At 49.4% G+C, this 57,671-nt stretch carries 52 protein-coding genes and 2 riboswitches (1 of these 54 running past the window's edge); of the genes, 26 read left to right on the top strand and 26 right to left on the bottom strand.

The genetic code is table 11. The annotated features are described in order from the left end of the window. The 3 genes from OMP95_RS07900 to OMP95_RS07890 form a co-directional block, all read right to left on the bottom strand. The coding region annotated (locus OMP95_RS07900; RefSeq protein WP_266327641.1) for a hypothetical protein crosses the window boundary (this coding region is incomplete at its 3' end): on the bottom strand, positions 1–381 show 381 of its 1,771 nt. 1,390 nt of the annotated region lie to the left of the window's left edge. Further along, positions 382–2,199, bottom strand: a complete 1,818-nt coding sequence (locus OMP95_RS07895) for a VWA domain-containing protein (protein WP_266327594.1) — start codon at positions 2,197–2,199, stop codon at positions 382–384. 115 nt (positions 2,200–2,314) lie between these two features. Then, positions 2,315–3,505 carry an O-succinylhomoserine sulfhydrylase gene (locus OMP95_RS07890; RefSeq protein ID WP_266327596.1) on the bottom strand — a complete coding sequence of 397 codons (1,191 nt, stop codon included), beginning with the start codon at positions 3,503–3,505 and terminating at the stop codon, positions 2,315–2,317. 145 nt (positions 3,506–3,650) lie between these two features. Beyond that, a riboswitch (cobalamin riboswitch) is annotated at positions 3,651–3,852 on the top strand. A gap of 134 nt (positions 3,853–3,986) precedes the next feature. Here OMP95_RS07890 and OMP95_RS07885 point away from each other — a divergent pair. After that, positions 3,987–5,945 carry a TonB-dependent receptor plug domain-containing protein gene (locus OMP95_RS07885; protein WP_266327598.1) on the top strand — a complete coding sequence of 653 codons (1,959 nt, stop codon included), beginning with the start codon at positions 3,987–3,989 and terminating at the stop codon, positions 5,943–5,945. A 52-nt stretch (positions 5,946–5,997) separates the two neighbouring features. Continuing rightward, complete coding sequence (cobO, locus tag OMP95_RS07880) at positions 5,998–6,600, top strand: cob(I)yrinic acid a,c-diamide adenosyltransferase (RefSeq protein WP_266327600.1); 603 nt, start codon at positions 5,998–6,000, stop codon at positions 6,598–6,600. A gap of 352 nt (positions 6,601–6,952) precedes the next feature. Here the strand turns inward: cobO (OMP95_RS07880) and clpA (OMP95_RS07875) are convergent, their stop codons facing one another. The 8 genes from clpA (OMP95_RS07875) to OMP95_RS07840 form a co-directional block, all read right to left on the bottom strand. After that, positions 6,953–9,214 (bottom strand): ATP-dependent Clp protease ATP-binding subunit ClpA, encoded by a 2,262-nt coding sequence (clpA, locus tag OMP95_RS07875; protein ID WP_266327602.1) that lies wholly within the window; start codon positions 9,212–9,214, stop codon positions 6,953–6,955. Between the two features lie 36 nt (positions 9,215–9,250). After that, positions 9,251–9,577, bottom strand: coding sequence for an ATP-dependent Clp protease adapter ClpS (gene clpS, locus OMP95_RS07870; RefSeq protein ID WP_266327604.1), 327 nt, complete (start codon positions 9,575–9,577; stop codon positions 9,251–9,253). A gap of 8 nt (positions 9,578–9,585) precedes the next feature. Beyond that, positions 9,586–9,900 (bottom strand): Grx4 family monothiol glutaredoxin, encoded by a 315-nt coding sequence (gene grxD, locus OMP95_RS07865; protein WP_266327606.1) that lies wholly within the window; start codon positions 9,898–9,900, stop codon positions 9,586–9,588. A gap of 71 nt (positions 9,901–9,971) precedes the next feature. Then, positions 9,972–10,814 (bottom strand): phosphoserine phosphatase SerB, encoded by an 843-nt coding sequence (gene serB / locus OMP95_RS07860; RefSeq protein WP_266327608.1) that lies wholly within the window; start codon positions 10,812–10,814, stop codon positions 9,972–9,974. Positions 10,815–11,131: 317 nt separating this feature from the next. After that, positions 11,132–11,671 (bottom strand): inorganic diphosphatase, encoded by a 540-nt coding sequence (gene ppa / locus OMP95_RS07855; protein ID WP_266327610.1) that lies wholly within the window; start codon positions 11,669–11,671, stop codon positions 11,132–11,134. 93 nt (positions 11,672–11,764) lie between these two features. After that, a complete protein-coding gene (gene rd / locus OMP95_RS07850; protein WP_266327611.1) occupies positions 11,765–11,935 on the bottom strand; it encodes a rubredoxin in 171 nt (56 codons plus the stop codon). A 21-nt stretch (positions 11,936–11,956) separates the two neighbouring features. Then, complete coding sequence (locus OMP95_RS07845; RefSeq protein ID WP_266327612.1) at positions 11,957–12,748, bottom strand: sulfite exporter TauE/SafE family protein; 792 nt, start codon at positions 12,746–12,748, stop codon at positions 11,957–11,959. Between the two features lie 551 nt (positions 12,749–13,299). Beyond that, complete coding sequence (locus OMP95_RS07840; RefSeq protein ID WP_266327613.1) at positions 13,300–13,911, bottom strand: trimeric intracellular cation channel family protein; 612 nt, start codon at positions 13,909–13,911, stop codon at positions 13,300–13,302. 844 nt (positions 13,912–14,755) lie between these two features. Between OMP95_RS07840 and OMP95_RS07835 the strand changes: the two genes are divergently transcribed. Together OMP95_RS07835 and OMP95_RS07830 are read left to right on the top strand one after the other, a co-directional pair. Beyond that, positions 14,756–16,129: a coiled-coil domain-containing protein gene (locus tag OMP95_RS07835; protein ID WP_266327615.1), complete on the top strand. Its 1,374-nt coding sequence runs from the start codon at positions 14,756–14,758 to the stop codon at positions 16,127–16,129. A gap of 389 nt (positions 16,130–16,518) precedes the next feature. Next, a complete protein-coding gene (locus OMP95_RS07830) occupies positions 16,519–18,105 on the top strand; it encodes a BCCT family transporter (protein WP_266327617.1) in 1,587 nt (528 codons plus the stop codon). A 516-nt stretch (positions 18,106–18,621) separates the two neighbouring features. Here OMP95_RS07830 and OMP95_RS07825 read toward each other — a convergent pair. The 5 genes from OMP95_RS07825 to OMP95_RS07805 all read right to left on the bottom strand — a co-directional run bounded on the left by OMP95_RS07825 (position 18,622) and on the right by OMP95_RS07805 (position 22,050). Further along, positions 18,622–19,422, bottom strand: a complete 801-nt coding sequence (locus tag OMP95_RS07825; RefSeq protein ID WP_266327619.1) for a quinoprotein dehydrogenase-associated SoxYZ-like carrier — start codon at positions 19,420–19,422, stop codon at positions 18,622–18,624. An 11-nt stretch (positions 19,423–19,433) separates the two neighbouring features. Next, entirely contained in the window at positions 19,434–20,387 is a 954-nt protein-coding gene (locus tag OMP95_RS07820; RefSeq protein ID WP_266327621.1) for a quinoprotein relay system zinc metallohydrolase 2, read from the bottom strand. Between the two features lie 45 nt (positions 20,388–20,432). After that, entirely contained in the window at positions 20,433–20,699 is a 267-nt protein-coding gene (locus OMP95_RS07815; protein ID WP_266327623.1) for a DUF4242 domain-containing protein, read from the bottom strand. A gap of 74 nt (positions 20,700–20,773) precedes the next feature. Continuing rightward, on the bottom strand, positions 20,774–21,364 hold the full coding sequence (locus OMP95_RS07810; protein ID WP_266327625.1) for a TetR/AcrR family transcriptional regulator: 591 nt from the start codon (positions 21,362–21,364) through the stop codon (positions 20,774–20,776). Positions 21,365–21,708: 344 nt separating this feature from the next. Then, positions 21,709–22,050 (bottom strand): winged helix-turn-helix transcriptional regulator, encoded by a 342-nt coding sequence (locus tag OMP95_RS07805; RefSeq protein ID WP_266327627.1) that lies wholly within the window; start codon positions 22,048–22,050, stop codon positions 21,709–21,711. A 110-nt stretch (positions 22,051–22,160) separates the two neighbouring features. On the opposite strand from OMP95_RS07805, the gene OMP95_RS07800 reads away from it, so the two are divergent. Together OMP95_RS07800 and OMP95_RS07795 are read left to right on the top strand one after the other, a co-directional pair. After that, positions 22,161–22,928 (top strand): SDR family NAD(P)-dependent oxidoreductase, encoded by a 768-nt coding sequence (locus tag OMP95_RS07800; RefSeq protein ID WP_266327629.1) that lies wholly within the window; start codon positions 22,161–22,163, stop codon positions 22,926–22,928. A gap of 229 nt (positions 22,929–23,157) precedes the next feature. After that, positions 23,158–23,478 (top strand): YdhR family protein, encoded by a 321-nt coding sequence (locus OMP95_RS07795; RefSeq protein WP_266327631.1) that lies wholly within the window; start codon positions 23,158–23,160, stop codon positions 23,476–23,478. A gap of 271 nt (positions 23,479–23,749) precedes the next feature. Here the strand turns inward: OMP95_RS07795 and OMP95_RS07790 are convergent, their stop codons facing one another. From OMP95_RS07790 to OMP95_RS07775, 4 genes are read right to left on the bottom strand one after another with little or no spacing between them, the layout of a single operon-like run. Next, positions 23,750–24,868 carry a hybrid-cluster NAD(P)-dependent oxidoreductase gene (locus OMP95_RS07790; RefSeq protein ID WP_266327633.1) on the bottom strand — a complete coding sequence of 373 codons (1,119 nt, stop codon included), beginning with the start codon at positions 24,866–24,868 and terminating at the stop codon, positions 23,750–23,752. Beyond that, entirely contained in the window at positions 24,868–26,151 is a 1,284-nt protein-coding gene (locus OMP95_RS07785) for an aromatic ring-hydroxylating oxygenase subunit alpha (protein ID WP_266327635.1), read from the bottom strand. The genes OMP95_RS07790 and OMP95_RS07785 overlap by 1 nt, the downstream gene beginning before the upstream one ends. Before the next feature lie 19 nt (positions 26,152–26,170). Further along, positions 26,171–26,932 (bottom strand): hypothetical protein, encoded by a 762-nt coding sequence (locus tag OMP95_RS07780; protein WP_266327637.1) that lies wholly within the window; start codon positions 26,930–26,932, stop codon positions 26,171–26,173. Further along, entirely contained in the window at positions 26,929–28,023 is a 1,095-nt protein-coding gene (locus OMP95_RS07775; protein WP_266327639.1) for an electron transfer flavoprotein subunit alpha/FixB family protein, read from the bottom strand. The genes OMP95_RS07780 and OMP95_RS07775 overlap by 4 nt, the downstream gene beginning before the upstream one ends. Positions 28,024–28,258: 235 nt before the next feature. On the opposite strand from OMP95_RS07775, the gene OMP95_RS07770 reads away from it, so the two are divergent. Genes OMP95_RS07770 through OMP95_RS07755 form a run of 4 tightly spaced genes read left to right on the top strand, consistent with a single transcriptional unit; the run spans position 28,259 to position 32,532 of the window. Further along, positions 28,259–29,353, top strand: coding sequence for an electron transfer flavoprotein subunit alpha/FixB family protein (locus tag OMP95_RS07770; RefSeq protein WP_266327639.1), 1,095 nt, complete (start codon positions 28,259–28,261; stop codon positions 29,351–29,353). After that, entirely contained in the window at positions 29,350–30,111 is a 762-nt protein-coding gene (locus OMP95_RS07765; protein ID WP_266327637.1) for a hypothetical protein, read from the top strand. The genes OMP95_RS07770 and OMP95_RS07765 overlap by 4 nt, the downstream gene beginning before the upstream one ends. A 19-nt stretch (positions 30,112–30,130) precedes the next feature. Further along, positions 30,131–31,414, top strand: a complete 1,284-nt coding sequence (locus tag OMP95_RS07760) for an aromatic ring-hydroxylating oxygenase subunit alpha (RefSeq protein WP_266327635.1) — start codon at positions 30,131–30,133, stop codon at positions 31,412–31,414. After that, positions 31,414–32,532, top strand: a complete 1,119-nt coding sequence (locus OMP95_RS07755; RefSeq protein WP_266327633.1) for a hybrid-cluster NAD(P)-dependent oxidoreductase — start codon at positions 31,414–31,416, stop codon at positions 32,530–32,532. Before OMP95_RS07760 ends, OMP95_RS07755 begins: the two co-directional genes overlap by 1 nt. A gap of 271 nt (positions 32,533–32,803) precedes the next feature. Here OMP95_RS07755 and OMP95_RS07750 read toward each other — a convergent pair whose 3' ends face one another. Further along, the gene (locus tag OMP95_RS07750) at positions 32,804–33,124 is read right to left on the bottom strand and encodes a YdhR family protein (RefSeq protein WP_266327631.1); all 321 of its coding nucleotides are present in this window, start codon (positions 33,122–33,124) and stop codon (positions 32,804–32,806) included. 229 nt (positions 33,125–33,353) lie between these two features. After that, a complete protein-coding gene (locus OMP95_RS07745) occupies positions 33,354–34,121 on the bottom strand; it encodes an SDR family NAD(P)-dependent oxidoreductase (protein ID WP_266327629.1) in 768 nt (255 codons plus the stop codon). A 110-nt stretch (positions 34,122–34,231) separates the two neighbouring features. Here OMP95_RS07745 and OMP95_RS07740 point away from each other — a divergent pair, with 110 nt between their 5' ends. From OMP95_RS07740 to OMP95_RS07720, 5 genes are all read left to right on the top strand, one after another. Next, positions 34,232–34,573 (top strand): winged helix-turn-helix transcriptional regulator, encoded by a 342-nt coding sequence (locus OMP95_RS07740; protein WP_266327627.1) that lies wholly within the window; start codon positions 34,232–34,234, stop codon positions 34,571–34,573. A gap of 344 nt (positions 34,574–34,917) precedes the next feature. Next, on the top strand, positions 34,918–35,508 hold the full coding sequence (locus OMP95_RS07735) for a TetR/AcrR family transcriptional regulator (RefSeq protein ID WP_266327625.1): 591 nt from the start codon (positions 34,918–34,920) through the stop codon (positions 35,506–35,508). Positions 35,509–35,582: 74 nt separating this feature from the next. Beyond that, positions 35,583–35,849: a DUF4242 domain-containing protein gene (locus OMP95_RS07730; protein ID WP_266327623.1), complete on the top strand. Its 267-nt coding sequence runs from the start codon at positions 35,583–35,585 to the stop codon at positions 35,847–35,849. A 45-nt stretch (positions 35,850–35,894) separates the two neighbouring features. Continuing rightward, positions 35,895–36,848 (top strand): quinoprotein relay system zinc metallohydrolase 2, encoded by a 954-nt coding sequence (locus tag OMP95_RS07725; protein ID WP_266327621.1) that lies wholly within the window; start codon positions 35,895–35,897, stop codon positions 36,846–36,848. An 11-nt stretch (positions 36,849–36,859) separates the two neighbouring features. After that, positions 36,860–37,660 carry a quinoprotein dehydrogenase-associated SoxYZ-like carrier gene (locus OMP95_RS07720; RefSeq protein WP_266327619.1) on the top strand — a complete coding sequence of 267 codons (801 nt, stop codon included), beginning with the start codon at positions 36,860–36,862 and terminating at the stop codon, positions 37,658–37,660. A 516-nt stretch (positions 37,661–38,176) separates the two neighbouring features. Here the strand turns inward: OMP95_RS07720 and OMP95_RS07715 are convergent. Both OMP95_RS07715 and OMP95_RS07710 read right to left on the bottom strand, forming a co-directional pair. Continuing rightward, positions 38,177–39,763: a BCCT family transporter gene (locus OMP95_RS07715; RefSeq protein ID WP_266327617.1), complete on the bottom strand. Its 1,587-nt coding sequence runs from the start codon at positions 39,761–39,763 to the stop codon at positions 38,177–38,179. Between the two features lie 389 nt (positions 39,764–40,152). Further along, a complete protein-coding gene (locus OMP95_RS07710) occupies positions 40,153–41,526 on the bottom strand; it encodes a coiled-coil domain-containing protein (protein WP_266327615.1) in 1,374 nt (457 codons plus the stop codon). A gap of 844 nt (positions 41,527–42,370) precedes the next feature. Between OMP95_RS07710 and OMP95_RS07705 the strand changes: the two genes are divergently transcribed. From OMP95_RS07705 to clpA (OMP95_RS07670), 8 genes are all read left to right on the top strand, one after another. Further along, complete coding sequence (locus OMP95_RS07705; RefSeq protein WP_266327613.1) at positions 42,371–42,982, top strand: trimeric intracellular cation channel family protein; 612 nt, start codon at positions 42,371–42,373, stop codon at positions 42,980–42,982. Between the two features lie 551 nt (positions 42,983–43,533). After that, positions 43,534–44,325: a sulfite exporter TauE/SafE family protein gene (locus OMP95_RS07700; RefSeq protein WP_266327612.1), complete on the top strand. Its 792-nt coding sequence runs from the start codon at positions 43,534–43,536 to the stop codon at positions 44,323–44,325. A gap of 21 nt (positions 44,326–44,346) precedes the next feature. After that, positions 44,347–44,517 carry a rubredoxin gene (rd, locus tag OMP95_RS07695; protein WP_266327611.1) on the top strand — a complete coding sequence of 57 codons (171 nt, stop codon included), beginning with the start codon at positions 44,347–44,349 and terminating at the stop codon, positions 44,515–44,517. A gap of 93 nt (positions 44,518–44,610) precedes the next feature. Beyond that, the gene (gene ppa / locus OMP95_RS07690; RefSeq protein WP_266327610.1) at positions 44,611–45,150 is read left to right on the top strand and encodes an inorganic diphosphatase; all 540 of its coding nucleotides are present in this window, start codon (positions 44,611–44,613) and stop codon (positions 45,148–45,150) included. 317 nt (positions 45,151–45,467) lie between these two features. After that, a complete protein-coding gene (serB, locus tag OMP95_RS07685) occupies positions 45,468–46,310 on the top strand; it encodes a phosphoserine phosphatase SerB (RefSeq protein ID WP_266327608.1) in 843 nt (280 codons plus the stop codon). A gap of 71 nt (positions 46,311–46,381) precedes the next feature. Continuing rightward, on the top strand, positions 46,382–46,696 hold the full coding sequence (gene grxD / locus OMP95_RS07680; protein ID WP_266327606.1) for a Grx4 family monothiol glutaredoxin: 315 nt from the start codon (positions 46,382–46,384) through the stop codon (positions 46,694–46,696). Between the two features lie 8 nt (positions 46,697–46,704). Further along, complete coding sequence (gene clpS, locus OMP95_RS07675) at positions 46,705–47,031, top strand: ATP-dependent Clp protease adapter ClpS (protein ID WP_266327604.1); 327 nt, start codon at positions 46,705–46,707, stop codon at positions 47,029–47,031. A gap of 36 nt (positions 47,032–47,067) precedes the next feature. After that, on the top strand, positions 47,068–49,329 hold the full coding sequence (clpA, locus tag OMP95_RS07670; RefSeq protein ID WP_266327602.1) for an ATP-dependent Clp protease ATP-binding subunit ClpA: 2,262 nt from the start codon (positions 47,068–47,070) through the stop codon (positions 49,327–49,329). A 352-nt stretch (positions 49,330–49,681) separates the two neighbouring features. Here the strand turns inward: clpA (OMP95_RS07670) and cobO (OMP95_RS07665) are convergent, their stop codons facing one another. Further along, positions 49,682–50,284, bottom strand: a complete 603-nt coding sequence (cobO, locus tag OMP95_RS07665) for a cob(I)yrinic acid a,c-diamide adenosyltransferase (protein ID WP_266327600.1) — start codon at positions 50,282–50,284, stop codon at positions 49,682–49,684. A gap of 52 nt (positions 50,285–50,336) precedes the next feature. Further along, positions 50,337–52,295 (bottom strand): TonB-dependent receptor plug domain-containing protein, encoded by a 1,959-nt coding sequence (locus OMP95_RS07660; protein WP_266327598.1) that lies wholly within the window; start codon positions 52,293–52,295, stop codon positions 50,337–50,339. A gap of 134 nt (positions 52,296–52,429) precedes the next feature. After that, a riboswitch (cobalamin riboswitch) is annotated at positions 52,430–52,631 on the bottom strand. A 145-nt stretch (positions 52,632–52,776) separates the two neighbouring features. Between OMP95_RS07660 and OMP95_RS07655 the strand changes: the two genes are divergently transcribed. From OMP95_RS07655 to OMP95_RS07645, 3 genes are all read left to right on the top strand, one after another. Further along, positions 52,777–53,967 (top strand): O-succinylhomoserine sulfhydrylase, encoded by a 1,191-nt coding sequence (locus OMP95_RS07655; RefSeq protein WP_266327596.1) that lies wholly within the window; start codon positions 52,777–52,779, stop codon positions 53,965–53,967. A gap of 115 nt (positions 53,968–54,082) precedes the next feature. Further along, on the top strand, positions 54,083–55,900 hold the full coding sequence (locus tag OMP95_RS07650; protein ID WP_266327594.1) for a VWA domain-containing protein: 1,818 nt from the start codon (positions 54,083–54,085) through the stop codon (positions 55,898–55,900). Then, positions 55,901–57,671, top strand: a 1,771-nt coding sequence (locus OMP95_RS07645; RefSeq protein WP_266327592.1) for a hypothetical protein, incomplete at its 3' end; no start/stop codon positions are given.

Genomic DNA, 57,671 nt, shown 5'->3' with positions numbered 1-57,671 from the left:
CGGGGTGCCGACAGGTAACAGCCCCAGACTGGCATCTATCGAGGCTTCTATTTTTTGCGGCAGTTCTGCCAGCGTTTTGCCATCCTGCTCTACGAAAAGCTTAAGCAACCCTTTATAAAGCAGGCGTTCACGCTCGATAAAATCATTGACCTCAGCATCCAGTGCTTCACCATTGAGGTTATATTTTTCGTTGAGGATCGCTTTAATCTGGTCGGCGCGATGGTCTTTGTTTTGTTTGATTCTTTTTACTGCGGCAGTTGTATCATTTCCAAGCTGACGACTTTTTTTACGGCTATGAAATAACAGGCTGGCCGCGATGACGGCAAAAATAAACGCGACTTCATAGGCCAGCAGTTCAAGGATAGGATCAGCTAAATTCATCTAGATAAGATCTCCTGCTGCTACCAGCGTCGTTGATTGGCGGCGCCACCAGAATACGCCTGCTGCCAGCAGTATAAGAATGATGCCGTTACCTATCAGCAGTTTGACTGTTGAGGACATACCGTTATCAGTTTTTTCGTCGCTTACTTCATCCATGCTGATCAGCTCATCAGCCGTTTCAACCATCGTTTCAGTGGTTTGTGTTTGTTCCGTTTCCACCGCTTCAATGGGAGACTCGGTTATGGCCTGGTCAGGCTCGTCCACTGGCGGCATCGGTGGCTTGTTATCCTGCAATACGATTGGCTCGGGTTGGAGAAAGATCTGGCGGCCTTTTTGCGTTTCGCCGCGGATCTGCAATGACAGTTCATATTCCTGTTGTGGTTGCAGATCAGTCAAGGTCAAACGCCAGTTGTTTGCATCTGTTTTTAACATATCGTAAGGCCACTCGCTGCCGGTTTCTTCCTTCAATAAAGCTGTTATCGTCAGCGATTCAGGTTTTATGAGTTTGGTGTCTGCCTGCACTTGAATCCGATGGCCGCGTGTTTGCTGATCAAGTTGCTCGGTGGCTACCGAAATCGGCATCGCCACCACGTTAATACTCTGCCGCCGCTGGCGTTCAAAGGTGGCGCTTTTCATGGTCACAATCACATCATTACGGCCCGGCATAAAAGCGGAGCCTAACGTGGCGCGATAAAGACCTTTTTTATCATCACGTTGCAGTTCTTCCCGATAGGTTTTTTGATCTTCGACATCCTGCTGCAAAGAGGCATCGACCAGATCGAGGAAAGCCGGACGGGTAATCGTTTGGCCTTTATCGGTCAGACTGGCTTCGAAATCGAATTTCTCTCCTATCAGAACATTATTAGGCAAATCGCTGGTTTGCAGTTTCATATCCGTCACCACCATGACCCGGTTATCGGGATCCAGTGCCGCATCAATTTTCCAGCCACCGTCCACGGGTTGCTCAATGGTAATCAAATCGTAGCTGTTTTCATGCAACCAGCGAATGTTGTTTGCCTGATCCTTTTGCGTCAGGACTTTGCCGTCTGGCAGATGTAATGTGGCCGCGGCTGAGCCGGGTTCTCTGAATACCAGCACCGTCATTTCACTGACACTGCCGTCAATACTGAACTGGTTGTCTTGCAGCGGTACCGTGTCACGCTGCGCTGCTTTCTCGAACAAATGCAGGAAAATACGTTGCAAATCATCAGCCGTCTCGGCTTGCTGATACCAGCCATCGGTGGCCAGTGACAAAGCACGCAGTAATTCATGATCGGCATGTTCCGACAAAGCAATAGTGTGCACGGCAATATTGGCCTGTTTAAGCCGGGGCACCAGTTTATCGAGGATACGTTGCCGTGACGCCTGACTGCTCGCTTTATCAGGTTCGATATCAACAAAGCCATCTGATAACAGAATCAGGCTGCGACGATAAGCAGGATCCGGCTGTTTCTGATTTGCGGTCGCTTTTTGCAAGGCCTGCTCAATATTGGTGAACAAGCCATAAGAATGGATTTTTTCTGAGTTTTTTTCCGCACTTTTTCGCCAGGCATCATTCACATCTTGCCAGGACACCAACATGTTGACGTACCTGGCAAAAGTCCAGACACCGGATTTGGCATCTTCGGGCATCAATCCCACCAGCATGCGTAACGCTGGGGCCCGTAGATTTTCAGGATCATTCTTTTTCATGCTGCCGGAAACATCGATCAGCACCCGAATATCACTGATTGGTTCTTCCGGCACGGCCAAAGCTTGCCGCTGCGGCAATAATGCCAGACAAAGCATGAGCAAAAAGTATTTAAGAAAAACTGGCATAACTTCTTAACCTATTGTTTTATATTGAAATCAGGGGCGTCACCGCTTGAAACGGGACAAAATCCTGACAGCAAATCGCAAGTTAAGTGTGTTATGCAGGTTTTATGCCGCTGAGCTAGGAGAGGATGTTGAAGGCTTGCGCCAGATCAGCCTGAATATCTTCGATACTTTCCAGGCCGACAGAAATCCTGAGCATGCCGTCAGTAATACCTGTCGCCTCTCTGGCTTCCGGGGTCAAGCGGCCATGCGTTGTGGTGGCCGGGTGGGTTATCGTGGTTTTGCTATCCCCCAGATTGGCGGTAATCGAAATCCATTCCAATGCATTAATCAACTTCCAGGCCTCTTTTTGGCCGCCTTTGATTTCAAAAGCGATAATGCCACCAAAAGCTGATTGCTGCTTTTTAGCCAGTTCATGCTGTGGATGGCTGGGCAGGCCGGCGTAAAAAACCTTGTTTACCACTGGTTGTTGTTGCAGCCACTGCGCCAATGCCAATGCAGAAGCAGAATGGGCTTTCATGCGTAAGTCCAGCGTTTCCAAACCTTTCAGGAAAGTCCAGGCATTGAACGGGCTCATGGTCGGTCCCGCAGTGCGCAAAAAGCCATAAATTTCTTCACCGACACGCTGTTTATCACCCACGACCGCGCCACCGATACAGCGGCCCTGTCCATCAATATATTTTGTCGCTGAATGCACAACAATATCGGCGCCCAAAGCCAAAGGCTGTTGCAAAGCCGGTGTGCAGAAACAATTATCCACCACCAGCAAGCAATCATTCGCCTGCGCCAGGGCTGATAAAGCTTCAAGATCAGCAATTTCATTAAGTGGATTGGAGGGTGTTTCCAGAAACAGTATTTTGGTTTCGGGTTTGATCGCTGTCTGCCAGGCATCCATATCAGTCAGCACCACATAATCCGTAGCAATGCCGAATTTACTCAGGTATTTATCAAACAACACACGAGTGGTGCCGAAAATACTCATGGATGAAACAATATGATCGCCGCTGGACAATAAAGCCATCATGGTGGACAAAATGGCAGACATGCCGGAAGAAGTCGCCACCGCCGACTCGCCACCTTCAAGCGCAGCCAGACGTTGTTCAAACGTGCGCACGGTTGGATTGGTGAAGCGTGAATAGATATTGCCGGCCTCATCACCTGAAAAGCGCGCAGCCGCCTGTTCCGCGCTGTCAAAGACAAAGCTGGAAGTCGGGAAAATAGGTTCTGACTGCTCGCCTTCCGCCGTTCTGCGGTGACCGACTCTTACCGCACGGGTGGCAAATCCTTTGTCTTTAAACTTCTCTGTCATTTGTATTCTACGAAACCGTGAAAATCGTCTAATTCTAATGGCTGGGGCCTGTGCTGACCAGTTTTTTCCTGTCCGTCTTCCGCTCAAGAGCAAGTCAGGCATGCTGGCAGGCAGGTTTGACAAGCTTTATCCAGATGATTACAGTTTGCCACACTCTGATACGGGTGCCTGCATCATGGTATGCAGGATAATCGGGAAATTGGTACGTAATCACAATTCCAATACTGCCCCCGCAACGGTATTCAAGTCATAGACAATCACAAGGCCACTGTGTTCGCACGGGAAGGCGATTGTCTGGTCAAACCAGCTTGTAAGTCCGGAGACCGGCCTGTGTCAGCGGGATAGCAATCCCAATTCTTCATGTCGCGGTGGGCGGCTAAGGCGAATCCTTATCAGCAAATGCCGAGATTTCGTCACGTCCCCGAACATGTGTTTTCCGTCTCGATATCGGGTTGGATATCGTTAAAAACAGGCTTACATCATGTTTCCAAATAAAAAAATTCTTTCCACAGCTATCAGCACCTGTTTACTAGCTTCAATTGCCTTCTCAGTTCAGGCAGAACAAACCGAACTTGAGCAACTGGTTGTCACGGCAACGCGAACCCCCACGCCCATTCACAATATCGGCAGTAGCGTGACCGTGATTAGCGAGGCAGAGATAGAAAAAAAACAGTTCCAGACCCTGTCGGATGCTTTAAAGCATGTGCCCGGCCTTAGGGTCGTTGAACTCGGCGGCCGCGGCAGTCAGACATCCGTTTTTGCCAGAGGCACAAACTCCAATCATACCCTCGTGCTGGTGGATGGGATTGAAATCAACGATCCCAGCTCGCCGACCGGTGCTTTCGACTTTGCCCACTTCCTGCTTGACGATGTCGAATCAATCGAAGTAGTTCGCGGTTCCCAAAGCGTACTGTATGGTGCTGATGCGATTGGCAGTGTGATCCAGATTCGTACCCGTCAGGGGCAAGGCAGACTGAAAACACGCGCCAAAGTGGAAGCCGGGACTAAATCCACGCATCACGAAACGCTGGCCTTATCAGGTTCCAATGGCGACTTTAATTATTCAATTACCGGCGGCCTGTTTGAATCAGACGGCGACAGTATTGCCACCGAAAAAAGACTGGCGCCCGGCAGCATCAAAGATGATGATGGTTATAACAGCAAAGTCGTCTCAGCACGGATGGGCTGGGATATCAGTTCACAACTGTCCAGCAGAGTCACTGCCAGATATATTGACTCGGACACCGATATCGACGGAGGTTTCGACTTTTCCGGCAATACCGCTGAGGACCTCGACGCTGAAAATAAGACCCGTCAGTTATATCTGGGTGCAGAATTGGCAGGCAACTTCTTTTCCGGCATGTGGCAACCGACACTGTTATTCACCCACACCGATGTCGAACGTAAGAACAGGAATGATCGACAGGATCCATTCGGCACCCTCGATCGCAGCAATTACGACGGTGAGAAAAACAAGATCAGCCTGCAAAATGATCTGTACTTCATCCACAACAACCTGATTACCGTCGGTTATGAATTTGAAGAAGAAAAAATGCAGGCCGACGGCTTTACAGATTTCGGTGGATTTATACAGACACAGCTGACCGATGAAACGCGTCAGAATCGTGCTGTCTATATACAGGATCAAATCACATTGACCGACCGTTTAAATACGACTTTGGGCGTTCGCCACGACAATACAGATGATTTTGATTCAGAAACTACTTACCGCATCACGGCAAATTATCAGCTTACGGATAGCTCGCGCGTTAGAGCCGCACACGGAACAGGTTTCAGAGCACCCTCTCTTTATGAACTTTTCGGCTTTACCCCGACGAATTTTGGCAGTGCCTATATGGGTAACCCGGATCTGGATGCGGAAACCAGTGAAAACTGGGAAGTGGGGATTGATCAAAGTTGGTTTAATCATCGTTTGGACAGCAGTGTGACTATTTTCAAAAACGATATTGATGATCTGATCACAACAGTCTTTTTACCCAGCTTTGACAGTACCAGTGTGAATCAGAATAAAGCGGATATTCATGGTGCAGAAGCGGTATTCTCACTGGCCGCCACATCACAGCTCGATTTCAACCTGAACTATACTTTCACTCGCACTGAAGACGACAATGATCAGGCGTTACTCCGTCGTCCCAAACATCTGGCAAACTTTGATGTCGAATACAGACCGACGAATAAGCTGACATTGACAGGCACACTGAATTATATCGGCAGCCGTAAGGACGTGGACGGTGTCGGTCAGCGAGTCAGAATGGGCAGTTACACGGTCGTCAACCTGGCAGCGAATTACCAACTGAATACCAACACCCGTCTGTTTGGGCGCGTTGAAAACCTGGCTGATAAGGAGTATGAGGCTGCATACGGCTTCCAGGGAACCGGCATCACGGGTATTGTCGGTGTTGAGATTGCAAATTATTGATACAAACTCGTGGGCAGCTTATGCTGCCCACCCTATATCCAATGGTTCTCATATGACAGATAAATCCACACGTCACACCAAACGAATGCAGCGGCAAAAAGCCATTGTTGACCAACAAATCCAGAAAGCGAACAAGGACAAGGGCCTGCTACTGGTTATTACCGGCAACGGCAAGGGCAAGAGTTCGTCTGGTTTTGGCATGGTAGCTCGCGCCCTCGGCCACGATATGAAAGTTGGTGTGGTGCAGTTTATCAAAGGGCCCTTCAGTACCGGCGAGGAAAAATTCTTCCGCCGTTTCCCGGAAGAGGTTGACTACCATGTGGTCGGTGACGGTTTTACCTGGGAAACCCAGAACCTGGAACAGGATATCGCTTCGGCTGAGAAAGGCTGGGAGGTCTGCAAAGCCATGCTGCAAAACCCCGATATCGATATCGTCTTGCTGGACGAGCTTAATATCGTATTGAAGATGAAATATCTGGATACCGAAAAAATACTGGCCGATATTGCTGCCAGACCGCCAATGCAGCATGTGATTATCACCGGACGTGGCGCACCCGAAGCGGTAATCGAGGCCGCCGATACGGTGAGCCGGATTGAGGATGTCAAACATGCTTTTCGTGCAGGCATCAAAGCACAAAAAGGGATCGAATTATAATCGAATCTGGCCTGCTTCTTGCTCTGTCATATTACTGTAAAGTTACCCACATTTTCTGTGGATAACTCTGTGATTAAGTTTGGAGTTATTCGCTAAGCGCCTCATAAACAAGGGCTCTCCTCAAAATGGTCAAAATTTAACCATAAATTTTTATCTATATATTTCAATAGCTTATAAAGCAATTATTAAAAATCAGTTAGTTACGGGAACTTTTTTAAACACTACTTCAGCGCAAACAGACAAGTGAATAACTTGGGGGAGTTGTTAGTAGTAACTGGTGAGGCGGCCAGCAGATGTAATGAGCCCGATAGTGAGTACTATCGGGCTCGTTTCTTGCTAATAAATACAGCGATCAGGAATCAACTGATTCGGCGGCATTTTCCATTTGCAGATGGAGTTCGTCATCCTGCAATGTGACCCGGACATGCCCCCCGCCCTTACTGAGCTTGCCAAACAGCAATTCATCGGCCAAAGGACGTTTTATTTTTTCCTGTACCAGCCGCGCCATAGGCCGTGCGCCCATTTGCACGTCATAACCGTGTTCAGCCAACCAACGGCGGGCCGCATCATCAATCTCGATGGTAACGTTTTTATCCTGCAACAACATTTCCAGTTCCAGCACTGCTTTATCAGCAACCCGCAGAATCGCTTCCTTGCTTAACGGTTTAAACTGAATAATGCCATCCAGACGGTTACGGAATTCAGGAGTAAACGTCCGTTTCACCGCTTCCATGCCATCGGTCTGATTATCTTGTGGTGTGAAACCGATGGACGCACGTGCCATATCCTGTGCACCAGCATTACTGGTCATGACCAAAACCACATGACGGAAATCAGCTTTACGACCGTTGTTGTCGGTGAGCGTACCGTGGTCCATCACCTGCAACAACAGGTTGAACACGTCAGGATGGGCTTTCTCGATTTCATCCAGTAGCAATACAGCATGCGGTTGCTTGATAATTGCATCGGTCAGCAACCCACCCTGATCAAATCCGACATATCCCGGTGGTGCGCCAATCAGACGGGAAACGGTATGACTTTCCATATACTCGGACATATCAAAGCGAATCAGATCAACGCCTAGGTTATGCGCTAGCTGCCTGGTCACTTCAGTTTTACCCACCCCGGTGGGGCCGGCGAACAAAAAAGCACCCGTCGGTTTTTCCGGATGGCCGAGACCTGAGCGGCCCATTTTAATAGCAGAGCTCAGGGCCGATATGGCTTCATCCTGACCGAAAATAACGCGTTTAAGATTATTTTCCAGCTTGCGTAGATTATCTTTGTCGGCGTTGCTGACTGTTTTGGCAGGAATACGGGCAATCTTGGCGACAATAGCTTGTACATCGTTAACACCGATGAGTTTTTTGCGTCTGGATTTGGGCGCAATACGTTGAGCGGCCCCGACCTCATCCAGCACATCAATCGCTTTATCCGGCAGGAAACGGTCATTAATATGACGATGTGACAGTTCTGCGGCCTGGGCAATTGCGGCATTGGAATAACGCACATTATGATGTTCTTCCAGCCCCGGTTTCAGGCCTTTCAGAATTTCAATTGTTTCAGCCACTGTCGGTTCAGGCACATCAATTTTCTGGAACCGGCGGGCCAGAGCACGATCATGCTCAAAAATTCCGCGGTATTCCTGATAGGTTGTCGAACCAATACACTTCAATTCGCCACTGGCCAGCAACGGTTTCAGCAGGTTGGCCGCATCCATAGTACTGTTACCGGCACTGCCGGCACCGATCATGGTGTGAATCTCATCGATAAACAAGATGGCATGTGGCTGTTTTTTCAGCTCGCGTAATAATGATTTCAGCCGTTTCTCGAAATCACCCCGGTATTTGGTACCGGCAACCAAAGCGCCCATATCCAACGAGAAAATAACGGTTTTAGACAAGACTTCAGGTACATCGCCCTGCACAATACGCAAGGCAAGCCCTTCAGCCAGTGCGGTTTTACCTACACCCGCTTCTCCGACAAACAAAGGGTTATTTTTACGGCGACGACACAAAACCTGCAAAGTCCGTTCAATTTCATCAGCCCGGCCGATTAAAGGATCGATCTTGCCTTTCTTGGCCGCGGCATTCAGATTAGCGGCATACAAAGTGAGCGGATTTTTACCGTCGTCGACAGCTTCTTCCGCTTCCAACTTGGCTTCATCGTCTGATTCCTCTATCACCTCATCAATACCGCCGTGACTGATGGCATTCACCACATCCAGACGGGTAACATCCTGTTTTTGCAACAGATAAACTGCTTGAGACTGTTGTTCGGAAAAGATGGAGACCAGAACATTAGCACCAGTCACCTCAGTTCCGCCGGAAGACTGCACATGCATGACAGCACGCTGCAGAATGCGCTGAAATGCAAGCGTAGGCTGGGTTTCACGCTCACTGTCTTCCGACAGAGTCGGTAGATTATCAGCCAGAAAATCACTCAGCTCCTGTCGCAAGAGTGGAATATCCACATCACAAGCCTTCAACACTGCCAAAGCCTGGCCGTTTTCCAGCAATGCCAGCAGCAAATGCTCAACCGTCAGAAATTCATGCGAGCGTTGACGTGCGTAGTTAAATGCCTGACTAAGGGTTTGTTCGAGTTCTTTACTTAACATCTCTCGTTCCGCCTGTTGATTGGATATCGAACCGGGTCATTCCTCTTCCATAGTACATTGCAGCGGATGGCCGTGGCGCTGAGAATAGCTATTGACCTGTTCAACTTTGGCTTCTGCTATCTCATAAGTAAAAATACCACACAAGGCACTGCCTTCGGTGTGAACTTGCAACATGGTGCGTGTTGCACGCTCACGCCCCATACCAAACAAGGTTTCCAGGACCTCAACCACAAAATCCATAGGCGTATAGTTGTCGTTAAGCATAATCACCCGGTACTTGGGTGGTCGCTTCAATTCCGGCTTTGCCGGTGCAACAGCATATTCATTATCGCCGTGCCAATCGTGATCGTTATCCTGACTCATGCGCTTTGTTAACTCGCTTGATCAACCATTTTCTGCAGTTCGCCGTTTTCATACAGCTCCATGATGATGTCACAACCACCTACCAACTCACCGTCGATGTAAAGCTGAGGGAAGGTCGGCCAATCTGCATAACGATGCAGATTTTCACGCACTTCAGGCTCTGCCAGTACATTAATGTATGCAAACTCTGAACCACATGCCGCAAGCGCCTGCGATGCTCTGCTGGAAAAACCGCACTGCGGGAATTCCGGTGTGCCTTTCATAAACAGGATAACTGGGTTGGATTCAATCGCCTGTTTAATTCGCTCCATAATAATATCCATTATAAAATCCTCTAATTGGAAAAAAAGTCAGTTATTCAAGTGGGGACAATGCTGATAATTTCAAGGTTAGGCTAGTTGAAGTCGAGCTGCAATAGCCCCAAAACCCCATCCAGACCATTGTGATTAATCGCTGTGTCCGCCTGCTGCTGGACTTTGGGTTTGGCATGGTAAGCCACACTCAAACCGGCGGGTTCCATCATCAGCAGATCATTCGCGCCATCCCCCACTGCCAGCGCCTGAGTCGGTAAAATATTCAGCTGGTCGCAGCAGGAAAGCAGAAAATCCGCCTTGGCTTTTGCACCACAGATGTCACCTTCCACTTCACCGGTCAATTTACCCTTATGCTCAGCGAGCCGGTTGGCCTGGCTAAAATCCAGATCCAGGCGCTGCTGCAACCGCTCAGTAAAAAAGGTAAACCCGCCTGAAACCAACGCCAATTTAATGCCTTGCCGTTTCAGTGTTGCAACCATGATCTCCGCTCCCGGGTTCAGTTGTAAACGCTCCTGATAAACCCGGTCCAATACCGACACATCCAGCCCTTGTAACAAAGACACCCGGCTTCTAAGTGAAGTTTCAAAATCAATTTCGCCACGCATGGCCGCTTCCGTAATCTCTGCCACTTGCGGTTTCAGATTCATGAAATCAGCAATCTCATCAATACATTCGATGCTGATCAAGGTCGAGTCCATATCGGTGACGACTAACCTGGCGCTATCAATATCAAAACTATCAGGCAGCTGATTGATATCGAAATCATGCTGTTGCCGCAATGTTGTAAGCGTCTCTGACGGAAGCACATCAGATTCAATACTGGCAAATTGCTGTGCCCACTCCAGCTTGCCCCCCACCTGCCTGGCAATCTGTCTGGCAGTTTCTGCCGTTAACGCACAGCCCTGCAAAACCAATTTTGTCATAATTTACCTGTTTCAGAATATACCCGTGATACTCGGAAATTCGCTTAAAAATGGGCTCGTCATCGCGAGGCCGCAGGCCGGAGTGATCCAGTCAGGCACAGCGGTATAGAAGTGGAAATATTTCGCCACTACTGGTTATCACTGTAGGACTGGATTGATTCACTGCCACTCGCAATAACAAATCGTCTGGCAACCTGAGCGTAGCCGGCAAGAATCTCTATATCTCGCTGATATCGTGCATTTCCAGGTTGTTTCGGTATAACATCGGCGATGTCTGAAATCATCAGACCACCGAGCCATGGTAACAATCTGTGAGATTAAAACTGCGGTTTGACCGGGGCCGCCTTGAAACGCTCCACACTAGCCACGATTTCGGCTTTGGCTTCTTCTTTACCTACCCAGCCTTCAAGTTTGACCCACTTATTTTTTTCCAGATCTTTGTAATGTTCAAAGAAGTGTGACAGCTGATCCAGTAACCGTGATGGCAAATCATTCACGTCTTCCACATCGTCATACATTTTGTCGTGAGGTACGGCAATCACTTTGGCATCTTCACCAGACTCATCAGTCATTTTCAGCATGCCAACTGGACGACACTGAACCACAGAACCGCTAATCAGGGCATAAGGGCTGACCACCAGCACGTCAACCGGATCACCGTCATCAGACAAAGTATGCGGCACATAACCGTAGTTGCATGGGTAGAACATGGCCGTGTTCATAAAACGGTCGACAAACAAAGCGCCTGTTTCTTTATCGACTTCATACTTCACTGGATCAGAGTGTGAAGGGATTTCGATGATGACATTAATGTCTTCAGGCAAATTTTTGCCTGAACCAACACGGTCAAGGTTCATAAAGTCTAAGCTCCAGTTAGCAAGTGGATAAATTTTTTGATTATAAAAGAAAACCCGTCAGGATTAAACTGATGAACATCTTACTCATGGTATTCACTGTTCCAGCGGAATCATTTCAAAATCTTCCTTGGCCGCACCACAATCCGGACAGACCCAGTCATCCGGGATGTCTTCCCACGCGGTGCCCGGTGCAATCCCTTCTTCCGGTAGACCTTCTGCCTCATCGTAAACAAATCCGCAAACGGTACAAATCCACTTTCTCATACTAGTGCTCCTTCAGCATGGTCATCGGGTCAGCAACAAAAGCCCGACCACAAGCAAAAGCATTGAAAAAAGCTGACTAAGATGTCTTGCTGGTAAGTGTTTGGCCAGACGTGCACCTAAAGGTGCGCAGAATATGCTGGTAGCAATAATACCGGCAAAAGCCTGCCAGTGCACAAAACCGGTCTGCCAGTCAGCCTCTATCTGATGTACATATGCACCCATCAATATAAAGCCTATCACGCCACTGATTGCAATAGGAAAACCACAAGCTGCGGCAGTGCCGATTGCTCGTTGTACAGCCTGTCCTGCCATCAGCAGATAGGGTACCACCAGCGTCCCTCCCCCAATACCTACCATGGCTGAAACAACCCCACTAACAAGCCCGTAGCTGCTGATAATGGGGATTCTGAGCAGTTTTCCAGATACAGAGTGCGGTTGCGGTAACCACATTCTGGCGGCCATCACCAAGGCAAACAGAGCAAATACTTTCTGCAACCATTGGCTTGGCAGATTGGCGGCAATCACTGCCCCGCTGAGGCTGCCTATCATCAGACCGGGTGCCAGCCGTTTGACCAGAAACCAATCGATCATCCGGTATCGATGATGGGCATACATGGATGATAGCGAGGTAATACAAATTGTCATCAAAGAAGTACCGATTGCCACATGGATAACCGCATCAGCAGACATGCCCTGCCAGCTGAAAACCAGCATCAGCACCGGTACGATAACCAGCCCGCCGCCAACGCCGAACAAACCGGCAACAAGGCCTGCAATGGTCCCGGCGGCTGCGTAACTCAACCATTCAATCATTATTCGGGCATTTCTCCATCAACCATCACTGCTTCGACTCTTCATCAAGGACTCGGCCAGAGGCCTACGGGGCTATGTGCATAGTAATTACGGTGACAGTTTACTGAATACACTCAACTTCTACCCTCATTTCTTCTTTTTTTCCTCTCGCCTTCTTTTCAGACCATTTCTTCAGGTTCAGTCCCTGGTCAGTCACGGTCTCTTAATACACAAATATTGAACTTTCCCTCGAAGTTAAGAGCAAATCAGCAATATTTCGGAGAAAACTCAAATTAAGGAACGCTTATGTATTATCCGCAGATTACGCCGATGGTTGCTGATTATTCGTTTCATCGGCGAAAATCAGTGCAACCTGCAGATTTACATGCATCCTTACAGTACCTCCGTAGCGATGATGGTCTTCTCGCAGTAGCTGAGATATGTATAAGAGGCAGGGCCAGTCATAGTGGCGGGCGATGGTTAAAGGCTGCTTCTTTTCGTTATGTTCACAAACTCTATCATGGCGGATATCAGCGGGAATGGAATCACTGGCTTGAGTGAATGGGATCAAGCTAAAACGGTAGTGTAATGCGGTATTTGACGGACAGCAGCCGTAGCGTAAAGGTTGCCGTGATACCCGTTAGCATGGCGATCGGTATATCGCGCGTCCACTCCAGTGCTATCAGAAACACGGCACTGCCCAGTAAGGCGCAAGTGGCATATAACTCACTACGACGCAACACATTGGGAATTTCATTGCAGATAATATCGCGCAATATGCCGCCAAATATCGCCGTCATTGCACCAAGCAACATGGCGATGTGGAAATCACAGCCCGCCTGATGCGCTACATTGGCACCGGATGCACTAAACAAGCCAAGCCCCAGCGCATCCAGCACATTAAAGATATTGGCTACTCGCCGATTTCCGTAAAAAGTGCTTGTCAATGGTGTAGAAGCCAGAGCAAAACCAAATAGTATCAGCGCATAAGCCGAATGCTCAATCCAGAATAATGGGTAATGCCCTAACAGTGAATCACGCACTGTCCCACCACCAAAGGCGGCAATCATACTGACCGTGTAGACACCAATCAGATCCATTCCCTTTTTGCGTGCCTCGATAATTCCGGTAAAAGCAAAGGCCAGCACCCCCAGTAACTCGACCAGTAAGAAAAGGTTGTTCACAAAAGCAAGTTCCCCAGCAATATCGGCCGCGCAATCTCTATCAGCATCCGGAAAGATAATGAGCGGCGACTCGCTCCCAGTTCCTTTCCTCACACCATCAGTGGTTTTAGAAAAACCAAAGCTTAACGCCTAACAAGTTTTACCACTTCATAATTTCTGATTTTCTGATACCCATAAGTCTTGTAAACGCCGCGCCATTATCAAAGGCAGTCTTGTTCGGGATTGGTGAAATTACGACCTGAACCTTGCTAAATCCGACTAAAACCCATGCCGACTTTTGCACGCGAAACCCGATAAGGCGCACCAGGAAGAACCGTAAGTAAACAGATGAAACAAAAGAATTTCCTATAAAACAGATTCCTTGTCTGGCTTTTAACTGCATTTTTGATGTGCCGAAGAGCGACTTGATGCGTAGATGTTATGTTGCCTGATCCACTTGAAAAAGCGCATCACCTGCAAGCGGTGTCGCTTCAATATCAACTTCGATTGCTACTTCTGACAAAGCCCCCCGTTACTGAATTTAGTTCCCGCCCCCGAAGCATCACACCGAACATCACGGTGCAAATGACCAGTTTGGCAAGAATTGTGTCGCATGCATTCAAGTCCGTGCAGCCAGCTACGTGAAAAATGTTTCGGTGCACTTGCAACCCGACAAACTGCCAGTAGCACATTTTGTCGCGGGTCGGAATCATCCGGCGAACGGCCTATATAATTATAAATACGAGGATAGAGCCCAATGAGGATCAGTGAAAACACTACTCTGAAATCAGGAGTAGACAACAAGCAACTCTGGGGGCTGGATTTCCATAATTCGGTCTTTCCACTTCATCAAGGGCGTTTCATAATGAATCGTCTGTTCAAATACCGCCACACCGCCTCCGCCCTGGCCGTCGCTGCCACCCTGGCATTGCCCGCCAACGTACAGGCCCAGACCGCGGACGCAACCGAGCTTGAGACTCGCGTTTCCGAACTCGAACAGGAGCTCGCGCAAACCCGTGCACAACTCAAAGCCGCACAGGCCGGTGAAAGCAAAGCCAAGGAACAACTCGCAACGGTCGAAGCTGCCTCCGCCAAAGCAACGGCCGAAGAGGCCTCCGCCAAATCCGATAAAATCGCCTTCGACCTCTTCGGTGGCACGCTGAACGTCGGTGGTGCAATACGCGCCAACTTCGCCGTCGGCGACTACGGGGACTCTGCCAGCGGCGCGCCTTCCCGTGCCTGGGGGGACGACGGCAACTTTGAGTTAGACACCTACCGTATCAACATGGACTACGCGAACGGTCCCATTCTGGGCAAACTGGAATACCGCTGGTACAACGGCTACAACTTTCTACACACTGGCTGGCTAGGCTACCAGTTTGACGATGACAGTCAGCTACAAGTGGGTGTCAACCGGGTGCCCTTCGGCCCTGGTCCTTACGGCATTGCCCAGAGCTGGTTCTTTGATCAGCATTACTACGTGGGCCTGGCAGACGATATGGATCTGGGGGTGAAATACAGCACTGGCTTCGGCGACTGGGCCTTCGATGTTGCCTACTACTACGCAGACGAAGGGCACTATAGTGGAGGCAGTCATGACAGCTCACGCTACTCCTACGACGTAGTGAACGAGTCAGACAACGGCTATGAAGAGCGCAACCAGTTCAACCTGCGTGGTATCTACAGCCTCAATGCTGCCATACCCACCGACCTGGGCTTCTCCCTGCAGTACGGCCAACTGGATAGTAAAGGTGCCCAGGACGACGGTGATGCCTATGCTGGCTCCCTGCACATGGTTAATAAATTGAACAACTTCACCCTCGCTACCCAAATCACCTACTATAATTTCGACGTGGACTCAGCCCAGCCGCTGGGCACTGATGATTTGGTGCAGTTCGGTGCCTATGACTTCCCCAACACGGTGGCTGCAGAAGGCTGGATCCCGGCCATTTCTCTGAGCTACTACAAGGCCACGCCCAACATTGCTTGGCTGGATTATGTGATTCCTTACATTGAATACAGCACCATCGTGAAGGAAGAGAGCAGCTTCAACGATAGCGAACTTGTCAACCTGGGTGCAGCCTGGGCCAGTGGCGGCTGGTATATCTACACCGACCTGTCCTTCTCCAACGGCAATGAATTTATCGGCGGCGATACGGCTTTCGGCGACCGCCTCGGGGCCAATGCCGACGATGACTGGCAGACCCGCTTCAATATCAACTTTGGCTACTACTTCTGACAAAACGGCCGCTCCGGTGACTTGAGTTTCACTCTCCGGAGCGGCACGTCTAACATCGCGGCGCAAATGACGAATTTGGCATGAATTGCGTCGCATGCAGTCAAGTCCGTGCAGCCAGCTACGCTAAAAATGTTTAGGTGCGTTTGCAACCTGTCGGACTTAAGAGTTTGTAGCAAGGAAAAGTCCGGTTGGGGTCAGTTTCTCCGCGTTTCCGAGGCGAATAGTCGCTCTCTTTAAACGAGGGAACGCGGAGAAAATGGCCCAATCCGGCTGTGCAGCAGCAGAACATTTTGTCCCTGACAGACTGCTATTAGCACATTTTGTCGCGGTTCGGAATCCTCCGGCGAACGGCCTATATCAATATAATAAATACAGAAGGAGAGACCTCAATGAGCGTCAGTGAAACCACTACTCTGGAACCAGGAGTAGACAACAAACAACTATGGGGGCTGGATTTCCATAATCCGGTCTTTCCAATTACCGCAGTCATGATCGTATTGTTCATCATTTACGCGCTGTTTGATCCGGCACGAGCCAGTGCGCAAATGGTCGCCGTACGCACCTGGAATATTGACCATTTCGCCTGGCTGTTCATGATCGCGGGCAATCTCTTTGTCGTGTTCTGTTTAGCACTCATCCTGCTGCCGGTAGGCAAAATCCGGCTGGGTGGCGCGAATACACGTCCTGAGCATTCAAGGGTATCCTGGTTCGCGATGTTGTTCGCGGCCGGCATGGGCATCGGCTTGATGTTCTGGAGCGTCGCTGAACCGGTGGCCTATTACACCGACTGGTACGGCACGCCCCTGAACGCCGCGGCAAGAACAGCAGAAGGCGCAACGGCAGCAATGGGCGCTACCATGTTCCACTGGGGTCTGCATCCGTGGGCGATCTACGGCATGGTGGCTGTTTCCATCGGCTTTTTCACCTTCAACCTGAGACAACCGCTGTCACTGCGTTCCGCCTTTTTTCCTCTAATCGGCTCGCGCGTACGTGGTTGGGCTGGGCACATCGTCGACACCATTGCGGTGCTGGCGACACTGTTCGGTCTTACAACCTCGCTCGGTCTCGGTGCAATGCAGGCTGCCGGTGGGCTTCACTTTCTCACCGGCATCGAGAACACCCTTGGCCTCCAGCTAGTGATTATCGCTGTCGTCACTGGTGTCGCATTGGTTTCCGTCTGGCGAGGTATTAATGCCGGGGTTAAAGTGCTCAGCAACGTCAATATGGTGATCGCTGCGGCGCTGCTGGTGTTTGTTGCCTTTGCCGGGGGCTTTATCGCGTTCTTGAAGGGACTGGGCACCACCTCCAGTGCTTATGCCGAGTATCTGCTGCCTTTGTCAAACTGGATCGGACGTGAAGATCAGACTTGGTTCAGTGGCTGGACAGTGTTCTACTGGGCCTGGTGGATATCGTGGTCGCCTTTCGTCGGCGTCTTTATCGCGCGCATTTCGAAAGGACGCACCGTGCGCGAATTGCTGGCCGCGGTGCTGATCGTACCGACGCTGGTCACCATCGTGTGGATGACCGCCTTCGGCGGCAACGCGTTGGCCCAATCGGCCGCGGGCATCGGCGAACTGGCTAATGGCATCGGCGACGTGTCACTCGCCATGTTCCAGATGCTCCAGAACCTGCCGTTAAGCGCGCTCACCTCGACGCTGGCGATCATGCTCGTACTGATCTTCTTCGTCACTTCGGCCGACTCCGGTTCACTGGTGATCGATAGCATCACCGCTGGTGGTAAGACCGATGCCCCTCGTGGCCAAAAGTTAATGTGGGCCACAATGATCGGCGCTGTTGCCGCCATTCTGCTGTCGGCAGGTGGTAAAGACGCACTCAATGCCTTACAGGCTGCTTCAGTAGCCACGGGCCTACCCTTCACCATCGTATTGCTGCTGATGATGATCGGCCTTTACAAGGCGCTGCATCAAGAGCGCTATGCCAAGAGCGCTACAGCCGCGATAGCTGAAGAAGTGTGACAACGCCAGTACCGGTGGCATCACCTAGGTACAGCTAGTAATTAAGGGCCGCTATCTTTTCCCTTTTTAGTGAAGGACTAGGTAGCGGCCCTTTTTTATTGTGCGCGGATTCAACGTATAAATTCAGCAGGTGAGTTTATCCCGAGGGATACCTGATTCCGGCGTAAGGACACGCCTTAAATTAGATTATTGAGTGCTAAACCTAGACTGGATAACACTAAAATGAGATTTGCCGGATTTTTCCAATTCTGGCTGGACCTAATACGGGGTCAGGGTCAAACCACGGGCATTATTACTAAGCTGAGGTTGGATTAAAGACTGGGGGCAGGTCACCTTGTCTGTTTCAAACAGTCAGGACCATGAGAAGAGTCTGTGTGATCTAATAAGTTAGCTGTGCTGGTGTTCCGGTTCATAGCTGAAGCTCCTCAAAACTTGGTGGCGTGCTTAACCCGTCACCATGGATAACACAGAATGACGTTTCTGAATGGTTGATAAACTTTTGGTTTTGACTTTGATTTATATTGTTTTATCTGAAGTGTAAGTAGCTTCTTTACTATCAATGATTATCGCTTTCAAAACCCCTGGTCCATTAGGCTTGAACGTAAAATGCACACTAGGATCTTCACTGAAAGAAATACCCATATCTACACTAAATAAAGACTGTTCAGCATAATTTACGGACATTGTTTTTACATAATGTGCAGGAATATAACGTCTGGTCTGTTGGTCGAACTGTAAGCCATTATAATTTGGGTGGCTGATCATAACCTGGACCGGAACTTCATGACCTATTTCAGGCTTACGCATTCTAATTTGCATTTTACCTAGACGTGACTTAACGGCTTCTGGGTCTTTTTGTACCGGTGCACTACAGCCACCTGATGCTTTCACAAAACGCGATACCATGTATAACGCACCGTCATTCATTTCAACAATAGCTCGGACATTAGAATATTTCTGAAAGCGCATGCGAAACGTCAAATTTACCTGCTCCATAGTTGGAGTAAGATGAAAATTGGCGGAATAAGGATCTGGATTATCATCTATTAGAATGTGAATATTTTTAATATAACTTTCCGCTGTCTGAGGTTTAAGTGATTTAAGCGTCAGCGGCACGATCGCAGCATCTTCTGCACGCGATGGTGCATCCAAAATCAGCCAATCATCTGCATCGGTTAAGATCGTTTTATTCTCAAAATATATCTCTTTAAGAACTGGCCACATCTCTTCTTTTTCTGTTTCAGCGTGAGCTGTATTTAAAAGAAGTAATGCAATTGGTATCGCCAAAAATAAGCTACGTAAATAATAGTTAAACATGTTAATTCTCCTTATTCCCATTCCAACTCGGTAAATGCAGACGTGATATTGCGTTTGTGATATTCATCAAACATCAGCCATTTATTTTTTTCGCTCACGCCAACATTTTCAGTTGCCTGATTGATGGTGCCCATATCATTGATAATCTCTCGAACTTGTTGACGAATCAGGATGAAGTAATCCTTTTCCGTTTCCAGCGCTGCTTTCCAGTCTTGATGAAGTACCGGGCCGTGGCCAGGGATTACAGTTGTGATATCCATTCCCTTCAATTCCTCTATTGCATCCAGCCAGCCATTAATACTTCCATCCAGTGCTGGAATACGCTCAACAAAAAGCAAATCACCTGTCCACATCGTTTTGGTATTGTTGTCCAGAACCACCAAATCGTTATCGGTATGGGCTGTGGGGAAAGCAATAAGTGTCAGTTTTCGCTCCCCTAAATCGATAATCTGAGACACGCCAACATTGACTAATTGGGTAGGTGCAATAAACTCAGCATTCCCGTATACATCACCAAGAATTTCCTTGAACCTGGTTTCATAGAAATTGCCTCTTGCGGCGATAGCTGCAGGTAATTTGGCACTGCCGACAAAAGTGGTTTGGGGGTTTCCGAATACAGCATTTCCCAGAACATGGTCAGGATGAACATGCGTGTTGATGACATAGCAAATCGGTAAATCACTCTGTTTTCTGATTGCTGCAAGTAATGATTTTCCTTCGAGATAACTACCACCGGTGTCGATTACTGCAATGCAATCATTGCCTATAATAAAACCGACATTGGCAATTTTGCCTTGGTTTGTCTCAGTGGCATCCTCATGTATTCCTTCATGGAAAAAAACACCTTCGGACACCTCATTCACCACATAACCATTACCAGCATATGTTATTTGCGCCGTCACACTCACCATCAATAAGCAGTATTTCACAAACAATTTCACAGGATTTTTAGTTAGGTAAGGCATCGTCACCCTCCTTCTTTTCAGCCATTTTGAACACAAATGCTCGTGTTAAAACATTGGCTTCAAGATTTGTTTGACTTCAGAGATACTATTAGCTGGGAAACCACCTTTTTCGGCATGTTCTCTAATCGTATCGGCATCTGGTGCACGATAAATACAATAGATTTTATCGTCGGTTACATAGCTCTCAACCCATTCGATTCTAGGGCCCATATCTTTTAATACGCAGCAAGATGTCTCTGTAATCTGGTCATATTCTTCTTGTGTCAATTTACCTGCACCAGAAATTTCTCGTTCTATTACAAACTTTTTCATTATTGATCTCCTTGTATATAAGCGACCGGTCGTCTTTATTTTGGTTCTAAAAAAAAGCCTTTTGGCTTTTGTTGTTAATTAGTGATGTAGTGATCCAGAAGCTCTGTAGAAAATCGCTGCAACGGGATGATTGATTGTTCAATTTTCATATGGAGTAATGCTCCCTGCCAGGCATCGAAAAGCAACCTTGCCATGGTTGCAGGAGAAATATCGGTACGAACAATTCCTTGTTGCTGTGCTGATAGCAGCCCCTGTTCCAATAATGTGCAATATTGATTAATTGCGGCTTTCAAAGCTTGACGACAGACATCACTAACACCACCGATCTCGCCCATCAAATCGCCCAGTAAACAGCCTCCTTTGAAATCGGAATTTTCCAACTCTTGTGTCAAGGAATCAAAATAAGCTTTGATCGCTGCTAAGCCATCAAGCTCAGAATTATTCAGGTAAGACTGTAACCGAGTTATGAATGGCTCAATATAATGCGTGATCGCCTCTGCCGTAAAATTCTCTTTACTCTCAAAATAACTATAAAAAGAACCTTTGGGCACATTCACCGTATCCAGCAGTAGTTTCACACCTGTGCCGTGATAACCGTGCATCATCATCAGCTGAATACCCTGATTGAGGATTTGTTCTCTTTTAAATTCTTTTAGATTTGCCATAGCGCTAAAATACGACCGGTCGCCTTTTAAGTCAAGTACATGATTGAAAGAAATTATGAATAGCCACTATTTAGTATTGAGAGTCTCTTTAAAAAGCGTCATCAACCAGCAGTGAGATATCTCATAGCCCCTAATTGGTGAAGCTTTATGCACAACAGCGTGCGATGAAACAGCAACAGACTCTGGAATCCTCAGGAAATCTGCCCGAGTTCTCCAGACATATATCCGTAGAAAATAAGTAGATTCAGGTTTAAATCTTCCTAACAATCTCATCAAACTAAAATAGCAGCTTACGTTTCTTAATGGCCTTGCGAATCACGCTGATAAGCGACTCAATTGCATTGTTATATTCCACTTTCAATCTCGCTTTGGAGTTTTTCAAGCTCATCAAGAATACGAAGAAATTTGGTGCCGAACTCGGTTACTTTATATTCAACACGGGGTGGCGTTTCGTTGTAGTTAACACGTTCCAAAATACCAAATTCTGCATTCTTTCTTAGGCATTCATTGAGCACTTTGGTAGTTAAACCCTCCACGTTGCGAACCATTGCTCCAGGCCGGTTGATGCCATTCGCCAGAAGTTGATAAACCGTGAGCGACCACTTACAACCGTAAATAGTCTCAACCATACGGGCACTTTTCTCGGGGGCTGATTTCCTCAAAAATATTTTTCCCTTTGCTTTCATCAATATGTACCAATAAGTACCTACCGCACCAAATTGTGCCTAATTTTCAATAGCCTACGAATTTCATAATCTATGTCAACACCTTAATATCTACCTGTGGAGGTAATCAGATGGAAAACATGACCAGTCCTTTGGCCTTGATCGTAGGCGGCTCTAGTGGAATGGGTTTAGCGACTGCAAAGCAGTTGCTCAAACGCGGCATTCATACGCTAATTATTGGCAGCTCATCTTCGAAATTGGAAGCTGCTAAGAATGATCTTTTTGGAATGGGCCACATTAAAACACTCCAGACAAACCTGTACGAAGCCAGCGACGTTCAACGCATAATTGATTTTGTGGCAAATAACGACCGCCATATTAAATATTTTGTAAATGCAGCGGGCAAATTCAAACCAACACCATTCCTTGAACATGAGAGCAAGGATTACGACGCTTACATGGAGCTAAACCGTGCTGCATTCTTCATCTCTCAAGCTGTAGCCAAAAACATGGTATCAAATGGTGGCGGTTCCATTGTGCATGTTGGCTCAATGTGGGCAAAGCAAGCCATCAAAGCCACGCCCTCATCAGCGTATTCCATGGCTAAAGCTGGCTTACATGCATTAACGCAACATATGGCAATGGAATTGGCTGATAAGAATATTCGTGTCAATGCCGTTTCACCTGCGGTTGTGAAGACCCCTATTTACGAATCCTTTATTGAACCGAGTGAAATCGATGAAACCCTTGCCACATTTGATAGCTTCCATCCGATTGGAAGGATCGGCACTTCCGAAGATGTTGCCAATGCGATTAGCTTCTTGCTCAGCAGTGATGCAAGCTGGGTAACAGGTGCCATTTGGGATGTGGATGGTGGTGTAATCGCTGGCCGAAACTAACTCCCTTGGTCGGAACGAACTGAAAAGATTTGTGAAACATTTTCCTAGCTCCACTGAATGTCCTGAATTTCTGCTGACTCTGAAAGTACCGCAGAAAACATCAAGCAGTGGAGTCATCATCTCAACGAAAAATGAGCGAAAAATGTTGGGGCAGAGGAATAATTCAAATACATTCTATGATGATTGTAAATTTTTACTCTGCCCCAAATAGCTAAACAAGGAGCCTACTATGACCCTGCCAAGCCGTGTGTTTCTCTATGTCGAGCTTCAATTATCCGCACCTTTCACCGAGGATCTGTGGCGGGAGATCAATCAAGCTATGCATACGGTAGCGGGAATGCGAAGCAAAACCTGGTTGAGCGGCATCAACAACTATTCCGTCGGCGGTTTCTACGAGTTTGACTCTGTTCAGAACGCCCGTGCCTACGCCGAAGGCATGTTGGCCGACTTTGCCAAGGCTGCAGACGCCAGCCTCAGCGTCAAGCTGTTTGATGGCGATGTAGTAGCCGAGGCGAGCAAAGACATGAATTCGCCCTACTTCGCCACCTGACAGATACGTCGGCCTAACTGGCGTAAGGTACTCCCGGTTGCGTGGACTCAACGAGGCCACGCATTTCGTTGAGGGTCATGAGGTACTACCGCATCGGAACACCGGGTCTTCTGGTGCGTTTCATCTGGATCAGCTCTCTATATGTTTTCTAACTATAAAGGATGTCTACTTTTCTTGGGTGACCTGAAATAAAAAGTGAAATTAAAAGCGCGGAGATTGATTGGGCAATCAACCTCCGCGGTTTTAATGCAAGGGGCCGGGTGAGGCAGAACTACCTTTCAACCACCAGGTTTCCCAACGGTTTAGAGCAGCAGGGCAAAAACAGGCCCTGATCGATTTCGCGCTGGCGAATGCCACCTCCGTGTTTTATCTCCACTTGACCAGAAATCAGCCTGCTTTTGCAGGTGCCACACAAACCTTTGCTGCAAGATGATGGCAGCCTCAGTCCGGCTGCACGTGCAGCATCGAGAACAAATTGATCCGGGCCGCATTGCACGGTGATGCCGCTTTTTGTCAGTTCTACTGAGAAGGTATCCGGGTTTGTTGTATCGTCACCGTTGCCAGTGCTTACATTGATCATTGTCTCGGCTTGAACTTCCGCTGGAAGCTCATCAAAGGTGAAGCTTTCCTCGTGGTAATGGCGCATATCAAACCCTGCTCCTGCGAGCATATCACGCACGGCAGCCATGTATGGTGGCGGGCCACAGGTAAACACTTCTCGCGCCATAAAGTCTGGCGCAATGGCTTGCAGAGCTTCCAGAGTCAGGAATCCGCTGGATATGCGTTGGCCAGGATCCGGATCCGCCTTTTGGCATATAAAAGCCGGGCGGAACTGCGCCTGGTTGAACGCCATTAAATCCAGTTCATGGCGAAAAATAATGTCGTCGGACGTGCGTGCGCTGTGCACAAATACAATATCGTGGTCTTCCGCCAGTTCATGAAAACTACGTGCCATCGACATCAGCGGCGTAATGCCGGATCCGCCAGACAAGAACAAGTATTGACTGGCCGGATGATGGACACAACTGAACTCACCTGCAGGGCCCAGTACCTGAACGCTGCGACCGATCTGCATATGGTCATGCAGCCAGTTGGAAACCAGTCCACCAGGTTGACGTTTGACCGTTATTGAGATCACATCCGGTCGAGTCGGTGATGATGAAATCGTGTAGCTTCGATGGATGGTTTCACCGTCGATATCCAGTTCCAGCGTGATGAACTGCCCTGGCAGGAAGCGGAACAAACCTGGTTGCAGCGGACGGAAAAAGAAGCTTTTAACATCGTGTGTTTCCTGCCTTACCTGGCAACAGACGAGCGTGCCCTCTTCATCACTGTCCCATCTGGATGGTTCGCTTTCCCAATAAAGTGCTGTGTTTTGGCTTTTTTGCATTATCGACATACCTTGATCGGTGCTTCCATAGGCGCTTCAACATTAGGCAGTTCGGCCTCCAGCCGCTGGATGTACCAGTTGGTGAATTTTTCAACCAGCTCTTCGGTGTAGGGCGAGTAGGGGCCCGGCTCATACCATTCGCTGCTCACGCCACGATGGGTACGCTCAACCAGTGTGGAATCCTGCTTGTTGGTGGCACGCCAGACTTCGCTGAGTTGCTTGAGATCGTAATCCACGCCTTCCACCGCGTCCTTGTGTACCAGCCATTTGGTGCGTAGCAGGGTGTGCTCGGCATCCACTGGCAATACGCTGAAGGTGACGATGTGGTCACTCATAAAGTGGTGCCAGGAGTTGGGCTGGGTCCAGAACGACAGGCCGCCCAGATTGCGGTTGGTGAGATCGCCCAGCAGTTTTTGGCAGGCGACTTTGCTGTCCATGGTTTGTGATTCACCGGCTTTGTCCAGCGGCAGGCGCTGGGTGCGGTAGGCAGTGGCACGACCATCGAGCAGGTCAATTTCTGTTGAGGGCAGGCCGCAGGCTTCCCAGCGGGCACCTTCGCTGACGATTAAATCCTGGAATTCCTGCACCTTGTCCGCGTTTTCGTGCGAGGGTTGGTAGCCAAAGCCATACTCATACATTGAGACCGTCAATTCAGGATGGTTGGCCATGCAGTGGTAGCACTCGCGATTGTTTTCCATCGTGAGTTTCCAGTTACCTTCTTCGATGACCTCCTCCTGCCACACCACCTTGCAGTCGGTAAGACGGTGCGGTGTGATGTACGGCTCCATGGCGGCGCGCATTTCTTCAAAATCGCCCGGCGGCTCGTCAGCAAGACAAATAAAGATCAGTCCAGCCACGGATCTCACATGTACCGGCTTGAGATTGTGCTGACTCTGGTCAAATGTTTCGCCCATATGCTCGTTATAGATGAGCTTGCCGGAGAGGTCGTAGGTCCATTGATGGTATGGGCAAACCAGATTACCGACACTGCCTTTGAAATCATCACACAACTGTGAGCCACGATGGCGGCAGACATTGTGAAAGGCTTGGATCGCCATATCATCGTCACGCACGATAATTATCGAGTTATGACCGACCTCTACGCGCACATAATCACCGGGTTCCGGGATATCCGGCTCGACCGCGACATAAATCCAGTGACGGCTGAAAATGGCGGCGATGTCCAGATCGAAGATTTCCTGACTGCGATAAAACGGCGCCTCCAGGGTATAGCCTTTACGGCGCTCGCTAATCAGTCTGCGAATTTCCTTTGATGGGTTCATGAGCTGTCCTCTAAATTTTCTAGAAGTTGATGAGATGATGTTCACGCAAATAAGTGAGGATGACTTGTGCTTTTTCGACAGAATTTCCCTCATTTACGACAAGCCCACCTTTGCTTTCGCTGACGATGGCGGATAGCAGTCGGGCGTGACCGGTTTTTTTATCCTTTGCTTTGAGTTTGGTGGTGGTAAGGCGGGCGGGCTGGCGCTGCCATGGCCTTGCCTGGCTTTCTACTACCGGCATGGGGGAGCGCTGGCTGATGCTGCCTTGCTGCCGTCGCGCATAGGCATAGCTCAGTTCTACCGGCGCCAGTGGATGCACGGCGATGATGGCGGGGCTGTTGACCGCCAGCCGTCGCCTTTTGCCTTTGGGTAAAAACTGCAATACCTCAATACCATGGGTGGTTTTATGGATTTCCAGCACGTTGGCTATTATTGGGCGATCCAAGCTTGCGGCCAGCAGATAAGGCAGCAAGCCGCTGTCTTCGCCGCCTTCCGCGCGGGTGCCGGTCAGGACCAAATCCGCGTCGAACACGGCATCGGCAAGATTGTCCACGATATCCACCTCGGCAACGTTCGGGATCACTTCGATGTGTTCCGCGCCTAGTGCCAGATAGTCGTGCAAGGCGGGATTGTCGGGGTCGCCGACGTGCAACACTTTGAGCTTGCTGGTTAATGCCTGCGCCAGGGTGAGCGCTACGCTGTCATTGCGGCTGTGGCAGGGTTGCCCGCTGAAGGGGTGACGGCTGGCTGAGACCAGTACGGTGATGTTTTTAATATTCATGACTGCGCCTGCTTCACTTCCTCAACAAGCCGTATCAAGCCCTGCATCACCTCTTCAGCATCCCCAATCACCGACAGGTTGGCGCGCGCCACCATGGGGGCGCTGGCGTCGCGGTTGATAGCGATGACATGACGGCAGGCTTTGATCCCCTGCAAATGCTGCACGGCGCCGGAGATGCCGATGGCGATGTAGGTGCTGGCGGTGACCGTTTTACCCGTTGCACCTATCTGTTTGCTGCGCGGGAATTTGCCATCGTCCACGGCGACACGACTGGCGCCGACGGCGGCATCCAGGGTTTGTGCCAGCGTCTCCAGCGTATCCACATGCTGCACGCCATTGCCAGCCGAAACGATGCGATCTGCTTCTTCCAACGCGATGTCGGCGGCTGCTATGGTTTGTACGCCCAGATCTTGACAAGCCGCACTGGTGTTGACACTGGCTTGCGGTGCCGCTTCACGCTTGGCCAGACCGGTAAACGGCAGTTTGCTGTCCACGCTGTCTTTGGCCAGCAGCACGATGTCCGGCAGTGCGCAGCTTGCCATTTGGCTGCCACCTTGCTGCAGGGTCGTTGCCTGTTTGGCATTCAGCTCGACCACATGGGTGGCGGCGCTGAATGTGTTGCTGGCAATCAACCTGCGACCGAGATCACCGTCGCCATAAGCGTTGTCCGGCATGAAGATGCGCACAGGGTGCAGATCAGCGATAACGGCGTTGACGCAAGCCAGTTCCGCCTCCGGCTGAAAGTGCTCACAGCTTAAGTGCTCCGCCACCAGCACCCGGTCGGCACCAGCTTCGCTCAGGTCTTCACGCAGTTCGCCCAGCACCAGCACGGCAACCGCCGTGTTGGCAGCGGCGAGTATGGCGGCAGCGGCCAGCGCTTCGCGAGCATGATCATCCAGCGCGCCGCGATCACTGTGAGCAATCACCAACAGCCAGGTGCCCGGCTCGGCAGGTGTCCGTACCGGCTTGACGGTGGTATGCGTTGGCATGGCCTGATTTGGCGCAGCACCGTCGCCAATCGCGCCCAATACGATGCGGCGCAAGCCTTCAGTGGTGATGATCCACGGGCGGCGTGGGTTGATGCGTTTCAACCTGGAATCCTCAGTTGGACGTGCCCGAGTGTGCGGCTGGCGGGGTGTCTGGCAAGGCACGACGACGCGGCAGGGCCATCCCCTGCAAGGAGGAGTAACGCCGCCAGATGGCTCGCCAGCCGTGCAATCGGGTACGTAGCGCAGTCACCAGAAAGGGGAAGGTCATTAAACAGCAAAAGATCAGTATCCATCGCGTTTCTCAAAGCAAAATGAGCGGTCAACTGAGGATTCCAGGTTGAAACGCATCAACCCACGCCGCCCGTGGATCATCACCACTGAAGGCTTGCGCCGCATCGTATTGGGCGCGATTGGCGACGGTGCTGCGCCAAATCAGGCCATGCCAACGCATACCACCGTCAAGCCGGTACGGACACCTGCCGAGCCGGGCACCTGGCTGTTGGTGATTGCTCACAGTGATCGCGGCGCGCTGGATGATCATGCTCGCGAAGCGCTGGCCGCTGCCGCCATACTCGCCGCTGCCAACACGGCGGTTGCCGTGCTGGTGCTGGGCGAACTGCGTGAAGACCTGAGCGAAGCTGGTGCCGACCGGGTGCTGGTGGCGGAGCACTTAAGCTGTGAGCACTTTCAGCCGGAGGCGGAACTGGCTTGCGTCAACGCCGTTATCGCTGATCTGCACCCTGTGCGCATCTTCATGCCGGACAACGCTTATGGCGACGGTGATCTCGGTCGCAGGTTGATTGCCAGCAACACATTCAGCGCCGCCACCCATGTGGTCGAGCTGAATGCCAAACAGGCAACGACCCTGCAGCAAGGTGGCAGCCAAATGGCAAGCTGCGCACTGCCGGACATCGTGCTGCTGGCCAAAGACAGCGTGGACAGCAAACTGCCGTTTACCGGTCTGGCCAAGCGTGAAGCGGCACCGCAAGCCAGTGTCAACACCAGTGCGGCTTGTCAAGATCTGGGCGTACAAACCATAGCAGCCGCCGACATCGCGTTGGAAGAAGCAGATCGCATCGTTTCGGCTGGCAATGGCGTGCAGCATGTGGATACGCTGGAGACGCTGGCACAAACCCTGGATGCCGCCGTCGGCGCCAGTCGTGTCGCCGTGGACGATGGCAAATTCCCGCGCAGCAAACAGATAGGTGCAACGGGTAAAACGGTCACCGCCAGCACCTACATCGCCATCGGCATCTCCGGCGCCGTGCAGCATTTGCAGGGGATCAAAGCCTGCCGTCATGTCATCGCTATCAACCGCGACGCCAGCGCCCCCATGGTGGCGCGCGCCAACCTGTCGGTGATTGGGGATGCTGAAGAGGTGATGCAGGGCTTGATACGGCTTGTTGAGGAAGTGAAGCAGGCGCAGTCATGAATATTAAAAACATCACCGTACTGGTCTCAGCCAGCCGTCACCCCTTCAGCGGGCAACCCTGCCACAGCCGCAATGACAGCGTAGCGCTCACCCTGGCGCAGGCATTAACCAGCAAGCTCAAAGTGTTGCACGTCGGCGACCCCGACAATCCCGCCTTGCACGACTATCTGGCACTAGGCGCGGAACACATCGAAGTGATCCCGAACGTTGCCGAGGTGGATATCGTGGACAATCTTGCCGATGCCGTGTTCGACGCGGATTTGGTCCTGACCGGCACCCGCGCGGAAGGCGGCGAAGACAGCGGCTTGCTGCCTTATCTGCTGGCCGCAAGCTTGGATCGCCCAATAATAGCCAACGTGCTGGAAATCCATAAAACCACCCATGGTATTGAGGTATTGCAGTTTTTACCCAAAGGCAAAAGGCGACGGCTGGCGGTCAACAGCCCCGCCATCATCGCCGTGCATCCACTGGCGCCGGTAGAACTGAGCTATGCCTATGCGCGACGGCAGCAAGGCAGCATCAGCCAGCGCTCCCCCATGCCGGTAGTAGAAAGCCAGGCAAGGCCATGGCAGCGCCAGCCCGCCCGCCTTACCACCACCAAACTCAAAGCAAAGGATAAAAAAACCGGTCACGCCCGACTGCTATCCGCCATCGTCAGCGAAAGCAAAGGTGGGCTTGTCGTAAATGAGGGAAATTCTGTCGAAAAAGCACAAGTCATCCTCACTTATTTGCGTGAACATCATCTCATCAACTTCTAGAAAATTTAGAGGACAGCTCATGAACCCATCAAAGGAAATTCGCAGACTGATTAGCGAGCGCCGTAAAGGCTATACCCTGGAGGCGCCGTTTTATCGCAGTCAGGAAATCTTCGATCTGGACATCGCCGCCATTTTCAGCCGTCACTGGATTTATGTCGCGGTCGAGCCGGATATCCCGGAACCCGGTGATTATGTGCGCGTAGAGGTCGGTCATAACTCGATAATTATCGTGCGTGACGATGATATGGCGATCCAAGCCTTTCACAATGTCTGCCGCCATCGTGGCTCACAGTTGTGTGATGATTTCAAAGGCAGTGTCGGTAATCTGGTTTGCCCATACCATCAATGGACCTACGACCTCTCCGGCAAGCTCATCTATAACGAGCATATGGGCGAAACATTTGACCAGAGTCAGCACAATCTCAAGCCGGTACATGTGAGATCCGTGGCTGGACTGATCTTTATTTGTCTTGCTGACGAGCCGCCGGGCGATTTTGAAGAAATGCGCGCCGCCATGGAGCCGTACATCACACCGCACCGTCTTACCGACTGCAAGGTGGTGTGGCAGGAGGAGGTCATCGAAGAAGGTAACTGGAAACTCACGATGGAAAACAATCGCGAGTGCTACCACTGCATGGCCAACCATCCTGAATTGACGGTCTCAATGTATGAGTATGGCTTTGGCTACCAACCCTCGCACGAAAACGCGGACAAGGTGCAGGAATTCCAGGATTTAATCGTCAGCGAAGGTGCCCGCTGGGAAGCCTGCGGCCTGCCCTCAACAGAAATTGACCTGCTCGATGGTCGTGCCACTGCCTACCGCACCCAGCGCCTGCCGCTGGACAAAGCCGGTGAATCACAAACCATGGACAGCAAAGTCGCCTGCCAAAAACTGCTGGGCGATCTCACCAACCGCAATCTGGGCGGCCTGTCGTTCTGGACCCAGCCCAACTCCTGGCACCACTTTATGAGTGACCACATCGTCACCTTCAGCGTATTGCCAGTGGATGCCGAGCACACCCTGCTACGCACCAAATGGCTGGTACACAAGGACGCGGTGGAAGGCGTGGATTACGATCTCAAGCAACTCAGCGAAGTCTGGCGTGCCACCAACAAGCAGGATTCCACACTGGTTGAGCGTACCCATCGTGGCGTGAGCAGCGAATGGTATGAGCCGGGCCCCTACTCGCCCTACACCGAAGAGCTGGTTGAAAAATTCACCAACTGGTACATCCAGCGGCTGGAGGCCGAACTGCCTAATGTTGAAGCGCCTATGGAAGCACCGATCAAGGTATGTCGATAATGCAAAAAAGCCAAAACACAGCACTTTATTGGGAAAGCGAACCATCCAGATGGGACAGTGATGAAGAGGGCACGCTCGTCTGTTGCCAGGTAAGGCAGGAAACACACGATGTTAAAAGCTTCTTTTTCCGTCCGCTGCAACCAGGTTTGTTCCGCTTCCTGCCAGGGCAGTTCATCACGCTGGAACTGGATATCGACGGTGAAACCATCCATCGAAGCTACACGATTTCATCATCACCGACTCGACCGGATGTGATCTCAATAACGGTCAAACGTCAACCTGGTGGACTGGTTTCCAACTGGCTGCATGACCATATGCAGATCGGTCGCAGCGTTCAGGTACTGGGCCCTGCAGGTGAGTTCAGTTGTGTCCATCATCCGGCCAGTCAATACTTGTTCTTGTCTGGCGGATCCGGCATTACGCCGCTGATGTCGATGGCACGTAGTTTTCATGAACTGGCGGAAGACCACGATATTGTATTTGTGCACAGCGCACGCACGTCCGACGACATTATTTTTCGCCATGAACTGGATTTAATGGCGTTCAACCAGGCGCAGTTCCGCCCGGCTTTTATATGCCAAAAGGCGGATCCGGATCCTGGCCAACGCATATCCAGCGGATTCCTGACTCTGGAAGCTCTGCAAGCCATTGCGCCAGACTTTATGGCGCGAGAAGTGTTTACCTGTGGCCCGCCACCATACATGGCTGCCGTGCGTGATATGCTCGCAGGAGCAGGGTTTGATATGCGCCATTACCACGAGGAAAGCTTCACCTTTGATGAGCTTCCAGCGGAAGTTCAAGCCGAGACAATGATCAATGTAAGCACTGGCAACGGTGACGATACAACAAACCCGGATACCTTCTCAGTAGAACTGACAAAAAGCGGCATCACCGTGCAATGCGGCCCGGATCAATTTGTTCTCGATGCTGCACGTGCAGCCGGACTGAGGCTGCCATCATCTTGCAGCAAAGGTTTGTGTGGCACCTGCAAAAGCAGGCTGATTTCTGGTCAAGTGGAGATAAAACACGGAGGTGGCATTCGCCAGCGCGAAATCGATCAGGGCCTGTTTTTGCCCTGCTGCTCTAAACCGTTGGGAAACCTGGTGGTTGAAAGGTAGTTCTGCCTCACCCGGCCCCTTGCATTAAAACCGCGGAGGTTGATTGCCCAATCAATCTCCGCGCTTTTAATTTCACTTTTTATTTCAGGTCACCCAAGAAAAGTAGACATCCTTTATAGTTAGAAAACATATAGAGAGCTGATCCAGATGAAACGCACCAGAAGACCCGGTGTTCCGATGCGGTAGTACCTCATGACCCTCAACGAAATGCGTGGCCTCGTTGAGTCCACGCAACCGGGAGTACCTTACGCCAGTTAGGCCGACGTATCTGTCAGGTGGCGAAGTAGGGCGAATTCATGTCTTTGCTCGCCTCGGCTACTACATCGCCATCAAACAGCTTGACGCTGAGGCTGGCGTCTGCAGCCTTGGCAAAGTCGGCCAACATGCCTTCGGCGTAGGCACGGGCGTTCTGAACAGAGTCAAACTCGTAGAAACCGCCGACGGAATAGTTGTTGATGCCGCTCAACCAGGTTTTGCTTCGCATTCCCGCTACCGTATGCATAGCTTGATTGATCTCCCGCCACAGATCCTCGGTGAAAGGTGCGGATAATTGAAGCTCGACATAGAGAAACACACGGCTTGGCAGGGTCATAGTAGGCTCCTTGTTTAGCTATTTGGGGCAGAGTAAAAATTTACAATCATCATAGAATGTATTTGAATTATTCCTCTGCCCCAACATTTTTCGCTCATTTTTCGTTGAGATGATGACTCCACTGCTTGATGTTTTCTGCGGTACTTTCAGAGTCAGCAGAAATTCAGGACATTCAGTGGAGCTAGGAAAATGTTTCACAAATCTTTTCAGTTCGTTCCGACCAAGGGAGTTAGTTTCGGCCAGCGATTACACCACCATCCACATCCCAAATGGCACCTGTTACCCAGCTTGCATCACTGCTGAGCAAGAAGCTAATCGCATTGGCAACATCTTCGGAAGTGCCGATCCTTCCAATCGGATGGAAGCTATCAAATGTGGCAAGGGTTTCATCGATTTCACTCGGTTCAATAAAGGATTCGTAAATAGGGGTCTTCACAACCGCAGGTGAAACGGCATTGACACGAATATTCTTATCAGCCAATTCCATTGCCATATGTTGCGTTAATGCATGTAAGCCAGCTTTAGCCATGGAATACGCTGATGAGGGCGTGGCTTTGATGGCTTGCTTTGCCCACATTGAGCCAACATGCACAATGGAACCGCCACCATTTGATACCATGTTTTTGGCTACAGCTTGAGAGATGAAGAATGCAGCACGGTTTAGCTCCATGTAAGCGTCGTAATCCTTGCTCTCATGTTCAAGGAATGGTGTTGGTTTGAATTTGCCCGCTGCATTTACAAAATATTTAATATGGCGGTCGTTATTTGCCACAAAATCAATTATGCGTTGAACGTCGCTGGCTTCGTACAGGTTTGTCTGGAGTGTTTTAATGTGGCCCATTCCAAAAAGATCATTCTTAGCAGCTTCCAATTTCGAAGATGAGCTGCCAATAATTAGCGTATGAATGCCGCGTTTGAGCAACTGCTTTGCAGTCGCTAAACCCATTCCACTAGAGCCGCCTACGATCAAGGCCAAAGGACTGGTCATGTTTTCCATCTGATTACCTCCACAGGTAGATATTAAGGTGTTGACATAGATTATGAAATTCGTAGGCTATTGAAAATTAGGCACAATTTGGTGCGGTAGGTACTTATTGGTACATATTGATGAAAGCAAAGGGAAAAATATTTTTGAGGAAATCAGCCCCCGAGAAAAGTGCCCGTATGGTTGAGACTATTTACGGTTGTAAGTGGTCGCTCACGGTTTATCAACTTCTGGCGAATGGCATCAACCGGCCTGGAGCAATGGTTCGCAACGTGGAGGGTTTAACTACCAAAGTGCTCAATGAATGCCTAAGAAAGAATGCAGAATTTGGTATTTTGGAACGTGTTAACTACAACGAAACGCCACCCCGTGTTGAATATAAAGTAACCGAGTTCGGCACCAAATTTCTTCGTATTCTTGATGAGCTTGAAAAACTCCAAAGCGAGATTGAAAGTGGAATATAACAATGCAATTGAGTCGCTTATCAGCGTGATTCGCAAGGCCATTAAGAAACGTAAGCTGCTATTTTAGTTTGATGAGATTGTTAGGAAGATTTAAACCTGAATCTACTTATTTTCTACGGATATATGTCTGGAGAACTCGGGCAGATTTCCTGAGGATTCCAGAGTCTGTTGCTGTTTCATCGCACGCTGTTGTGCATAAAGCTTCACCAATTAGGGGCTATGAGATATCTCACTGCTGGTTGATGACGCTTTTTAAAGAGACTCTCAATACTAAATAGTGGCTATTCATAATTTCTTTCAATCATGTACTTGACTTAAAAGGCGACCGGTCGTATTTTAGCGCTATGGCAAATCTAAAAGAATTTAAAAGAGAACAAATCCTCAATCAGGGTATTCAGCTGATGATGATGCACGGTTATCACGGCACAGGTGTGAAACTACTGCTGGATACGGTGAATGTGCCCAAAGGTTCTTTTTATAGTTATTTTGAGAGTAAAGAGAATTTTACGGCAGAGGCGATCACGCATTATATTGAGCCATTCATAACTCGGTTACAGTCTTACCTGAATAATTCTGAGCTTGATGGCTTAGCAGCGATCAAAGCTTATTTTGATTCCTTGACACAAGAGTTGGAAAATTCCGATTTCAAAGGAGGCTGTTTACTGGGCGATTTGATGGGCGAGATCGGTGGTGTTAGTGATGTCTGTCGTCAAGCTTTGAAAGCCGCAATTAATCAATATTGCACATTATTGGAACAGGGGCTGCTATCAGCACAGCAACAAGGAATTGTTCGTACCGATATTTCTCCTGCAACCATGGCAAGGTTGCTTTTCGATGCCTGGCAGGGAGCATTACTCCATATGAAAATTGAACAATCAATCATCCCGTTGCAGCGATTTTCTACAGAGCTTCTGGATCACTACATCACTAATTAACAACAAAAGCCAAAAGGCTTTTTTTTAGAACCAAAATAAAGACGACCGGTCGCTTATATACAAGGAGATCAATAATGAAAAAGTTTGTAATAGAACGAGAAATTTCTGGTGCAGGTAAATTGACACAAGAAGAATATGACCAGATTACAGAGACATCTTGCTGCGTATTAAAAGATATGGGCCCTAGAATCGAATGGGTTGAGAGCTATGTAACCGACGATAAAATCTATTGTATTTATCGTGCACCAGATGCCGATACGATTAGAGAACATGCCGAAAAAGGTGGTTTCCCAGCTAATAGTATCTCTGAAGTCAAACAAATCTTGAAGCCAATGTTTTAACACGAGCATTTGTGTTCAAAATGGCTGAAAAGAAGGAGGGTGACGATGCCTTACCTAACTAAAAATCCTGTGAAATTGTTTGTGAAATACTGCTTATTGATGGTGAGTGTGACGGCGCAAATAACATATGCTGGTAATGGTTATGTGGTGAATGAGGTGTCCGAAGGTGTTTTTTTCCATGAAGGAATACATGAGGATGCCACTGAGACAAACCAAGGCAAAATTGCCAATGTCGGTTTTATTATAGGCAATGATTGCATTGCAGTAATCGACACCGGTGGTAGTTATCTCGAAGGAAAATCATTACTTGCAGCAATCAGAAAACAGAGTGATTTACCGATTTGCTATGTCATCAACACGCATGTTCATCCTGACCATGTTCTGGGAAATGCTGTATTCGGAAACCCCCAAACCACTTTTGTCGGCAGTGCCAAATTACCTGCAGCTATCGCCGCAAGAGGCAATTTCTATGAAACCAGGTTCAAGGAAATTCTTGGTGATGTATACGGGAATGCTGAGTTTATTGCACCTACCCAATTAGTCAATGTTGGCGTGTCTCAGATTATCGATTTAGGGGAGCGAAAACTGACACTTATTGCTTTCCCCACAGCCCATACCGATAACGATTTGGTGGTTCTGGACAACAATACCAAAACGATGTGGACAGGTGATTTGCTTTTTGTTGAGCGTATTCCAGCACTGGATGGAAGTATTAATGGCTGGCTGGATGCAATAGAGGAATTGAAGGGAATGGATATCACAACTGTAATCCCTGGCCACGGCCCGGTACTTCATCAAGACTGGAAAGCAGCGCTGGAAACGGAAAAGGATTACTTCATCCTGATTCGTCAACAAGTTCGAGAGATTATCAATGATATGGGCACCATCAATCAGGCAACTGAAAATGTTGGCGTGAGCGAAAAAAATAAATGGCTGATGTTTGATGAATATCACAAACGCAATATCACGTCTGCATTTACCGAGTTGGAATGGGAATAAGGAGAATTAACATGTTTAACTATTATTTACGTAGCTTATTTTTGGCGATACCAATTGCATTACTTCTTTTAAATACAGCTCACGCTGAAACAGAAAAAGAAGAGATGTGGCCAGTTCTTAAAGAGATATATTTTGAGAATAAAACGATCTTAACCGATGCAGATGATTGGCTGATTTTGGATGCACCATCGCGTGCAGAAGATGCTGCGATCGTGCCGCTGACGCTTAAATCACTTAAACCTCAGACAGCGGAAAGTTATATTAAAAATATTCACATTCTAATAGATGATAATCCAGATCCTTATTCCGCCAATTTTCATCTTACTCCAACTATGGAGCAGGTAAATTTGACGTTTCGCATGCGCTTTCAGAAATATTCTAATGTCCGAGCTATTGTTGAAATGAATGACGGTGCGTTATACATGGTATCGCGTTTTGTGAAAGCATCAGGTGGCTGTAGTGCACCGGTACAAAAAGACCCAGAAGCCGTTAAGTCACGTCTAGGTAAAATGCAAATTAGAATGCGTAAGCCTGAAATAGGTCATGAAGTTCCGGTCCAGGTTATGATCAGCCACCCAAATTATAATGGCTTACAGTTCGACCAACAGACCAGACGTTATATTCCTGCACATTATGTAAAAACAATGTCCGTAAATTATGCTGAACAGTCTTTATTTAGTGTAGATATGGGTATTTCTTTCAGTGAAGATCCTAGTGTGCATTTTACGTTCAAGCCTAATGGACCAGGGGTTTTGAAAGCGATAATCATTGATAGTAAAGAAGCTACTTACACTTCAGATAAAACAATATAAATCAAAGTCAAAACCAAAAGTTTATCAACCATTCAGAAACGTCATTCTGTGTTATCCATGGTGACGGGTTAAGCACGCCACCAAGTTTTGAGGAGCTTCAGCTATGAACCGGAACACCAGCACAGCTAACTTATTAGATCACACAGACTCTTCTCATGGTCCTGACTGTTTGAAACAGACAAGGTGACCTGCCCCCAGTCTTTAATCCAACCTCAGCTTAGTAATAATGCCCGTGGTTTGACCCTGACCCCGTATTAGGTCCAGCCAGAATTGGAAAAATCCGGCAAATCTCATTTTAGTGTTATCCAGTCTAGGTTTAGCACTCAATAATCTAATTTAAGGCGTGTCCTTACGCCGGAATCAGGTATCCCTCGGGATAAACTCACCTGCTGAATTTATACGTTGAATCCGCGCACAATAAAAAAGGGCCGCTACCTAGTCCTTCACTAAAAAGGGAAAAGATAGCGGCCCTTAATTACTAGCTGTACCTAGGTGATGCCACCGGTACTGGCGTTGTCACACTTCTTCAGCTATCGCGGCTGTAGCGCTCTTGGCATAGCGCTCTTGATGCAGCGCCTTGTAAAGGCCGATCATCATCAGCAGCAATACGATGGTGAAGGGTAGGCCCGTGGCTACTGAAGCAGCCTGTAAGGCATTGAGTGCGTCTTTACCACCTGCCGACAGCAGAATGGCGGCAACAGCGCCGATCATTGTGGCCCACATTAACTTTTGGCCACGAGGGGCATCGGTCTTACCACCAGCGGTGATGCTATCGATCACCAGTGAACCGGAGTCGGCCGAAGTGACGAAGAAGATCAGTACGAGCATGATCGCCAGCGTCGAGGTGAGCGCGCTTAACGGCAGGTTCTGGAGCATCTGGAACATGGCGAGTGACACGTCGCCGATGCCATTAGCCAGTTCGCCGATGCCCGCGGCCGATTGGGCCAACGCGTTGCCGCCGAAGGCGGTCATCCACACGATGGTGACCAGCGTCGGTACGATCAGCACCGCGGCCAGCAATTCGCGCACGGTGCGTCCTTTCGAAATGCGCGCGATAAAGACGCCGACGAAAGGCGACCACGATATCCACCAGGCCCAGTAGAACACTGTCCAGCCACTGAACCAAGTCTGATCTTCACGTCCGATCCAGTTTGACAAAGGCAGCAGATACTCGGCATAAGCACTGGAGGTGGTGCCCAGTCCCTTCAAGAACGCGATAAAGCCCCCGGCAAAGGCAACAAACACCAGCAGCGCCGCAGCGATCACCATATTGACGTTGCTGAGCACTTTAACCCCGGCATTAATACCTCGCCAGACGGAAACCAATGCGACACCAGTGACGACAGCGATAATCACTAGCTGGAGGCCAAGGGTGTTCTCGATGCCGGTGAGAAAGTGAAGCCCACCGGCAGCCTGCATTGCACCGAGACCGAGCGAGGTTGTAAGACCGAACAGTGTCGCCAGCACCGCAATGGTGTCGACGATGTGCCCAGCCCAACCACGTACGCGCGAGCCGATTAGAGGAAAAAAGGCGGAACGCAGTGACAGCGGTTGTCTCAGGTTGAAGGTGAAAAAGCCGATGGAAACAGCCACCATGCCGTAGATCGCCCACGGATGCAGACCCCAGTGGAACATGGTAGCGCCCATTGCTGCCGTTGCGCCTTCTGCTGTTCTTGCCGCGGCGTTCAGGGGCGTGCCGTACCAGTCGGTGTAATAGGCCACCGGTTCAGCGACGCTCCAGAACATCAAGCCGATGCCCATGCCGGCCGCGAACAACATCGCGAACCAGGATACCCTTGAATGCTCAGGACGTGTATTCGCGCCACCCAGCCGGATTTTGCCTACCGGCAGCAGGATGAGTGCTAAACAGAACACGACAAAGAGATTGCCCGCGATCATGAACAGCCAGGCGAAATGGTCAATATTCCAGGTGCGTACGGCGACCATTTGCGCACTGGCTCGTGCCGGATCAAACAGCGCGTAAATGATGAACAATACGATCATGACTGCGGTAATTGGAAAGACCGGATTATGGAAATCCAGCCCCCATAGTTGTTTGTTGTCTACTCCTGGTTCCAGAGTAGTGGTTTCACTGACGCTCATTGAGGTCTCTCCTTCTGTATTTATTATATTGATATAGGCCGTTCGCCGGAGGATTCCGAACCGCGACAAAATGTGCTAATAGCAGTCTGTCAGGGACAAAATGTTCTGCTGCTGCACAGCCGGATTGGGCCATTTTCTCCGCGTTCCCTCGTTTAAAGAGAGCGACTATTCGCCTCGGAAACGCGGAGAAACTGACCCCAACCGGACTTTTCCTTGCTACAAACTCTTAAGTCCGACAGGTTGCAAACGCACCTAAACATTTTTAGCGTAGCTGGCTGCACGGACTTGACTGCATGCGACGCAATTCATGCCAAATTCGTCATTTGCGCCGCGATGTTAGACGTGCCGCTCCGGAGAGTGAAACTCAAGTCACCGGAGCGGCCGTTTTGTCAGAAGTAGTAGCCAAAGTTGATATTGAAGCGGGTCTGCCAGTCATCGTCGGCATTGGCCCCGAGGCGGTCGCCGAAAGCCGTATCGCCGCCGATAAATTCATTGCCGTTGGAGAAGGACAGGTCGGTGTAGATATACCAGCCGCCACTGGCCCAGGCTGCACCCAGGTTGACAAGTTCGCTATCGTTGAAGCTGCTCTCTTCCTTCACGATGGTGCTGTATTCAATGTAAGGAATCACATAATCCAGCCAAGCAATGTTGGGCGTGGCCTTGTAGTAGCTCAGAGAAATGGCCGGGATCCAGCCTTCTGCAGCCACCGTGTTGGGGAAGTCATAGGCACCGAACTGCACCAAATCATCAGTGCCCAGCGGCTGGGCTGAGTCCACGTCGAAATTATAGTAGGTGATTTGGGTAGCGAGGGTGAAGTTGTTCAATTTATTAACCATGTGCAGGGAGCCAGCATAGGCATCACCGTCGTCCTGGGCACCTTTACTATCCAGTTGGCCGTACTGCAGGGAGAAGCCCAGGTCGGTGGGTATGGCAGCATTGAGGCTGTAGATACCACGCAGGTTGAACTGGTTGCGCTCTTCATAGCCGTTGTCTGACTCGTTCACTACGTCGTAGGAGTAGCGTGAGCTGTCATGACTGCCTCCACTATAGTGCCCTTCGTCTGCGTAGTAGTAGGCAACATCGAAGGCCCAGTCGCCGAAGCCAGTGCTGTATTTCACCCCCAGATCCATATCGTCTGCCAGGCCCACGTAGTAATGCTGATCAAAGAACCAGCTCTGGGCAATGCCGTAAGGACCAGGGCCGAAGGGCACCCGGTTGACACCCACTTGTAGCTGACTGTCATCGTCAAACTGGTAGCCTAGCCAGCCAGTGTGTAGAAAGTTGTAGCCGTTGTACCAGCGGTATTCCAGTTTGCCCAGAATGGGACCGTTCGCGTAGTCCATGTTGATACGGTAGGTGTCTAACTCAAAGTTGCCGTCGTCCCCCCAGGCACGGGAAGGCGCGCCGCTGGCAGAGTCCCCGTAGTCGCCGACGGCGAAGTTGGCGCGTATTGCACCACCGACGTTCAGCGTGCCACCGAAGAGGTCGAAGGCGATTTTATCGGATTTGGCGGAGGCCTCTTCGGCCGTTGCTTTGGCGGAGGCAGCTTCGACCGTTGCGAGTTGTTCCTTGGCTTTGCTTTCACCGGCCTGTGCGGCTTTGAGTTGTGCACGGGTTTGCGCGAGCTCCTGTTCGAGTTCGGAAACGCGAGTCTCAAGCTCGGTTGCGTCCGCGGTCTGGGCCTGTACGTTGGCGGGCAATGCCAGGGTGGCAGCGACGGCCAGGGCGGAGGCGGTGTGGCGGTATTTGAACAGACGATTCATTATGAAACGCCCTTGATGAAGTGGAAAGACCGAATTATGGAAATCCAGCCCCCAGAGTTGCTTGTTGTCTACTCCTGATTTCAGAGTAGTGTTTTCACTGATCCTCATTGGGCTCTATCCTCGTATTTATAATTATATAGGCCGTTCGCCGGATGATTCCGACCCGCGACAAAATGTGCTACTGGCAGTTTGTCGGGTTGCAAGTGCACCGAAACATTTTTCACGTAGCTGGCTGCACGGACTTGAATGCATGCGACACAATTCTTGCCAAACTGGTCATTTGCACCGTGATGTTCGGTGTGATGCTTCGGGGGCGGGAACTAAATTCAGTAACGGGGGGCTTTGTCAGAAGTAGCAATCGAAGTTGATATTGAAGCGACACCGCTTGCAGGTGATGCGCTTTTTCAAGTGGATCAGGCAACATAACATCTACGCATCAAGTCGCTCTTCGGCACATCAAAAATGCAGTTAAAAGCCAGACAAGGAATCTGTTTTATAGGAAATTCTTTTGTTTCATCTGTTTACTTACGGTTCTTCCTGGTGCGCCTTATCGGGTTTCGCGTGCAAAAGTCGGCATGGGTTTTAGTCGGATTTAGCAAGGTTCAGGTCGTAATTTCACCAATCCCGAACAAGACTGCCTTTGATAATGGCGCGGCGTTTACAAGACTTATGGGTATCAGAAAATCAGAAATTATGAAGTGGTAAAACTTGTTAGGCGTTAAGCTTTGGTTTTTCTAAAACCACTGATGGTGTGAGGAAAGGAACTGGGAGCGAGTCGCCGCTCATTATCTTTCCGGATGCTGATAGAGATTGCGCGGCCGATATTGCTGGGGAACTTGCTTTTGTGAACAACCTTTTCTTACTGGTCGAGTTACTGGGGGTGCTGGCCTTTGCTTTTACCGGAATTATCGAGGCACGCAAAAAGGGAATGGATCTGATTGGTGTCTACACGGTCAGTATGATTGCCGCCTTTGGTGGTGGGACAGTGCGTGATTCACTGTTAGGGCATTACCCATTATTCTGGATTGAGCATTCGGCTTATGCGCTGATACTATTTGGTTTTGCTCTGGCTTCTACACCATTGACAAGCACTTTTTACGGAAATCGGCGAGTAGCCAATATCTTTAATGTGCTGGATGCGCTGGGGCTTGGCTTGTTTAGTGCATCCGGTGCCAATGTAGCGCATCAGGCGGGCTGTGATTTCCACATCGCCATGTTGCTTGGTGCAATGACGGCGATATTTGGCGGCATATTGCGCGATATTATCTGCAATGAAATTCCCAATGTGTTGCGTCGTAGTGAGTTATATGCCACTTGCGCCTTACTGGGCAGTGCCGTGTTTCTGATAGCACTGGAGTGGACGCGCGATATACCGATCGCCATGCTAACGGGTATCACGGCAACCTTTACGCTACGGCTGCTGTCCGTCAAATACCGCATTACACTACCGTTTTAGCTTGATCCCATTCACTCAAGCCAGTGATTCCATTCCCGCTGATATCCGCCATGATAGAGTTTGTGAACATAACGAAAAGAAGCAGCCTTTAACCATCGCCCGCCACTATGACTGGCCCTGCCTCTTATACATATCTCAGCTACTGCGAGAAGACCATCATCGCTACGGAGGTACTGTAAGGATGCATGTAAATCTGCAGGTTGCACTGATTTTCGCCGATGAAACGAATAATCAGCAACCATCGGCGTAATCTGCGGATAATACATAAGCGTTCCTTAATTTGAGTTTTCTCCGAAATATTGCTGATTTGCTCTTAACTTCGAGGGAAAGTTCAATATTTGTGTATTAAGAGACCGTGACTGACCAGGGACTGAACCTGAAGAAATGGTCTGAAAAGAAGGCGAGAGGAAAAAAAGAAGAAATGAGGGTAGAAGTTGAGTGTATTCAGTAAACTGTCACCGTAATTACTATGCACATAGCCCCGTAGGCCTCTGGCCGAGTCCTTGATGAAGAGTCGAAGCAGTGATGGTTGATGGAGAAATGCCCGAATAATGATTGAATGGTTGAGTTACGCAGCCGCCGGGACCATTGCAGGCCTTGTTGCCGGTTTGTTCGGCGTTGGCGGCGGGCTGGTTATCGTACCGGTGCTGATGCTGGTTTTCAGCTGGCAGGGCATGTCTGCTGATGCGGTTATCCATGTGGCAATCGGTACTTCTTTGATGACAATTTGTATTACCTCGCTATCATCCATGTATGCCCATCATCGATACCGGATGATCGATTGGTTTCTGGTCAAACGGCTGGCACCCGGTCTGATGATAGGCAGCCTCAGCGGGGCAGTGATTGCCGCCAATCTGCCAAGCCAATGGTTGCAGAAAGTATTTGCTCTGTTTGCCTTGGTGATGGCCGCCAGAATGTGGTTACCGCAACCGCACTCTGTATCTGGAAAACTGCTCAGAATCCCCATTATCAGCAGCTACGGGCTTGTTAGTGGGGTTGTTTCAGCCATGGTAGGTATTGGGGGAGGGACGCTGGTGGTACCCTATCTGCTGATGGCAGGACAGGCTGTACAACGAGCAATCGGCACTGCCGCAGCTTGTGGTTTTCCTATTGCAATCAGTGGCGTGATAGGCTTTATATTGATGGGTGCATATGTACATCAGATAGAGGCTGACTGGCAGACCGGTTTTGTGCACTGGCAGGCTTTTGCCGGTATTATTGCTACCAGCATATTCTGCGCACCTTTAGGTGCACGTCTGGCCAAACACTTACCAGCAAGACATCTTAGTCAGCTTTTTTCAATGCTTTTGCTTGTGGTCGGGCTTTTGTTGCTGACCCGATGACCATGCTGAAGGAGCACTAGTATGAGAAAGTGGATTTGTACCGTTTGCGGATTTGTTTACGATGAGGCAGAAGGTCTACCGGAAGAAGGGATTGCACCGGGCACCGCGTGGGAAGACATCCCGGATGACTGGGTCTGTCCGGATTGTGGTGCGGCCAAGGAAGATTTTGAAATGATTCCGCTGGAACAGTGAATACCATGAGTAAGATGTTCATCAGTTTAATCCTGACGGGTTTTCTTTTATAATCAAAAAATTTATCCACTTGCTAACTGGAGCTTAGACTTTATGAACCTTGACCGTGTTGGTTCAGGCAAAAATTTGCCTGAAGACATTAATGTCATCATCGAAATCCCTTCACACTCTGATCCAGTGAAGTATGAAGTCGATAAAGAAACAGGCGCTTTGTTTGTCGACCGTTTTATGAACACGGCCATGTTCTACCCATGCAACTACGGTTATGTGCCGCATACTTTGTCTGATGACGGTGATCCGGTTGACGTGCTGGTGGTCAGCCCTTATGCCCTGATTAGCGGTTCTGTGGTTCAGTGTCGTCCAGTTGGCATGCTGAAAATGACTGATGAGTCTGGTGAAGATGCCAAAGTGATTGCCGTACCTCACGACAAAATGTATGACGATGTGGAAGACGTGAATGATTTGCCATCACGGTTACTGGATCAGCTGTCACACTTCTTTGAACATTACAAAGATCTGGAAAAAAATAAGTGGGTCAAACTTGAAGGCTGGGTAGGTAAAGAAGAAGCCAAAGCCGAAATCGTGGCTAGTGTGGAGCGTTTCAAGGCGGCCCCGGTCAAACCGCAGTTTTAATCTCACAGATTGTTACCATGGCTCGGTGGTCTGATGATTTCAGACATCGCCGATGTTATACCGAAACAACCTGGAAATGCACGATATCAGCGAGATATAGAGATTCTTGCCGGCTACGCTCAGGTTGCCAGACGATTTGTTATTGCGAGTGGCAGTGAATCAATCCAGTCCTACAGTGATAACCAGTAGTGGCGAAATATTTCCACTTCTATACCGCTGTGCCTGACTGGATCACTCCGGCCTGCGGCCTCGCGATGACGAGCCCATTTTTAAGCGAATTTCCGAGTATCACGGGTATATTCTGAAACAGGTAAATTATGACAAAATTGGTTTTGCAGGGCTGTGCGTTAACGGCAGAAACTGCCAGACAGATTGCCAGGCAGGTGGGGGGCAAGCTGGAGTGGGCACAGCAATTTGCCAGTATTGAATCTGATGTGCTTCCGTCAGAGACGCTTACAACATTGCGGCAACAGCATGATTTCGATATCAATCAGCTGCCTGATAGTTTTGATATTGATAGCGCCAGGTTAGTCGTCACCGATATGGACTCGACCTTGATCAGCATCGAATGTATTGATGAGATTGCTGATTTCATGAATCTGAAACCGCAAGTGGCAGAGATTACGGAAGCGGCCATGCGTGGCGAAATTGATTTTGAAACTTCACTTAGAAGCCGGGTGTCTTTGTTACAAGGGCTGGATGTGTCGGTATTGGACCGGGTTTATCAGGAGCGTTTACAACTGAACCCGGGAGCGGAGATCATGGTTGCAACACTGAAACGGCAAGGCATTAAATTGGCGTTGGTTTCAGGCGGGTTTACCTTTTTTACTGAGCGGTTGCAGCAGCGCCTGGATCTGGATTTTAGCCAGGCCAACCGGCTCGCTGAGCATAAGGGTAAATTGACCGGTGAAGTGGAAGGTGACATCTGTGGTGCAAAAGCCAAGGCGGATTTTCTGCTTTCCTGCTGCGACCAGCTGAATATTTTACCGACTCAGGCGCTGGCAGTGGGGGATGGCGCGAATGATCTGCTGATGATGGAACCCGCCGGTTTGAGTGTGGCTTACCATGCCAAACCCAAAGTCCAGCAGCAGGCGGACACAGCGATTAATCACAATGGTCTGGATGGGGTTTTGGGGCTATTGCAGCTCGACTTCAACTAGCCTAACCTTGAAATTATCAGCATTGTCCCCACTTGAATAACTGACTTTTTTTCCAATTAGAGGATTTTATAATGGATATTATTATGGAGCGAATTAAACAGGCGATTGAATCCAACCCAGTTATCCTGTTTATGAAAGGCACACCGGAATTCCCGCAGTGCGGTTTTTCCAGCAGAGCATCGCAGGCGCTTGCGGCATGTGGTTCAGAGTTTGCATACATTAATGTACTGGCAGAGCCTGAAGTGCGTGAAAATCTGCATCGTTATGCAGATTGGCCGACCTTCCCTCAGCTTTACATCGACGGTGAGTTGGTAGGTGGTTGTGACATCATCATGGAGCTGTATGAAAACGGCGAACTGCAGAAAATGGTTGATCAAGCGAGTTAACAAAGCGCATGAGTCAGGATAACGATCACGATTGGCACGGCGATAATGAATATGCTGTTGCACCGGCAAAGCCGGAATTGAAGCGACCACCCAAGTACCGGGTGATTATGCTTAACGACAACTATACGCCTATGGATTTTGTGGTTGAGGTCCTGGAAACCTTGTTTGGTATGGGGCGTGAGCGTGCAACACGCACCATGTTGCAAGTTCACACCGAAGGCAGTGCCTTGTGTGGTATTTTTACTTATGAGATAGCAGAAGCCAAAGTTGAACAGGTCAATAGCTATTCTCAGCGCCACGGCCATCCGCTGCAATGTACTATGGAAGAGGAATGACCCGGTTCGATATCCAATCAACAGGCGGAACGAGAGATGTTAAGTAAAGAACTCGAACAAACCCTTAGTCAGGCATTTAACTACGCACGTCAACGCTCGCATGAATTTCTGACGGTTGAGCATTTGCTGCTGGCATTGCTGGAAAACGGCCAGGCTTTGGCAGTGTTGAAGGCTTGTGATGTGGATATTCCACTCTTGCGACAGGAGCTGAGTGATTTTCTGGCTGATAATCTACCGACTCTGTCGGAAGACAGTGAGCGTGAAACCCAGCCTACGCTTGCATTTCAGCGCATTCTGCAGCGTGCTGTCATGCATGTGCAGTCTTCCGGCGGAACTGAGGTGACTGGTGCTAATGTTCTGGTCTCCATCTTTTCCGAACAACAGTCTCAAGCAGTTTATCTGTTGCAAAAACAGGATGTTACCCGTCTGGATGTGGTGAATGCCATCAGTCACGGCGGTATTGATGAGGTGATAGAGGAATCAGACGATGAAGCCAAGTTGGAAGCGGAAGAAGCTGTCGACGACGGTAAAAATCCGCTCACTTTGTATGCCGCTAATCTGAATGCCGCGGCCAAGAAAGGCAAGATCGATCCTTTAATCGGCCGGGCTGATGAAATTGAACGGACTTTGCAGGTTTTGTGTCGTCGCCGTAAAAATAACCCTTTGTTTGTCGGAGAAGCGGGTGTAGGTAAAACCGCACTGGCTGAAGGGCTTGCCTTGCGTATTGTGCAGGGCGATGTACCTGAAGTCTTGTCTAAAACCGTTATTTTCTCGTTGGATATGGGCGCTTTGGTTGCCGGTACCAAATACCGGGGTGATTTCGAGAAACGGCTGAAATCATTATTACGCGAGCTGAAAAAACAGCCACATGCCATCTTGTTTATCGATGAGATTCACACCATGATCGGTGCCGGCAGTGCCGGTAACAGTACTATGGATGCGGCCAACCTGCTGAAACCGTTGCTGGCCAGTGGCGAATTGAAGTGTATTGGTTCGACAACCTATCAGGAATACCGCGGAATTTTTGAGCATGATCGTGCTCTGGCCCGCCGGTTCCAGAAAATTGATGTGCCTGAACCGACAGTGGCTGAAACAATTGAAATTCTGAAAGGCCTGAAACCGGGGCTGGAAGAACATCATAATGTGCGTTATTCCAATGCCGCAATTGCCCAGGCCGCAGAACTGTCACATCGTCATATTAATGACCGTTTCCTGCCGGATAAAGCGATTGATGTGCTGGATGAGGTCGGGGCCGCTCAACGTATTGCGCCCAAATCCAGACGCAAAAAACTCATCGGTGTTAACGATGTACAAGCTATTGTCGCCAAGATTGCCCGTATTCCTGCCAAAACAGTCAGCAACGCCGACAAAGATAATCTACGCAAGCTGGAAAATAATCTTAAACGCGTTATTTTCGGTCAGGATGAAGCCATATCGGCCCTGAGCTCTGCTATTAAAATGGGCCGCTCAGGTCTCGGCCATCCGGAAAAACCGACGGGTGCTTTTTTGTTCGCCGGCCCCACCGGGGTGGGTAAAACTGAAGTGACCAGGCAGCTAGCGCATAACCTAGGCGTTGATCTGATTCGCTTTGATATGTCCGAGTATATGGAAAGTCATACCGTTTCCCGTCTGATTGGCGCACCACCGGGATATGTCGGATTTGATCAGGGTGGGTTGCTGACCGATGCAATTATCAAGCAACCGCATGCTGTATTGCTACTGGATGAAATCGAGAAAGCCCATCCTGACGTGTTCAACCTGTTGTTGCAGGTGATGGACCACGGTACGCTCACCGACAACAACGGTCGTAAAGCTGATTTCCGTCATGTGGTTTTGGTCATGACCAGTAATGCTGGTGCACAGGATATGGCACGTGCGTCCATCGGTTTCACACCACAAGATAATCAGACCGATGGCATGGAAGCGGTGAAACGGACGTTTACTCCTGAATTCCGTAACCGTCTGGATGGCATTATTCAGTTTAAACCGTTAAGCAAGGAAGCGATTCTGCGGGTTGCTGATAAAGCAGTGCTGGAACTGGAAATGTTGTTGCAGGATAAAAACGTTACCATCGAGATTGATGATGCGGCCCGCCGTTGGTTGGCTGAACACGGTTATGACGTGCAAATGGGCGCACGGCCTATGGCGCGGCTGGTACAGGAAAAAATAAAACGTCCTTTGGCCGATGAATTGCTGTTTGGCAAGCTCAGTAAGGGCGGGGGGCATGTCCGGGTCACATTGCAGGATGACGAACTCCATCTGCAAATGGAAAATGCCGCCGAATCAGTTGATTCCTGATCGCTGTATTTATTAGCAAGAAACGAGCCCGATAGTACTCACTATCGGGCTCATTACATCTGCTGGCCGCCTCACCAGTTACTACTAACAACTCCCCCAAGTTATTCACTTGTCTGTTTGCGCTGAAGTAGTGTTTAAAAAAGTTCCCGTAACTAACTGATTTTTAATAATTGCTTTATAAGCTATTGAAATATATAGATAAAAATTTATGGTTAAATTTTGACCATTTTGAGGAGAGCCCTTGTTTATGAGGCGCTTAGCGAATAACTCCAAACTTAATCACAGAGTTATCCACAGAAAATGTGGGTAACTTTACAGTAATATGACAGAGCAAGAAGCAGGCCAGATTCGATTATAATTCGATCCCTTTTTGTGCTTTGATGCCTGCACGAAAAGCATGTTTGACATCCTCAATCCGGCTCACCGTATCGGCGGCCTCGATTACCGCTTCGGGTGCGCCACGTCCGGTGATAATCACATGCTGCATTGGCGGTCTGGCAGCAATATCGGCCAGTATTTTTTCGGTATCCAGATATTTCATCTTCAATACGATATTAAGCTCGTCCAGCAAGACGATATCGATATCGGGGTTTTGCAGCATGGCTTTGCAGACCTCCCAGCCTTTCTCAGCCGAAGCGATATCCTGTTCCAGGTTCTGGGTTTCCCAGGTAAAACCGTCACCGACCACATGGTAGTCAACCTCTTCCGGGAAACGGCGGAAGAATTTTTCCTCGCCGGTACTGAAGGGCCCTTTGATAAACTGCACCACACCAACTTTCATATCGTGGCCGAGGGCGCGAGCTACCATGCCAAAACCAGACGAACTCTTGCCCTTGCCGTTGCCGGTAATAACCAGTAGCAGGCCCTTGTCCTTGTTCGCTTTCTGGATTTGTTGGTCAACAATGGCTTTTTGCCGCTGCATTCGTTTGGTGTGACGTGTGGATTTATCTGTCATATGAGAACCATTGGATATAGGGTGGGCAGCATAAGCTGCCCACGAGTTTGTATCAATAATTTGCAATCTCAACACCGACAATACCCGTGATGCCGGTTCCCTGGAAGCCGTATGCAGCCTCATACTCCTTATCAGCCAGGTTTTCAACGCGCCCAAACAGACGGGTGTTGGTATTCAGTTGGTAATTCGCTGCCAGGTTGACGACCGTGTAACTGCCCATTCTGACTCGCTGACCGACACCGTCCACGTCCTTACGGCTGCCGATATAATTCAGTGTGCCTGTCAATGTCAGCTTATTCGTCGGTCTGTATTCGACATCAAAGTTTGCCAGATGTTTGGGACGACGGAGTAACGCCTGATCATTGTCGTCTTCAGTGCGAGTGAAAGTATAGTTCAGGTTGAAATCGAGCTGTGATGTGGCGGCCAGTGAGAATACCGCTTCTGCACCATGAATATCCGCTTTATTCTGATTCACACTGGTACTGTCAAAGCTGGGTAAAAAGACTGTTGTGATCAGATCATCAATATCGTTTTTGAAAATAGTCACACTGCTGTCCAAACGATGATTAAACCAACTTTGATCAATCCCCACTTCCCAGTTTTCACTGGTTTCCGCATCCAGATCCGGGTTACCCATATAGGCACTGCCAAAATTCGTCGGGGTAAAGCCGAAAAGTTCATAAAGAGAGGGTGCTCTGAAACCTGTTCCGTGTGCGGCTCTAACGCGCGAGCTATCCGTAAGCTGATAATTTGCCGTGATGCGGTAAGTAGTTTCTGAATCAAAATCATCTGTATTGTCGTGGCGAACGCCCAAAGTCGTATTTAAACGGTCGGTCAATGTGATTTGATCCTGTATATAGACAGCACGATTCTGACGCGTTTCATCGGTCAGCTGTGTCTGTATAAATCCACCGAAATCTGTAAAGCCGTCGGCCTGCATTTTTTCTTCTTCAAATTCATAACCGACGGTAATCAGGTTGTTGTGGATGAAGTACAGATCATTTTGCAGGCTGATCTTGTTTTTCTCACCGTCGTAATTGCTGCGATCGAGGGTGCCGAATGGATCCTGTCGATCATTCCTGTTCTTACGTTCGACATCGGTGTGGGTGAATAACAGTGTCGGTTGCCACATGCCGGAAAAGAAGTTGCCTGCCAATTCTGCACCCAGATATAACTGACGGGTCTTATTTTCAGCGTCGAGGTCCTCAGCGGTATTGCCGGAAAAGTCGAAACCTCCGTCGATATCGGTGTCCGAGTCAATATATCTGGCAGTGACTCTGCTGGACAGTTGTGAACTGATATCCCAGCCCATCCGTGCTGAGACGACTTTGCTGTTATAACCATCATCATCTTTGATGCTGCCGGGCGCCAGTCTTTTTTCGGTGGCAATACTGTCGCCGTCTGATTCAAACAGGCCGCCGGTAATTGAATAATTAAAGTCGCCATTGGAACCTGATAAGGCCAGCGTTTCGTGATGCGTGGATTTAGTCCCGGCTTCCACTTTGGCGCGTGTTTTCAGTCTGCCTTGCCCCTGACGGGTACGAATCTGGATCACACTGCCAATCGCATCAGCACCATACAGTACGCTTTGGGAACCGCGAACTACTTCGATTGATTCGACATCGTCAAGCAGGAAGTGGGCAAAGTCGAAAGCACCGGTCGGCGAGCTGGGATCGTTGATTTCAATCCCATCCACCAGCACGAGGGTATGATTGGAGTTTGTGCCTCTGGCAAAAACGGATGTCTGACTGCCGCGGCCGCCGAGTTCAACGACCCTAAGGCCGGGCACATGCTTTAAAGCATCCGACAGGGTCTGGAACTGTTTTTTTTCTATCTCTGCCTCGCTAATCACGGTCACGCTACTGCCGATATTGTGAATGGGCGTGGGGGTTCGCGTTGCCGTGACAACCAGTTGCTCAAGTTCGGTTTGTTCTGCCTGAACTGAGAAGGCAATTGAAGCTAGTAAACAGGTGCTGATAGCTGTGGAAAGAATTTTTTTATTTGGAAACATGATGTAAGCCTGTTTTTAACGATATCCAACCCGATATCGAGACGGAAAACACATGTTCGGGGACGTGACGAAATCTCGGCATTTGCTGATAAGGATTCGCCTTAGCCGCCCACCGCGACATGAAGAATTGGGATTGCTATCCCGCTGACACAGGCCGGTCTCCGGACTTACAAGCTGGTTTGACCAGACAATCGCCTTCCCGTGCGAACACAGTGGCCTTGTGATTGTCTATGACTTGAATACCGTTGCGGGGGCAGTATTGGAATTGTGATTACGTACCAATTTCCCGATTATCCTGCATACCATGATGCAGGCACCCGTATCAGAGTGTGGCAAACTGTAATCATCTGGATAAAGCTTGTCAAACCTGCCTGCCAGCATGCCTGACTTGCTCTTGAGCGGAAGACGGACAGGAAAAAACTGGTCAGCACAGGCCCCAGCCATTAGAATTAGACGATTTTCACGGTTTCGTAGAATACAAATGACAGAGAAGTTTAAAGACAAAGGATTTGCCACCCGTGCGGTAAGAGTCGGTCACCGCAGAACGGCGGAAGGCGAGCAGTCAGAACCTATTTTCCCGACTTCCAGCTTTGTCTTTGACAGCGCGGAACAGGCGGCTGCGCGCTTTTCAGGTGATGAGGCCGGCAATATCTATTCACGCTTCACCAATCCAACCGTGCGCACGTTTGAACAACGTCTGGCTGCGCTTGAAGGTGGCGAGTCGGCGGTGGCGACTTCTTCCGGCATGTCTGCCATTTTGTCCACCATGATGGCTTTATTGTCCAGCGGCGATCATATTGTTTCATCCATGAGTATTTTCGGCACCACTCGTGTGTTGTTTGATAAATACCTGAGTAAATTCGGCATTGCTACGGATTATGTGGTGCTGACTGATATGGATGCCTGGCAGACAGCGATCAAACCCGAAACCAAAATACTGTTTCTGGAAACACCCTCCAATCCACTTAATGAAATTGCTGATCTTGAAGCTTTATCAGCCCTGGCGCAGGCGAATGATTGCTTGCTGGTGGTGGATAATTGTTTCTGCACACCGGCTTTGCAACAGCCTTTGGCTTTGGGCGCCGATATTGTTGTGCATTCAGCGACAAAATATATTGATGGACAGGGCCGCTGTATCGGTGGCGCGGTCGTGGGTGATAAACAGCGTGTCGGTGAAGAAATTTATGGCTTTTTGCGCACTGCGGGACCGACCATGAGCCCGTTCAATGCCTGGACTTTCCTGAAAGGTTTGGAAACGCTGGACTTACGCATGAAAGCCCATTCTGCTTCTGCATTGGCATTGGCGCAGTGGCTGCAACAACAACCAGTGGTAAACAAGGTTTTTTACGCCGGCCTGCCCAGCCATCCACAGCATGAACTGGCTAAAAAGCAGCAATCAGCTTTTGGTGGCATTATCGCTTTTGAAATCAAAGGCGGCCAAAAAGAGGCCTGGAAGTTGATTAATGCATTGGAATGGATTTCGATTACCGCCAATCTGGGGGATAGCAAAACCACGATAACCCACCCGGCCACCACAACGCATGGCCGCTTGACCCCGGAAGCCAGAGAGGCGACAGGTATTACTGACGGCATGCTCAGGATTTCTGTCGGCCTGGAAAGTATCGAAGATATTCAGGCTGATCTGGCGCAAGCCTTCAACATCCTCTCCTAGCTCAGCGGCATAAAACCTGCATAACACACTTAACTTGCGATTTGCTGTCAGGATTTTGTCCCGTTTCAAGCGGTGACGCCCCTGATTTCAATATAAAACAATAGGTTAAGAAGTTATGCCAGTTTTTCTTAAATACTTTTTGCTCATGCTTTGTCTGGCATTATTGCCGCAGCGGCAAGCTTTGGCCGTGCCGGAAGAACCAATCAGTGATATTCGGGTGCTGATCGATGTTTCCGGCAGCATGAAAAAGAATGATCCTGAAAATCTACGGGCCCCAGCGTTACGCATGCTGGTGGGATTGATGCCCGAAGATGCCAAATCCGGTGTCTGGACTTTTGCCAGGTACGTCAACATGTTGGTGTCCTGGCAAGATGTGAATGATGCCTGGCGAAAAAGTGCGGAAAAAAACTCAGAAAAAATCCATTCTTATGGCTTGTTCACCAATATTGAGCAGGCCTTGCAAAAAGCGACCGCAAATCAGAAACAGCCGGATCCTGCTTATCGTCGCAGCCTGATTCTGTTATCAGATGGCTTTGTTGATATCGAACCTGATAAAGCGAGCAGTCAGGCGTCACGGCAACGTATCCTCGATAAACTGGTGCCCCGGCTTAAACAGGCCAATATTGCCGTGCACACTATTGCTTTGTCGGAACATGCCGATCATGAATTACTGCGTGCTTTGTCACTGGCCACCGATGGCTGGTATCAGCAAGCCGAGACGGCTGATGATTTGCAACGTATTTTCCTGCATTTGTTCGAGAAAGCAGCGCAGCGTGACACGGTACCGCTGCAAGACAACCAGTTCAGTATTGACGGCAGTGTCAGTGAAATGACGGTGCTGGTATTCAGAGAACCCGGCTCAGCCGCGGCCACATTACATCTGCCAGACGGCAAAGTCCTGACGCAAAAGGATCAGGCAAACAACATTCGCTGGTTGCATGAAAACAGCTACGATTTGATTACCATTGAGCAACCCGTGGACGGTGGCTGGAAAATTGATGCGGCACTGGATCCCGATAACCGGGTCATGGTGGTGACGGATATGAAACTGCAAACCAGCGATTTGCCTAATAATGTTCTGATAGGAGAGAAATTCGATTTCGAAGCCAGTCTGACCGATAAAGGCCAAACGATTACCCGTCCGGCTTTCCTCGATCTGGTCGATGCCTCTTTGCAGCAGGATGTCGAAGATCAAAAAACCTATCGGGAAGAACTGCAACGTGATGATAAAAAAGGTCTTTATCGCGCCACGTTAGGCTCCGCTTTTATGCCGGGCCGTAATGATGTGATTGTGACCATGAAAAGCGCCACCTTTGAACGCCAGCGGCGGCAGAGTATTAACGTGGTGGCGATGCCGATTTCGGTAGCCACCGAGCAACTTGATCAGCAAACACGCGGCCATCGGATTCAAGTGCAGGCAGACACCAAACTCATAAAACCTGAATCGCTGACGATAACAGCTTTATTGAAGGAAGAAACCGGCAGCGAGTGGCCTTACGATATGTTAAAAACAGATGCAAACAACTGGCGTTTGACCTTGACTGATCTGCAACCACAACAGGAATATGAACTGTCATTGCAGATCCGCGGCGAAACGCAAAAAGGCCGCCAGATCTTTCTCCAACCCGAGCCAATCGTATTGCAGGATAACAAGCCACCGATGCCGCCAGTGGACGAGCCTGACCAGGCCATAACCGAGTCTCCCATTGAAGCGGTGGAAACGGAACAAACACAAACCACTGAAACGATGGTTGAAACGGCTGATGAGCTGATCAGCATGGATGAAGTAAGCGACGAAAAAACTGATAACGGTATGTCCTCAACAGTCAAACTGCTGATAGGTAACGGCATCATTCTTATACTGCTGGCAGCAGGCGTATTCTGGTGGCGCCGCCAATCAACGACGCTGGTAGCAGCAGGAGATCTTATCTAGATGAATTTAGCTGATCCTATCCTTGAACTGCTGGCCTATGAAGTCGCGTTTATTTTTGCCGTCATCGCGGCCAGCCTGTTATTTCATAGCCGTAAAAAAAGTCGTCAGCTTGGAAATGATACAACTGCCGCAGTAAAAAGAATCAAACAAAACAAAGACCATCGCGCCGACCAGATTAAAGCGATCCTCAGCGAAAAATATAACCTCAATGGTGAAGCACTGGATGCTGAGGTCAATGATTTTATCGAGCGTGAACGCCTGCTTTATAAAGGGTTGCTTAAGCTTTTCGTAGAGCAGGATGGCAAAACGCTGGCAGAACTGCCGCAAAAAATAGAAGCCGCGATAGATGCCAGTCTGGGGCTGTTACCTGTCGGCACCCCGCAGCCAGAACCACAAAACCAGGCAGACAACAGTGGTGATAGCCAATCTCTGCAACAGCAGATTGATCAAGCTGCCGAAACCATGGAAAGGCTTCTGGCCCAGTACCATCAGGCACAAGCTCCAGCAGCAGACGACACAGATGAAGAACAGTTTTCGGTTACTGAACCTGAATCCAATGTGGCGGATGAACCGGAAACCGCTGACGATACCGTGTTCAGCGATGCCTCCCTGCTTGATGATTACGAAAACAGTGTGGAGGAAGATAAGCCGGAAACGGACATCGATGCCAGTGCAGACGACATCTCTGCAGAAGGCTCGGAAGCTGAAACACTGGAACAGATTTTCGACGATAGCAGTTTCGATATCGAGCCGGCAGAAGCTGATGCGGAGCCAGAACCTGAACCGGAAAAGCTTGATACGGACGATATTGAAGCTTTGCTGGAGGGGGCAAATATTGACCTTGAAACCCGGCAACCTGAAATGGATGAACAGCCCGTTGCAACGGAAACGGATTCAGCCAGTGAGGCGCCGGATGTAAAAAAGTACGAGGCCAGTACTCAGGATGAATCAGTAGCTGAGCTCACTGAAATTGAAGGTAACTCAGAACAGCTCTTCAGTTTTGAGGAAACTGTACAACTTGATGATAAAACTGAACAAAAACCGCTTAGCGGCGATGATAGCGATATCGCGGGCGAAATCACAGAAATCGATGGCGAATTGGCGTCTTCAGAACCGGTTGAACCCGTCATCCCTTTTGATGAAGATCTGCAGCGATTTGAAAGAAACGGCGATGAAATTGAAATTCCCGGACAACTCAGTGATATCGAAGCTGAGCTGCAACAGGCTGTTTATGTTGAAATAGCCGAGGAACAAATATCAGAAGACGAAGTTGAAATATCCGCAGAACCGGGCCCGAGCAACAGCCTGAAAGACTATCTGAAAAAAGATGTTTTCACTATTGATAGCAGTATTTATGGCAAGCAAGCGGCGACAGACCTGACTGTTACCGAACCGGAAATACCGGTTGATACAGCAGCTAATAAGCCAACCGAATCGTCTTCTATCCCCGCAGAAGAACTTATATCGACAGCAGCTGACAACCTATTAACAGCTGATATTGATGCGTTAATGGATAATGTTTCTGAGCAACAAGCGGTTGCCAGCGAAGCAGACCAAAATGAACAAGCCGCACTGTCAGATAAGGATGACACCGAACAACAAACTGAATCCGTACAACTTGAAGTTACAGACAGTGACAAGAAAAACCTGACACAAAATAATCCAGTAATCGACAATACTGCAGAGCCAGAGCCAGAGCCAGAGCCAGAGCCAGAGCCAGAGCCAGAGCCAGAGCCAGAGCCAGAGCCAGAGCCAGAGCCAGAGCCAGAGC

This window comes from Methylophaga sp. OBS4 (assembly GCF_026319305.1).
In the GTDB taxonomy this organism is placed as follows: Bacteria; Pseudomonadota; Gammaproteobacteria; order Nitrosococcales; family Methylophagaceae; genus Methylophaga.
The sequence above is the reverse complement of the archived record's forward strand: the minus strand, read 5'-3'. Positions and strand labels throughout refer to the sequence as shown.

Excerpts from the sequence above, each read along its gene's own strand:
- OMP95_RS07895 (WP_266327594.1), bottom strand. The coding sequence starts at position 2,199 with ATGCCAGTTTTTCTTAAATACTTTTTGCTCATGCTTTGTCTGGCATTA.
- OMP95_RS07890 (WP_266327596.1), bottom strand. The coding sequence starts at position 3,505 with ATGACAGAGAAGTTTAAAGACAAAGGATTTGCCACCCGTGCGGTAAGA.
- OMP95_RS07885 (WP_266327598.1), top strand. The coding sequence starts at position 3,987 with ATGTTTCCAAATAAAAAAATTCTTTCCACAGCTATCAGCACCTGTTTA.
- cobO (WP_266327600.1), top strand. The coding sequence starts at position 5,998 with ATGACAGATAAATCCACACGTCACACCAAACGAATGCAGCGGCAAAAA.
- clpA (WP_266327602.1), bottom strand. The coding sequence starts at position 9,214 with ATGTTAAGTAAAGAACTCGAACAAACCCTTAGTCAGGCATTTAACTAC.
- clpS (WP_266327604.1), bottom strand. The coding sequence starts at position 9,577 with ATGAGTCAGGATAACGATCACGATTGGCACGGCGATAATGAATATGCT.
- grxD (WP_266327606.1), bottom strand. The coding sequence starts at position 9,900 with ATGGATATTATTATGGAGCGAATTAAACAGGCGATTGAATCCAACCCA.
- serB (WP_266327608.1), bottom strand. The coding sequence starts at position 10,814 with ATGACAAAATTGGTTTTGCAGGGCTGTGCGTTAACGGCAGAAACTGCC.
- ppa (WP_266327610.1), bottom strand. The coding sequence starts at position 11,671 with ATGAACCTTGACCGTGTTGGTTCAGGCAAAAATTTGCCTGAAGACATT.
- rd (WP_266327611.1), bottom strand. The coding sequence starts at position 11,935 with ATGAGAAAGTGGATTTGTACCGTTTGCGGATTTGTTTACGATGAGGCA.
- OMP95_RS07845 (WP_266327612.1), bottom strand. The coding sequence starts at position 12,748 with ATGATTGAATGGTTGAGTTACGCAGCCGCCGGGACCATTGCAGGCCTT.
- OMP95_RS07835 (WP_266327615.1), top strand. The coding sequence starts at position 14,756 with ATGAATCGTCTGTTCAAATACCGCCACACCGCCTCCGCCCTGGCCGTC.
- OMP95_RS07830 (WP_266327617.1), top strand. The coding sequence starts at position 16,519 with ATGAGCGTCAGTGAAACCACTACTCTGGAACCAGGAGTAGACAACAAA.
- OMP95_RS07825 (WP_266327619.1), bottom strand. The coding sequence starts at position 19,422 with ATGTTTAACTATTATTTACGTAGCTTATTTTTGGCGATACCAATTGCA.
- OMP95_RS07820 (WP_266327621.1), bottom strand. The coding sequence starts at position 20,387 with ATGCCTTACCTAACTAAAAATCCTGTGAAATTGTTTGTGAAATACTGC.
- OMP95_RS07815 (WP_266327623.1), bottom strand. The coding sequence starts at position 20,699 with ATGAAAAAGTTTGTAATAGAACGAGAAATTTCTGGTGCAGGTAAATTG.
- OMP95_RS07810 (WP_266327625.1), bottom strand. The coding sequence starts at position 21,364 with ATGGCAAATCTAAAAGAATTTAAAAGAGAACAAATCCTCAATCAGGGT.
- OMP95_RS07805 (WP_266327627.1), bottom strand. The coding sequence starts at position 22,050 with ATGAAAGCAAAGGGAAAAATATTTTTGAGGAAATCAGCCCCCGAGAAA.
- OMP95_RS07800 (WP_266327629.1), top strand. The coding sequence starts at position 22,161 with ATGGAAAACATGACCAGTCCTTTGGCCTTGATCGTAGGCGGCTCTAGT.
- OMP95_RS07795 (WP_266327631.1), top strand. The coding sequence starts at position 23,158 with ATGACCCTGCCAAGCCGTGTGTTTCTCTATGTCGAGCTTCAATTATCC.
- OMP95_RS07790 (WP_266327633.1), bottom strand. The coding sequence starts at position 24,868 with ATGCAAAAAAGCCAAAACACAGCACTTTATTGGGAAAGCGAACCATCC.
- OMP95_RS07785 (WP_266327635.1), bottom strand. The coding sequence starts at position 26,151 with ATGAACCCATCAAAGGAAATTCGCAGACTGATTAGCGAGCGCCGTAAA.
- OMP95_RS07780 (WP_266327637.1), bottom strand. The coding sequence starts at position 26,932 with ATGAATATTAAAAACATCACCGTACTGGTCTCAGCCAGCCGTCACCCC.
- OMP95_RS07765 (WP_266327637.1), top strand. The coding sequence starts at position 29,350 with ATGAATATTAAAAACATCACCGTACTGGTCTCAGCCAGCCGTCACCCC.
- OMP95_RS07760 (WP_266327635.1), top strand. The coding sequence starts at position 30,131 with ATGAACCCATCAAAGGAAATTCGCAGACTGATTAGCGAGCGCCGTAAA.
- OMP95_RS07755 (WP_266327633.1), top strand. The coding sequence starts at position 31,414 with ATGCAAAAAAGCCAAAACACAGCACTTTATTGGGAAAGCGAACCATCC.
- OMP95_RS07750 (WP_266327631.1), bottom strand. The coding sequence starts at position 33,124 with ATGACCCTGCCAAGCCGTGTGTTTCTCTATGTCGAGCTTCAATTATCC.
- OMP95_RS07745 (WP_266327629.1), bottom strand. The coding sequence starts at position 34,121 with ATGGAAAACATGACCAGTCCTTTGGCCTTGATCGTAGGCGGCTCTAGT.
- OMP95_RS07740 (WP_266327627.1), top strand. The coding sequence starts at position 34,232 with ATGAAAGCAAAGGGAAAAATATTTTTGAGGAAATCAGCCCCCGAGAAA.
- OMP95_RS07735 (WP_266327625.1), top strand. The coding sequence starts at position 34,918 with ATGGCAAATCTAAAAGAATTTAAAAGAGAACAAATCCTCAATCAGGGT.
- OMP95_RS07730 (WP_266327623.1), top strand. The coding sequence starts at position 35,583 with ATGAAAAAGTTTGTAATAGAACGAGAAATTTCTGGTGCAGGTAAATTG.
- OMP95_RS07725 (WP_266327621.1), top strand. The coding sequence starts at position 35,895 with ATGCCTTACCTAACTAAAAATCCTGTGAAATTGTTTGTGAAATACTGC.
- OMP95_RS07720 (WP_266327619.1), top strand. The coding sequence starts at position 36,860 with ATGTTTAACTATTATTTACGTAGCTTATTTTTGGCGATACCAATTGCA.
- OMP95_RS07715 (WP_266327617.1), bottom strand. The coding sequence starts at position 39,763 with ATGAGCGTCAGTGAAACCACTACTCTGGAACCAGGAGTAGACAACAAA.
- OMP95_RS07710 (WP_266327615.1), bottom strand. The coding sequence starts at position 41,526 with ATGAATCGTCTGTTCAAATACCGCCACACCGCCTCCGCCCTGGCCGTC.
- OMP95_RS07700 (WP_266327612.1), top strand. The coding sequence starts at position 43,534 with ATGATTGAATGGTTGAGTTACGCAGCCGCCGGGACCATTGCAGGCCTT.
- rd (WP_266327611.1), top strand. The coding sequence starts at position 44,347 with ATGAGAAAGTGGATTTGTACCGTTTGCGGATTTGTTTACGATGAGGCA.
- ppa (WP_266327610.1), top strand. The coding sequence starts at position 44,611 with ATGAACCTTGACCGTGTTGGTTCAGGCAAAAATTTGCCTGAAGACATT.
- serB (WP_266327608.1), top strand. The coding sequence starts at position 45,468 with ATGACAAAATTGGTTTTGCAGGGCTGTGCGTTAACGGCAGAAACTGCC.
- grxD (WP_266327606.1), top strand. The coding sequence starts at position 46,382 with ATGGATATTATTATGGAGCGAATTAAACAGGCGATTGAATCCAACCCA.
- clpS (WP_266327604.1), top strand. The coding sequence starts at position 46,705 with ATGAGTCAGGATAACGATCACGATTGGCACGGCGATAATGAATATGCT.
- clpA (WP_266327602.1), top strand. The coding sequence starts at position 47,068 with ATGTTAAGTAAAGAACTCGAACAAACCCTTAGTCAGGCATTTAACTAC.
- cobO (WP_266327600.1), bottom strand. The coding sequence starts at position 50,284 with ATGACAGATAAATCCACACGTCACACCAAACGAATGCAGCGGCAAAAA.
- OMP95_RS07660 (WP_266327598.1), bottom strand. The coding sequence starts at position 52,295 with ATGTTTCCAAATAAAAAAATTCTTTCCACAGCTATCAGCACCTGTTTA.
- OMP95_RS07655 (WP_266327596.1), top strand. The coding sequence starts at position 52,777 with ATGACAGAGAAGTTTAAAGACAAAGGATTTGCCACCCGTGCGGTAAGA.
- OMP95_RS07650 (WP_266327594.1), top strand. The coding sequence starts at position 54,083 with ATGCCAGTTTTTCTTAAATACTTTTTGCTCATGCTTTGTCTGGCATTA.